The 40,581-nt window shown below is 34.6% G+C and carries 40 protein-coding genes and 2 pseudogenes; 14 read left to right on the top strand and 28 right to left on the bottom strand.

Features of this window, described 5'->3' with window-relative positions:
* Positions 1-614, bottom strand: a 614-nt coding sequence (locus AB4Y90_RS05075) for a hypothetical protein (protein WP_441556369.1), incomplete at its 3' end; no start/stop codon positions are given.
* A 176-nt stretch (positions 615-790) separates the two neighbouring features.
* On the opposite strand from AB4Y90_RS05075, the gene AB4Y90_RS05070 reads away from it, so the two are divergent.
* On the top strand, positions 791-1,174 hold the full coding sequence (locus AB4Y90_RS05070; protein WP_441556368.1) for a helix-turn-helix domain-containing protein: 384 nt from the start codon (positions 791-793) through the stop codon (positions 1,172-1,174).
* Positions 1,175-1,330: 156 nt separating this feature from the next.
* Here the strand turns inward: AB4Y90_RS05070 and AB4Y90_RS05065 are convergent, their stop codons facing one another.
* Positions 1,331-1,846 carry a hypothetical protein gene (locus AB4Y90_RS05065; protein WP_441556367.1) on the bottom strand — a complete coding sequence of 172 codons (516 nt, stop codon included), beginning with the start codon at positions 1,844-1,846 and terminating at the stop codon, positions 1,331-1,333.
* A gap of 342 nt (positions 1,847-2,188) precedes the next feature.
* Between AB4Y90_RS05065 and AB4Y90_RS05060 the strand changes: the two genes are divergently transcribed.
* The 4 genes and pseudogenes from AB4Y90_RS05060 to AB4Y90_RS05045 all read left to right on the top strand — a co-directional run bounded on the left by AB4Y90_RS05060 (position 2,189) and on the right by AB4Y90_RS05045 (position 7,196).
* Complete coding sequence (locus AB4Y90_RS05060) at positions 2,189-3,853, top strand: GLPGLI family protein (RefSeq protein ID WP_441556366.1); 1,665 nt, start codon at positions 2,189-2,191, stop codon at positions 3,851-3,853.
* A gap of 313 nt (positions 3,854-4,166) precedes the next feature.
* Positions 4,167-5,466: pseudogene (locus tag AB4Y90_RS05055) on the top strand (asparagine synthetase B).
* 262 nt (positions 5,467-5,728) lie between these two features.
* Positions 5,729-6,544: a hypothetical protein gene (locus tag AB4Y90_RS05050; RefSeq protein WP_441556365.1), complete on the top strand. Its 816-nt coding sequence runs from the start codon at positions 5,729-5,731 to the stop codon at positions 6,542-6,544.
* Between the two features lie 184 nt (positions 6,545-6,728).
* Positions 6,729-7,196: a DUF2628 domain-containing protein gene (locus tag AB4Y90_RS05045; RefSeq protein WP_441556364.1), complete on the top strand. Its 468-nt coding sequence runs from the start codon at positions 6,729-6,731 to the stop codon at positions 7,194-7,196.
* Between the two features lie 2 nt (positions 7,197-7,198).
* Here the strand turns inward: AB4Y90_RS05045 and AB4Y90_RS05040 are convergent, their stop codons facing one another.
* The 9 genes from AB4Y90_RS05040 to panD form a co-directional block, all read right to left on the bottom strand.
* On the bottom strand, positions 7,199-8,710 hold the full coding sequence (locus AB4Y90_RS05040) for a helix-hairpin-helix domain-containing protein (RefSeq protein ID WP_441556363.1): 1,512 nt from the start codon (positions 8,708-8,710) through the stop codon (positions 7,199-7,201).
* A 9-nt stretch (positions 8,711-8,719) separates the two neighbouring features.
* Positions 8,720-9,271 carry a hypothetical protein gene (locus AB4Y90_RS05035; RefSeq protein ID WP_441556362.1) on the bottom strand — a complete coding sequence of 184 codons (552 nt, stop codon included), beginning with the start codon at positions 9,269-9,271 and terminating at the stop codon, positions 8,720-8,722.
* 17 nt (positions 9,272-9,288) lie between these two features.
* A complete protein-coding gene (locus AB4Y90_RS05030) occupies positions 9,289-10,647 on the bottom strand; it encodes a PP2C family serine/threonine-protein phosphatase (protein ID WP_441556361.1) in 1,359 nt (452 codons plus the stop codon).
* Positions 10,647-11,690 (bottom strand): TerY-C metal binding domain-containing protein, encoded by a 1,044-nt coding sequence (locus AB4Y90_RS05025; protein WP_441556360.1) that lies wholly within the window; start codon positions 11,688-11,690, stop codon positions 10,647-10,649. The genes AB4Y90_RS05030 and AB4Y90_RS05025 overlap by 1 nt, the downstream gene beginning before the upstream one ends.
* A 229-nt stretch (positions 11,691-11,919) precedes the next feature.
* Positions 11,920-12,558: a vWA domain-containing protein gene (locus AB4Y90_RS05020; protein ID WP_441556359.1), complete on the bottom strand. Its 639-nt coding sequence runs from the start codon at positions 12,556-12,558 to the stop codon at positions 11,920-11,922.
* Positions 12,559-12,758: 200 nt separating this feature from the next.
* Entirely contained in the window at positions 12,759-13,424 is a 666-nt protein-coding gene (locus tag AB4Y90_RS05015; RefSeq protein ID WP_441556358.1) for a TerD family protein, read from the bottom strand.
* Between the two features lie 160 nt (positions 13,425-13,584).
* Positions 13,585-14,160 (bottom strand): TerD family protein, encoded by a 576-nt coding sequence (locus AB4Y90_RS05010; protein WP_441556357.1) that lies wholly within the window; start codon positions 14,158-14,160, stop codon positions 13,585-13,587.
* Positions 14,161-14,332: 172 nt separating this feature from the next.
* Positions 14,333-15,343, bottom strand: a complete 1,011-nt coding sequence (locus tag AB4Y90_RS05005) for a lysylphosphatidylglycerol synthase transmembrane domain-containing protein (protein ID WP_441556356.1) — start codon at positions 15,341-15,343, stop codon at positions 14,333-14,335.
* A gap of 3 nt (positions 15,344-15,346) precedes the next feature.
* Positions 15,347-15,697 (bottom strand): aspartate 1-decarboxylase, encoded by a 351-nt coding sequence (gene panD / locus AB4Y90_RS05000; protein WP_066679682.1) that lies wholly within the window; start codon positions 15,695-15,697, stop codon positions 15,347-15,349.
* A 399-nt stretch (positions 15,698-16,096) separates the two neighbouring features.
* Between panD and AB4Y90_RS04995 the strand changes: the two genes are divergently transcribed.
* Positions 16,097-16,408 (top strand): HU family DNA-binding protein, encoded by a 312-nt coding sequence (locus AB4Y90_RS04995; protein WP_441556355.1) that lies wholly within the window; start codon positions 16,097-16,099, stop codon positions 16,406-16,408.
* A gap of 75 nt (positions 16,409-16,483) precedes the next feature.
* Here AB4Y90_RS04995 and pdxH read toward each other — a convergent pair whose 3' ends face one another.
* Positions 16,484-17,125 (bottom strand): pyridoxamine 5'-phosphate oxidase, encoded by a 642-nt coding sequence (pdxH, locus tag AB4Y90_RS04990; protein WP_441556354.1) that lies wholly within the window; start codon positions 17,123-17,125, stop codon positions 16,484-16,486.
* Between the two features lie 24 nt (positions 17,126-17,149).
* Here pdxH and AB4Y90_RS04985 point away from each other — a divergent pair, with 24 nt between their 5' ends.
* Positions 17,150-17,698 (top strand): YqgE/AlgH family protein, encoded by a 549-nt coding sequence (locus tag AB4Y90_RS04985; protein ID WP_441556353.1) that lies wholly within the window; start codon positions 17,150-17,152, stop codon positions 17,696-17,698.
* A gap of 232 nt (positions 17,699-17,930) precedes the next feature.
* On the opposite strand, the gene AB4Y90_RS04980 is transcribed toward AB4Y90_RS04985, so the two are convergent.
* The 10 genes from AB4Y90_RS04980 to AB4Y90_RS04935 all read right to left on the bottom strand — a co-directional run bounded on the left by AB4Y90_RS04980 (position 17,931) and on the right by AB4Y90_RS04935 (position 28,481).
* Complete coding sequence (locus tag AB4Y90_RS04980; RefSeq protein WP_441556352.1) at positions 17,931-18,740, bottom strand: aminotransferase class IV; 810 nt, start codon at positions 18,738-18,740, stop codon at positions 17,931-17,933.
* Between the two features lie 81 nt (positions 18,741-18,821).
* Complete coding sequence (locus tag AB4Y90_RS04975) at positions 18,822-19,031, bottom strand: START-like domain-containing protein (RefSeq protein ID WP_441556371.1); 210 nt, start codon at positions 19,029-19,031, stop codon at positions 18,822-18,824.
* Positions 19,032-19,111: 80 nt separating this feature from the next.
* Positions 19,112-20,296, bottom strand: a complete 1,185-nt coding sequence (locus AB4Y90_RS04970; protein WP_441556370.1) for an aspartate aminotransferase family protein — start codon at positions 20,294-20,296, stop codon at positions 19,112-19,114.
* A 335-nt stretch (positions 20,297-20,631) separates the two neighbouring features.
* The gene (locus AB4Y90_RS04965; protein ID WP_441556351.1) at positions 20,632-21,441 is read right to left on the bottom strand and encodes an LptA/OstA family protein; all 810 of its coding nucleotides are present in this window, start codon (positions 21,439-21,441) and stop codon (positions 20,632-20,634) included.
* Positions 21,371-22,228, bottom strand: coding sequence for an OstA-like protein (locus AB4Y90_RS04960; RefSeq protein WP_441556350.1), 858 nt, complete (start codon positions 22,226-22,228; stop codon positions 21,371-21,373). Before AB4Y90_RS04960 ends, AB4Y90_RS04965 begins: the two co-directional genes overlap by 71 nt.
* A gap of 3 nt (positions 22,229-22,231) precedes the next feature.
* Entirely contained in the window at positions 22,232-22,705 is a 474-nt protein-coding gene (locus AB4Y90_RS04955) for a Fur family transcriptional regulator (protein WP_441556349.1), read from the bottom strand.
* Positions 22,706-22,781: 76 nt separating this feature from the next.
* Positions 22,782-24,773: a KUP/HAK/KT family potassium transporter gene (locus AB4Y90_RS04950; RefSeq protein ID WP_441556348.1), complete on the bottom strand. Its 1,992-nt coding sequence runs from the start codon at positions 24,771-24,773 to the stop codon at positions 22,782-22,784.
* A 124-nt stretch (positions 24,774-24,897) separates the two neighbouring features.
* The gene (locus AB4Y90_RS04945) at positions 24,898-25,878 is read right to left on the bottom strand and encodes a pyruvate dehydrogenase complex E1 component subunit beta (RefSeq protein WP_408090125.1); all 981 of its coding nucleotides are present in this window, start codon (positions 25,876-25,878) and stop codon (positions 24,898-24,900) included.
* 109 nt (positions 25,879-25,987) lie between these two features.
* Positions 25,988-26,407 carry a DUF2147 domain-containing protein gene (locus AB4Y90_RS04940; protein WP_441556347.1) on the bottom strand — a complete coding sequence of 140 codons (420 nt, stop codon included), beginning with the start codon at positions 26,405-26,407 and terminating at the stop codon, positions 25,988-25,990.
* Positions 26,408-26,552: 145 nt separating this feature from the next.
* Positions 26,553-28,481 (bottom strand): LTA synthase family protein, encoded by a 1,929-nt coding sequence (locus tag AB4Y90_RS04935; RefSeq protein ID WP_441556346.1) that lies wholly within the window; start codon positions 28,479-28,481, stop codon positions 26,553-26,555.
* A 168-nt stretch (positions 28,482-28,649) separates the two neighbouring features.
* Here AB4Y90_RS04935 and AB4Y90_RS04930 point away from each other — a divergent pair, with 168 nt between their 5' ends.
* The 5 genes from AB4Y90_RS04930 (at position 28,650) to AB4Y90_RS04910 (ending at position 32,173) form a co-directional block, all read left to right on the top strand.
* Positions 28,650-29,363: a CDP-alcohol phosphatidyltransferase family protein gene (locus AB4Y90_RS04930; RefSeq protein WP_441556345.1), complete on the top strand. Its 714-nt coding sequence runs from the start codon at positions 28,650-28,652 to the stop codon at positions 29,361-29,363.
* Between the two features lie 92 nt (positions 29,364-29,455).
* Complete coding sequence (locus tag AB4Y90_RS04925; RefSeq protein ID WP_441556344.1) at positions 29,456-30,220, top strand: exonuclease domain-containing protein; 765 nt, start codon at positions 29,456-29,458, stop codon at positions 30,218-30,220.
* A 69-nt stretch (positions 30,221-30,289) separates the two neighbouring features.
* Entirely contained in the window at positions 30,290-30,691 is a 402-nt protein-coding gene (locus AB4Y90_RS04920) for a DUF2007 domain-containing protein (RefSeq protein ID WP_441556343.1), read from the top strand.
* 379 nt (positions 30,692-31,070) lie between these two features.
* A complete protein-coding gene (locus AB4Y90_RS04915; RefSeq protein WP_441556342.1) occupies positions 31,071-31,676 on the top strand; it encodes a fumarylacetoacetate hydrolase family protein in 606 nt (201 codons plus the stop codon).
* Between the two features lie 59 nt (positions 31,677-31,735).
* A complete protein-coding gene (locus tag AB4Y90_RS04910) occupies positions 31,736-32,173 on the top strand; it encodes a universal stress protein (protein WP_441556341.1) in 438 nt (145 codons plus the stop codon).
* Between the two features lie 74 nt (positions 32,174-32,247).
* On the opposite strand, the gene AB4Y90_RS04905 is transcribed toward AB4Y90_RS04910, so the two are convergent.
* Positions 32,248-32,481 carry a DUF6341 family protein gene (locus AB4Y90_RS04905; protein ID WP_441556340.1) on the bottom strand — a complete coding sequence of 78 codons (234 nt, stop codon included), beginning with the start codon at positions 32,479-32,481 and terminating at the stop codon, positions 32,248-32,250.
* A 42-nt stretch (positions 32,482-32,523) separates the two neighbouring features.
* Here AB4Y90_RS04905 and AB4Y90_RS04900 point away from each other — a divergent pair, with 42 nt between their 5' ends.
* Positions 32,524-33,429: a DUF6427 family protein gene (locus tag AB4Y90_RS04900; RefSeq protein ID WP_441556339.1), complete on the top strand. Its 906-nt coding sequence runs from the start codon at positions 32,524-32,526 to the stop codon at positions 33,427-33,429.
* Positions 33,430-33,439: 10 nt separating this feature from the next.
* A complete protein-coding gene (locus tag AB4Y90_RS04895) occupies positions 33,440-34,024 on the top strand; it encodes a DUF3109 family protein (RefSeq protein WP_441556338.1) in 585 nt (194 codons plus the stop codon).
* Positions 34,025-34,278: 254 nt separating this feature from the next.
* Here the strand turns inward: AB4Y90_RS04895 and AB4Y90_RS04890 are convergent, their stop codons facing one another.
* From AB4Y90_RS04890 to AB4Y90_RS04870, 5 genes and pseudogenes are all read right to left on the bottom strand, one after another.
* A complete protein-coding gene (locus AB4Y90_RS04890) occupies positions 34,279-37,131 on the bottom strand; it encodes a M16 family metallopeptidase (RefSeq protein ID WP_441556337.1) in 2,853 nt (950 codons plus the stop codon).
* 154 nt (positions 37,132-37,285) lie between these two features.
* The gene (locus AB4Y90_RS04885) at positions 37,286-37,966 is read right to left on the bottom strand and encodes a hypothetical protein (protein ID WP_441556335.1); all 681 of its coding nucleotides are present in this window, start codon (positions 37,964-37,966) and stop codon (positions 37,286-37,288) included.
* 166 nt (positions 37,967-38,132) lie between these two features.
* Entirely contained in the window at positions 38,133-39,467 is a 1,335-nt protein-coding gene (locus AB4Y90_RS04880) for a trigger factor (RefSeq protein WP_441556333.1), read from the bottom strand.
* Positions 39,468-39,607: 140 nt separating this feature from the next.
* Positions 39,608-40,168: a hypothetical protein gene (locus AB4Y90_RS04875; RefSeq protein ID WP_441556331.1), complete on the bottom strand. Its 561-nt coding sequence runs from the start codon at positions 40,166-40,168 to the stop codon at positions 39,608-39,610.
* Positions 40,169-40,201: 33 nt separating this feature from the next.
* Positions 40,202-40,581 (bottom strand): annotated as a pseudogene (locus AB4Y90_RS04870) (TonB-dependent receptor); the annotation flags it as partial.

Raw genomic sequence — 40,581 nt, 5'->3', positions numbered from 1 at the left:
TCATAATGCCCCGGATGACATGCACATGGTGTATAATAAATATAGGTTTCCCAGTGGCATTGGGTGGTGGTTTTAGAAAAAATTTGTCCGGAATAAGCTCCCGATGCAAGTTCGGTGGTTTGCACTTTTTCTTGAAGATTTACAAAGTCTCCGTTGATAAGCGCTTGTTTTTCTTGAGCGGTGAGGTTGTAAGATACTAAAAGTTCCCTATAGCTTCCGTCTGATAAAGGGCTTAAGACAAGGTTTTCAACAGGAGTATTTTCAGGAGCATTTTCCCTGTCAATACGAAAGGTATAGGTATAAAAATCGGGCCCGTTTTCTATATAGATTACATTATCGGTATCGATAGAAACGCCGTTTCCGTAATTAACAACCTTACCTTGAGCATTAGTTTTAGAAATTGTCTTAATCTTCGCTTCAGCCTTATCAAGCTCAGTAACAAGCTTTTCTTTGTGCTTCGCTTCGTTTAAAGATATTCTTCTTGAGGTAAGCTGAAATTTCGAGCTGTTGCTGTAAGTGGTTTCCTGCTCGGGAAGATGGTCTGTTCTGCAGGAGTAGATCGTAATGGCGACCATAAGAATCAGGCAAAGCCTGAGCAATAGATTTTTTTTCATACAATTTGTTTTTGTTGGTTAAATATAAAACTTTTTCATGAATCACAAAAAAGTGATGATCTTTTTTCAAAACTAAAAGATATTGACCTGTTGCGCAACAACCGGAAGTTATAAAACCAACAACCTTTGGTTGTCATTTTAAAAAGAATTACTTTAGCGGTAAAATCTTACATTTTATGAGCTTAGAAACAAAACTTCGCAGGCTTAGAGAGCAAAAAGGATGGTCTCAGATGGATGTTGCCCATCAGCTGGATATATCACAGTCTGCCTACAACAAGTGGGAAGCTGGGCAGGCAAAGCCTACCTTACCACACCTTCAGAAACTGGCTGAGATCTTTGAAGTTGATTTCATAGATTTAGTACAAGCACAGATTCCTAATTTAGAATTGTCAAACAATAAATTTGAAAACTCCCCTTGTTTTGTTATTGATGCGACTAATAATACTATACATTACGATTCTCCCGAATTGATTAATAAAATCCTCGAAAACCAGCAGCAAATGGCAAAGCTTATGGAGAGCCAGAGCAAGCTGATAGAAACTCTGCTAAAGAAGGCTTAAGTAGTACACCAACGGTCAGTAGATGCTTATCTAAATATAAACGCCCTTTACAAAAGGGTTTCCATCCTCTTTACCAAATACCGATACCCCCTTCATGAAGGGGGTATCGGTACTTATAAAACGGTGTCTTGGGACTTCCGAAATAGCTGCAGATACTTAGCCTACAGGCTCCTGACCGTTACCGGAAGTGTTGTTGGCAGTAGAAGAACCGTCAGAAGGTAATGAGGGTACAAAAAACTGCTTCATATCGTCATAGATCACGTTGGTTCCCGGTACGTTTTCTCCCGACAAAAACTTAACGTTCCTGTAAAAGGTGATCGCATTGTGGTAGTTATCGTGATCCAGCAGAACTTTGGTATCAGAAAGCTGCTCTGTAATTGAGCTTAGTCTTTGCAGCCTGCTTTCTACCTGTTGCCTTGCGGTGTAGTCACTGTCAAACTCAGCTTTATTGACAAAGCCGGGTACATGCTGCGGGTACTGTTCCATATAGCCTTTTGCTTTGTTTACAAAAAGCTTGTTCTGCTCTGCAATTCTTCCGTACTGCTGCCTCTGCTCGGGAGTAAGGTTGATTGTTTTGCCGCTAAGAACCGCTTCAATGGTCTGGATTGCCTGATCGATCGTCGTAAGATCATTTTCGGAAAAGGTAAGGCTGATTAAATTGTCGAATGCCATAATAAGTTTTTTTGTATTAGTTTATAACACTAAAGTAATAAATATTTCAATTGTTTTATTTTTTATACTTAAAAATTTCGTTTAAGGTAATAAGAGCTTGAAATAAGATTTATATATAAACTTTTCTGAATATCCGCTATTTGTAATATTTCATTAATTGTCATTCTGAACGAAACGAAGTGAAGTGAAGAATCCCTTTGTATATAAGAGATTCCTCCTTTCGTTGGAATGACAAACTTGCAAAAAATTTCTAATTATGGAGCGTTGCAGATATTCAATTAAACTTTAAAATATAAAACAAGTTAAGCTAAACGCTATCTTTGTAAAAACCATCAATTCATTATGTTTAAATCTATTTTAACCAGTTTTTTTATTTTATTTTCAGTGTTGAGTTTTTCGCAGACGTACGAAATTCAATATGAAAGTTCGTACAACGGGAAAGTTCAGCCCAATCAGAATCAGACGATTGTTTGGGTAAATGAGAATGAAAATTTTATTTTAAATACAAAAATCAAAGAACAGAAAAGTGATTACCCTTTTGAAATCAGCAAAATTGAAAAACCTTCAAACACGATTGTTTCTTATGCTTTTTTAAAACCGAATGAAGCGATTTCTACCTCAGACAAAGAATCGATTGCAAAACAGGAATTTGAATTAACAGCCCAAACTAAAAAGATTTTAGGCTACAATTGTAAAAAAGCAGTTACAAAAATCAATTCAAACACGATTGAAGTTTGGTACACCAATGATTTAAAACTAAAAGGCGGACCATCAAGTTTAGGTCAAAATTTAGGATTGGTTTTGCAGGTTGAACGAAACGGTAATTCAGCAACAACCGCTGTTTCATTAAAGAAAATTAAAGCAACAGGAATCGACAAGATCATCAACAAAACCATTCCTGCGACAGATTTACTGAGCTACAGAGATTTGCTTTGGAAAAGCAGATTCACCACATTAAAAGTTTTTGAAAATGAAATCATTAATTTCTCAGACCAGTCTAAATCTGATGAAAAAATAAAAAGGTTTGCCAACGGAACCATTATTTTAAAGAAAATAAAATTCCCTAAAATTGCTCAGGGCGATAACGTTTTTGTGGAACTCAAACAACAGTCAAATGGTGATGCTTACGACAGAACCGGAACCGTTTTTTTCATTCCTGAAGAAAAATCACAAACATTCTTTGATGGTTTAGAAAAAGGAGCAAAAACACTTCCTCTCTACGACAATGGCAACGGAAAACAATATTACGGAGTCGTTTCCACTCAAAATTATCAGCCGGCTGTAGAGCTGATGAGATTTTTTACCGCTTTCGGGATCAATAAATTTAATCATATTGAATTAAAAGATAAAACCTGGCAAACGGTAAGTCCGTTTCGTCAGGATATTACAGAATTAAAGCCTTCACTTTCTGAAAAAGAGCTTTGGATAGGAACTTTCATCGGAAATTATGACAAAGGTGGTCACAAAGTAAGCTTAGACATTACCATTCACAACAGCGAACAAATTGTTAATAAAAACAATAAGGTCATTCCGCTTTTCAACACGACAAATATTATGGAAATGGCGGGACAGGATTATGCAACGATGTTTAATAATGACAAAGGTCTTTTTGTGGAATTTAATTTAGAAAAGGATTTGAAAAACGCACAATTAAGATACACCACAACCGGACACGGAGGCTGGGAAAACGGTGACGAATTTATTCCTAAAGCCAACTCTATTTATTTAGACGGAAAGGTGGCGTTTTCATTTACACCATGGAGAACCGAATGCGGATCTTACCGGTTATTTAATCCTGCATCAGGAAATTTTCCAGACGGACTTTCTTCATCAGATCTGAGCAGATCAAACTGGTGTCCCGGAACAGTAACCAACCCCAACTTTATTTCTTTAGGCGATTTAAAAGCAGGAAAACATACGATTCAGGTCAAAATTCCGCAGGGTGAGCCGGAAGGAACCAGCTTCAGCGCGTGGAATATTTCAGGAGTTTTATTAGGAAACGAGTAAAAACAAAACCTCCTTGCAATATTATTACAAGGAGGTAAAAACACAAATGATGAAAAAAAATTATTTCGAGCAACAAAGGTGAGAAAAAAATTGAAAATAACCAAAAAAAAATTAAAAAAATTACTATTCGATACCTCATAATGAATTATAGCATTTTTGTAGTGAAAAAAATTCTCATAATCAGTAAATTTTAATAACGCTTATGTAAATTTTTAACTAAAATTAAATTTATAGTTAATTATTTTCTCTATTTTAAAGTTTTAATTGTAATTAATAAACTGTATATATAGTTTTGTTTCAAATAAAAAATAAAATGTGCGGAATCGTTTGTTTATTTGACGCAAAACAGTCAACCGAAATACTAAGACCTCAGGTTCTTGAAATGTCTAAGAAAATCCGTCATCGGGGACCCGATTGGAGCGGCGTTTTTCAAAGTGAAAAAGTTGTTTTCTCACATGAAAGACTGGCTATTGTAGACCCGGCTTCGGGGAAACAGCCCCTGTTTTCAAAAGACGGAAAAATTGTACTTGCCGTAAATGGCGAAATTTACAATCACAGAGAGTTAAAAAAAGAATTTCCCGATTATGAATTTCAAACCGAATCTGACTGTGAAGTCATTCTTGCTCTTTACCAGAAATACGGAAAAGATTTTATCGAAAAACTCAACGGCATCTTTGCTTTTGCATTATACGATATTGAAAGCAATACTTATCTCATCGCAAGAGATCACATGGGAATCTGCCCGCTTTATCAGGGTTGGGACAAAGAAGGAAATTATTATGTTGCCTCAGAACTGAAAGCTTTGGAAGGAATCTGTAAGAAAATTGAAACTTTTTTACCGGGACACTATTTATATAATATTGAAGGGCAAGAACTTCAGCAATGGTATAAAAGAGACTGGGAAAACTTTGAAGCCTTCTACGCCGATGTATCTTTTAGCCAGAGTCATAAAATCAATGGGTATCAAAATGGTGCTTTCGGGAGAAGGTTCTGATGAATTGTTTGGCGGATATTTATACTTCCATAAAGCTCCAAATGCAAAAGAGTTTCATGATGAAACGGTACGAAAGTTAGGAAAACTGCATTTATATGATTGCTTAAGAGCCAATAAAGCTTTGATGAGTTGGGGAATTGAAGGAAGAGTTCCGTTTTTGGATAAAGAGTTTATGGATATTGCGATGAATGTAAATCCGGAAGATAAAATGATCCGCAAAGAAGAAGGGAAAATTGAAAAATGGGTTCTAAGAAAAGCGTTCGAAGACCTTTTGCCCGAATCTATTGCATGGAGACAGAAAGAACAATTTTCAGACGGCGTTGGTTATTCGTGGATCGATACTTTAAAAGATATCGCTGAAAAATATGTTACCAATGAAATGATGGCTAATGCTAAATTCAGATTTCCTCTAAATACGCCGCAAAACAAAGAAGAATATCGTTACAGAACAATTTTTGAGGAACATTTCCCAAGTGAAACTGCGGCAGCAACAGTTCCATCGGTTCCTTCAGTTGCATGCTCCACTCCTATTGCATTAGAATGGGATGAAGCTTTCAAAAAAATGAACGACCCAAGCGGAAGAGCCGTGAAAGTGCACGAAACTTCTTATGAGAAATAATGTGATGCGAGTTTTAGAGTTTTACGGATAACTTTTTACTTTAAAAAAGATTATACCTGAAAAAACATAAAGATTTTAACTTTATAGAACTATATTTTAAGCCTAAAACCTATCACCTAAAAAAATAAGTTTATCAATCCTGTATCCGTACAGGATTTTTTGTTGAATAAAATCAATAATATTCTGATAATTTAACTAACAATTAAACTTATTATCTAATAAATAATTATATTTGAAAAATAAAAAAAATCTCTGTTGTAAAATGAAAAGAAACATAACCATTTTTTTTGCTTTACTATGTACAAGCTTAGCTTTCGGACAAGGTAAATACGGAAAATTTCTAAATTCTAAAAAACTTGCGCTTACTTATAAAAATGTAAAACCTGTAGACAAAGACGATTATTATCAACAATATTACTGGCTGGTAAAAGCTGAACAGCTTAAAACCTACCCTCACCTTGCTGATATAAAACCGGTGGTGCTTTACAATTTTGTGAAAAAAGTAAACCCTCAAAATCCTACAAAAAAACTGGATGACAGAGGAAAAGAATTGAGAAGAACAGCAGAATTATCTTTAGATCAATATTTTAAAAACAAAAATTTCCAGAACAATTCAGTGTTGCTTCACAATCTGGAAACGTATGTAGACCCTTCACAAGGGGAATATTTCACCAAAGTTGATGCTGAAAGAATCAAGCAATTGGTTCCTAAAGAATTTTTCGGTTTTGCTTCTTTAAACAGAAAAACCGGAGAAGAAACCAATTATTACCTTTGGGTTGATAAGAAAAATGACAAATTTAAAATTGTTGACATCATTCCGAATGAGAAAGACAACGCTAAATTTTATGCTTCCGTAAAGCAATATCTTCCGAAGTATAAATTTGAAAGAAAATATATGCCTACAGTAAAAAAAGGAACTAAGGCTGACAAAACAGACAAAGATTTCTTCTACATTATGCCTTTTGAGCAAAATAAAGATAATATCGAATATAAAACAGACGATTTCGAAACATTCGTACTAAGCCAGGTAAAAAGAGAAGGCGAAGCATGGATCGGAGTAGAAAAGCCGAGAAAATAAGTTAAAGTCTTAAAAAATAGAAGCCCTGAAAGTTTATTCAGGGCTTTTTTATTTTACGAAATTAATTGAATTATTAACACAGATAAAAATAAAATTGGAAAAGAGATTTTTGAATTAAAATAATATAGTCTTTAAGCGAAAATAGTAATTAAAAGTTTTCTTATTTTCGTGTAAACAATAAATTATGGAAAAGAATATTGAACTATACGAAAGTTTCTTTCAGGAAAGAAAAGACTATTATCTTGAAAAGTTAAGATTACTTGAAAGCAATAAAAAATTCACCATCAATTATGCTGCTTTAATTTTTGGTATTCTATGGTTCTTTTACCGAAAAATGTATTTAGAAATTTTAATTATTTACTCTTTCATTGCTTTAGAGACTTTATTCGAAAAATATTTTCTATCTATGATTATCGGTGAAGAGAGTATGATAATTTTTAGCATTGCTTTTTCAATATCCCTATTAATATTCGTCGGATTTACCGGTAACTATCTTTATCTAAAAAAAGCTAAAAGAACAATTACCAAAGCAGAAAAAAAATATATTAACCTGGAAATGCAAAAACAATATGTTACCAAAAAAGGAGGCACAAGTTTTATTTTTATTTGGATTATAATTGTTTTAGGAGCTCTCTACGCTGCTTTAAAATAAGGTTACTGATTCGCCATCGTCACATAAATAATCCTTCCGCCTTCTTCATTGGAAAGCAATATTTTTTTGCCTTCAGATAATTCTACCATTGAATTAGGCGGAATTTCTTTTTGCTCTGTTAAATCCTTCATACTCGTCAAAGTTTGATTGACCAAAACCCATTTATCCTGATAAAAAGTAAAATATCCGACCGGTTTTTTATCTTCTGCGGTCAGACTTTCATTGCGGATTACTTTTCTCGAAACATGCCATTTGAAAAGATATTGATTATGATAAACCATTAATCGGTGGTTTTCTGGTTTCCAAACCTCATCATCATATTTAAAATACAGATCCAAAACCGGCAAAGTTCCTTTGTGAGAAGTTCCACAAAACGGACATTTCGGAGTTTGGGTATTATCGAAAACATACCATTTTTCACTGCATTCAGGATTGTGGCAAGGCTGAATTAAATCGACCGTTTTCAGTAAAGCCGTTTCCCATTCATTTGCCAAAGGTCTTTTTATTGGATCATGAAGTCCGTCAATAAAAGCTTTTCTAAACAATTCAGACAAGTAAGGTCCGGTAATAGTGTATGGAATTTTATTTGGGTCGCCCCAGAATGTGTCCCATTTTTTCAGATATTCCACCCTTACTTTATTGCTTGAATCTGTAGGATGTTCCACAAAAAGGGCTTTTTCGCCCATCGAAATGATTTCGTCTTTTTCAGAATCGAGATCCCAGATTTTTCCGCCTCTCAAAGGATGACGACGGAGAAGATACATATAAATAAGCACCGCCAAAGCATGAAGATCAGTTTTTTGATTCGGAAGCTGTCTTCCCGGATCATGCAGGTGCAAATGTTTTGTTTTTAAAACTTCGGGAGCGATAAAATCTGCCGTTCCAATTACTTCTGGCGGAAATAATTTCGGAACAACCAATCCGTCAATATCAATAATACAGGCCGATTTTGTCACCGGATCCACCAGAATATTATTATACGAAAGGTCTGAATGCGCCAAACCCATTTGATGCAGTTTTTTGATTCCTCGGGTAATATTGATGGCAATCTGAAAATAACTCAGCCAATCCCCCAATTCTGATTTGTCTAAACGAAGCGGATAATGCTGATTTCTGAACATCGGAGCCGTAAACCACTTCCCCACTTTATCTCCACCTGCAATATTATCCGAGCCAAAATATCCTTTGGCAAAAAAGAATTTCTGATGATAAACCGGAACTACAATTCCCGTTAAATTATTTTTCTGAACAATATCATAAGGCCACCTGAAAACCTCATCGAGATAATATCCAGAAGCATTTCCGTTCTGAATATTTACAAGATAAGTAGAAACAATTCTTTTGATTCTTTCTTTTTGTTCGTTTTCCAAAGGTGTTCTGTAAAAAGCCACCACATATTTTCTGTCCGGCGAAAAATAAACATCTTTCACTCCGCCTTTTACAGGGTTTTCAACTACATATTCATATGATTTTGCAGCGTCTAAAATTGAGGAAACGGAGGTTGTTTTTTTCATGAAAATTTATTATTTAACATTTTGGCGATACAAAACTTTACCTATTTGATTTTGAAATATTATAAAAATTAAACCCAACAAGACTTTAACTGATTCTGTAATAATTTCAAAATTTAATCCATTCGTATTAAAATTATCCTCGAAATATTCTCTCATTTTATTCATCTTGAAAACAAGAAATAATTTATTAATAAGAGTTGGTATTGATTCAAACAACATCAAAATTCCAATAGATAATATTGCAATTTGAAGTAAGCTTTCTGGGTTTAATTTATCAAAACTAATCGTTACTTCTAAAAAACTTTTAGGTTTTAGTTTATTAATAATAATATCCGGATTGATAATCAATAAATAAAATACAGCTGTGATTAATAATAAAACCACTACAAGATAAATCCAAGTCTGCATTATTCCGTTATCTGAATCAAAAGGCAAAAAGTCTCCGGAACTACTTAAATAGGTAATTGCAATTTGCGCCGGAAAAAATGTAAATGATAAATTGATAACTGAGTAAAGACCAAAAATTCTAAAAATAATTCTTAATAAATCTTTTATTTTCATAGTTTCTTAATCGAGAATTAATAAATCACCGCCAAAGTTCTGTCATCATGATTTCCTTTGCTCCAGAAATCCATCCATGAAAGCAATTGTTCATCAATTTTTTCGTCATTTTGAAAATCAACTTTTAACTCATCATCATTTTTACCTTCTAAATCTTCGAAAAAAGTTTTCCAGCTTTCGATATCTTCTAATTTGTTTTCAGTTATAAATTTCGGATCGTAAATTCCGTCGGTCATTAACACCAATTTAGAAAAATTTTTTGCCAAAGTAATTCTGAAACGGGAAGAAATCGAATCATCAAAAATTTCATTCATCGTGATAAAACGGGTTCCGCCACCAAATTCGCCGACATCCATTGTGTTTAGCAATTTCACTTCAGAAAAATCTTCATTAATCAAATTAATTGGACAATCGCCCACTCCAAAACTCAGAATCACATATCCAAAATCAAACTTTTTAAGCAAAGCAAAAATTAAGGTAGAATGCAAATCTTTTAAAGTTACAAAATGTTCTTCTGCTTTATCTTTTATGGTTTTAAAAGTATCAGAAACTCCTTCGTAAAGAATTTTTATAATGTTTTGTTTCGCTTCAGATTGACCATTTTCAAGATTAAAAATTTCATTAAGATGAATATCAAGTTCGGTTAAAACTTCTGCATTTTTAAAATAATCGTTGATTGATTGCATTGCCAATTCGGAACCATATCTTGCCAATTGCGCAGAACCGGCTCCATCGGAAACCGAAACAATATTCCAGGAATTAGGCAAATCATTTACCGCAAAATCATCATCTCTGAATTTTCCTTCGTGCGCATGAGAACGACCTCTTTTGGAAGCAACAACAATTTTTTTATCTGAAAAATTGCCCTTAAACATTGCTTCATCTGCTTTATGAAAAGGTACATCTTTATCAGATGGAATATTTTTCCACAAATCTTTCGGATCGGCGTTGACGAAAAGCTGGGCTTTTTTAAATTCAACATTTCCTTCATCATTTATATGAAAAAACTCGATCTTCAGATCGTAAGTATCGCTTTCAAAAGGAATTCCTTTGATTGTATTTTCTTCAAAGTTTAAACCTGCCAATTCCAATCCGGAAACATTTTTAATTCTGATATTCGGAAACTGCTCCATCGGAAAAATAAATTCATATTTCTTCTTGGAATGCGCATTGGTAATCGGAAAAAATGCATCGGCAAATTCTTCTCTTTCTTTGTAAATCATTGCTTCGTGCATAATTTTATTCTGAGCTTCTATAATCAGCTGTAAACTGTCCTGAATTTCCGTTTGAGTCAGCAATTTTGAAACAACTTTATCCAATATTTTACGATCATGAATATCGTGATTTTTCAAAATTTGCCTGATTGTATTTTCCATTAGCCTAAAGTTCGGTTGATGTCAAAACCTTCGCTGCTGAATCCGTAATAATCTGAAGTTCCACACCAAGGACATTCATTGTAGCCTTCACCTTTCAAACAGTGAATTCCTCCACACGAACAGGTTGCTAAAGCAATCGGATTGGCACAATGCGGACACGAGGGACTTCCATGAAGTTCTTCCACAGAAATTTTCTGACTGCTTTTCTGCGCCGAAGAAAGCCGGTAATAAGATGCGTCGTCTATTCGGTACGTTCCTTCCAGCCGGTAATATCTTGTCTGCATTCCTGCAATTCCTGAATCGGTAAATGCTTTTTTATACTTAATTAAATACGATTTTTTTGAGTCTGAACATTTTCCGTTGAGCACTACAAAATTATTATCGGGAAATCTTTGTTGCGCTTCGGGATCAACTTTTTCTAAAATACTATGATCGATTTTAGACAAATTGATTCCGTCTTTGTTTGATTCCGTCACGCTCTGGCTCGTTGTTTTAATAGAATCTGTCACCCATTTGAAAAATTCTTTGTAAGAATTTTCTGAATGATTATTAAACAGCAAAACGTTATCTGAAAGCGAACCCAATAATTTATGATTGGTATTATCCCCAATGGAAATGGCGATTGTATTTGATTTTCCGTGATAATTTTTGTTCCATTTTTCGATGGCAATTTGCGCATCATCGGTCGGAACTCCGTCTGTAAAAAGAAAAACAAGCGGTTTCCAATCGCCTTTTCTGTCGTAAGTGGTTTTTACAATATCTTTATCGATACAATCCATTACTTTAAAAAGGCCTTTTGCTAAAGAAGTTCCGCTTCCGACAGGAATTTTTGGTGGATAAAACGAAATAATATCCTGTAAAGGTGTAATCACTTCTGCTTCTCCTGCAAAACCAACAACAGAAATCCAGACCGTTTCTAATGAATACGGATCTTTTTTAAGTTCTCTTACGATCGTGGAGATACCTTCCTGGACCTGATCAATCGGCTCGCCAATCATCGATTCGGAAATATCTACCAGAAAATAAATGGGAAGTCTTCTCATTGTTTTTAATTGTGTTTAACCTGAATTATAATTTTGTTTCTCGCTTAATGAAAATAATCTGCGAGAGATTATAATTTTTTTAAATTAAACCATTAAGATTTTAATTAAGCAGTTAAGAATATTAAGCTGAACTTTGTTTTTTTGCAGATTCTTTTTAAAAATCTATTTGATTTTTCTTAATGAAACTTAACTTCTTAAATGACCTTAATGGTTTAATTTCCAATAATTTTTAAATAATAATATTCAGTTCTGAAGGCGGCGGCGGAAGACTGATGCTTTCTCCCGTTCCTTGTGATTTCCCACCCATTGTTATAGATGAGCTTACCCATTTGAAAAATGAAGATAAAGTGGCAGCGTCGGTTGTATCGAGTTTTACAACATTATCGGTCAGTTCTTTCAGGAAACTTTCATCGGCTTTCGGTCCTGCAGCGCATCCGACAATTACCCCGAAGTCCATATTTTTAATAATGGGAATCATCTGCCTATATTTCTGAATATCGGAAGGTTTGCCGTCAGTAAAAATAAACAGAAGCGGTTTCCAGTCGCCTTTTACTTCTGTAGAACCTTTTATTAAATCCACCTGAAGCAGCGCAGAAACCAGTTCCAAAGCTGCTCCTGTATGAGTAGGACCACTATCGGGACAGGTAATTTCCATAGGGTGAAAACTTGCCAGATCAATCATCGGAATAATGTTTTTTACCTCACGGTCAAAAGTGGTTACACTTAAATGCAGTGTATCCATTGCTTGCGGATCAGAGCGAAGTGCGCTGATTAATCCGTTGAAACCGTTGTTCAGCGCCTGAATGGGTTCACCATTCATCGAGCCGGAAGTATCCAGCAGGAAATACGCTAATAATCTTCTGTTCATTTTGTTCAACTTTAAAAATTTCATTAAAACCAATTTCTCTTAAAAGAAATTAATTTTAATGAAACTTATTTATGAATCTATTTTTAACGCAAAGTGCGTAAAGTTTTTTTAAAAATTGCTAAATATTTTTAAGTAAGCGAAGACTTCTACTCAGCAAAGGCCACAACGAAATACGTTAAAAATAAAATAATTTAAACTGATTAGTAAGAATAGTTTTTAAGAATATCTACAAAACTGTCAGTGTGATTCGGCTCGCCTAATGCACGGAATTTCCAGTCGCCATTATGTCTGTAAGCTTCGGCAAAGACCATTGAGCACATCCCGTTCATACTCGCATCACCGGAAAGACTGTATTTTGTAATTTCTTTTCCTCTTGCATCAACTGCACGGATGAAAGCATTGTCAATCATCCCGAAATGCTGATTGTTTTTTCTGCCCATGTAAATTGTTACCAAAAAGACAATTTTCTGATAGCGCTCGTCAAGCTGGTCTAATTTTACAATAATCTGCTCATCATCACCGTCTCCTGCTCCGGTTCTGTTATCGCCGGTCAACCAGATATGTCCGCTTGGATGCTGCATCGAATTGAAATAAATCACATCTCCCTGATAAAGCCCCATTTGTCTGCCGTCGTTGGTCTGAACTGTTCTTCCCAAGTTGGCAACTTTTCCGTTTCCATCTAAAAGAAATGCGATCGCATCCAGATCATATTCTGCTTCTTTATTGAAAATTTTTCCGAAAAAACCTCCCTGTTTACGAACATCCCATCCTAAACCAATGGTTACCTGAGACAGATCATACACACTTTCTCCACGGTCGTTTTTTCTTAAATCTATAGTTTGACCTTTTTGTAAATTAATTGCCATTTTTTGTATTTTTTTTGTTTTGTTAATTTGTTTTAATTGTTTTTTAAACGCAAAGAACGCAAAGATTTTTTTTAATACTAACTGTTTTTAAGTTCGCAAAGGCGTTTCACTCAAAGTTTGGAAGATGCTGCTATTTCAGTATAGTAGTATTAAAATCTTTTTATTTTATGATTTGACCTTTATAATATTTTTCTAAAAAGAAACCAAGATCTGCTCTGTAACCAATACCTGAAGCTTCAAATTTCCAGCTTCCGTTTCTTTTGTAAAGACGACCAAATTCTACACCTGTTTCGATAGAAAAATCTTCATCTAATTCGTATTTTGCAATTTCCTGATGGCTGTTATTATCCACAACTCTGATGTATGAATTTCTTACCATTCCGAAGTTTTGTTTTCTTCTTTCAAAATCTTCAATGGTTACCACAAACAGAATTTCCTCCACTCTTGGATCTACTTTTTCAAGGTCGATAATAATTGCTTCATCATCGTCTCCATCGCTGCTTTTTCCGTCGGGATCGTCTCCTGTATGCTGTAAAGCTCCGTCCGGAGAGTTCAGATTATTATAAAAAACAAAATATTCGTCGCCGACCAGTTTTCTGTTTGAATCAATCATAATTGCTGAAGCATCCAAATCGAATGCATGACCCGTTCCTTCATTCGGGTCCCAACCCAAACCGATTGTCATTTTTGTAAGTCCTAATTCTATTTTTTGCCCTTTCTGTAAATTAATTGCCATAATCTATAAATATAATTTTTCCCTTAAGATAGATTTGATTTTTGAATTAACCAAATTAATGATAAAAAGTTATACAGTTTTAAACTTTTTTTAATATTTGAAAAAATTTTAGACAAAAAAAATCCTGCTTCCAAAAAGAAACAGGATGTTTAGATTTTTTTAAATAAGAAAATTATTCTTCTATATTATTTCTTGCTTTTGCCAGCATCGGAATCGAGATCAATCCCATAATCAGCATAACGAAAATCTGCAACGGAAGCGAGATGAAAGAATACGTAAGTCCCATTTCGCCACCAAACTCGGCACTTTTGCCCATTGCAAGGAATAATGCCATAAAACCGTACTTCATTGCCAAATTAAAGGCTCCAATTCCGCCACTTGCAGGAATTATCATTCCTAAAGTTCCTACAACAATGATGAAAAATCCATCAGCAAACGTAAAATCTGAAGTTTCGGGTAATGCAAAACACACAAGGTATGCTGCAAAATAATAAGAAACCCAGATTCCTATTGTATATATAATGAACTTTCCTTTTTCTTTGAGTTTGAAAATTGAGGTAAGACCTTGTAAAATTCCATCAATAAAGCCAATAATTTTACCAAGAACAGGAACGTTCACAAATTTATTTTTGAAAACAAAAAATAAAACGCCTGCAACAGCCAATCCGCCGATAACTAATAATATTTTGTTTGGATTAACATTTATTCCTGAATTTTTATAAAAAGCTAATATTGCTTCATATTTAAAGATTAAAGTCAATCCTAAAAATCCTAACATACAAATCAAATCAACCACTCTTTCCAGAATAATTGTTCCGAAAGATTTATCGACAGGCACTTTTTCTACACCATACAAAGCAGTTGCCCTTGCTACTTCACCACTTCTCGGGATCGTAAGATTCATCAAATAACCGAAAGACAAAGACCAAAGCGCATTTGAATTTGAAATTTTGTGTCCCATCGGTTCCAACAGCAAATTCCATCGAATTGCTCTGAACCAATAAGCTAAAAGCGCAAATACAGCAGCAAAAGCCACCCAAAGATAATTGGCTTTTGCTAAAGATTTTTGGATCACCTTAAAGTCTAATCCTCTCAACGCTAACCACAAAAAAAAGCCTGCAAAAGCAAGCGAGATTACTATGGTTAAAAAAGATTTTAAATTTTTATTAGATTTTTTCTCCATATTTTAGGTAAGAAGATTCGTTTTTTCGTCCGGGAACACAATTTTAGGCTGAAATTCCTGAGCTTCTTCAGGAGTCATTTGTGCGTAAGCAATAATAATGATAATGTCATCACGCTGTACTTTTCTTGCGGCAGGACCGTTTAGACAAACTTCTCCCGATTTTCTTTTTCCTTTAATCACGTAGGTATCAAAACGCTCTCCGTTGTTGACATTCACGATATAAACCCTTTCTCCCACTACCAAACCTGCAGCTTCGATAAGATCTTCGTCAATGGTAATACTTCCAATATAATTAAGGTCTGAAGCCGTAACTCTTACCCTGTGAATTTTAGATTTGAATACTTCTATTAACATGATGCAAATTTATTAATAATATTTAAGAAAATCATTTTAAAATAAAAATTACAACTGCCATAGATTGAGACGATTATTTTTATTGAAATTAAAATATCTACAATTATATTGCGAACTTAACAAGTATATCATCAAAAAAAGTAATACTTGATACCAGATTAGGAATTTAATAAATTTAAAAACAAATAAAACCAATCATGGAAAGTCAATATACATAAGTAGTTGGCATGATTTTAGTACCTCGAAACGTAGATTTTTCGTAAAAACCTGAATTATCAAATTTTAATTGATTTTAATGAATCATAAAAAAAAACAATAAGTTTTTACAAAAAATTTGCACAATTTGAAAATTGTGTTAAATTTGCTTTTATAACTAACTAACTTTTAATATAAAAAATTATGAACAAGTCTGAATTAATCGACGCAATCGCAAAAGACGCAGGTATTACTAAAGTTGCTGCTAAAGCTGCACTAGAATCATTTATTTCTAACGTAACAACTACGCTAAAATCGAAAGACGGTAAAGTGTCTCTGGTAGGTTTCGGTACTTTTTCGGTATCTGAAAGAGCAGCAAGACAAGGTATTAACCCTGCAACTAAAAAACCAATCAACATCGAAGCTAAAACTGTTGCTAAGTTTAAAGCAGGTGCAGATTTATCTTCTGCTGTTGCAATGGCAAATGCTCCTGCAACTGGTAAAAAGAAAAAATAATCTTCTGATTATAAAAGAGAAAACCTCATCTTATGATGGGGTTTTTTATTTTAATTAAAAATAAACCTCTTAAAACTAAGGAGCTAATCGGGAAATCTTCCAGTCGAAATTGTCTAATGTGTAAATAATCCTGTCGTGCAATCGGTTTGGTCTTCCCTGCCAAAATTCTATTTCGTAAGGTTTTGCGATGTAACCGCCCCAGTTTTCAGGTCTTGGAACTTCTGAGTTTTCATACTCTTTTTCTAAATCTTTCAACCTATTTTCTAAAAACTCTCTATTGGGAATTTCCTGGCTTTGAGGCGAAACGGCAGCACCAAGCTGGCTTCCTTTCGGTCTTGAATGAAAATAACCATCACTCAAATTCGGTGCAATTTTTTCTAAATCTGCTTTAATAATAATCTGTCTTTCCAAGCCCGGCCAAAAAAAATGAAGGCAGGCTTTGTGCGTTTTTTCGATCGCTTTTCCTTTTCTGCTATCATAATTGGTATAAAAAACAAAACCTTCGTAAGTATATTCTTTCAGTAAAACCATTCTCGTTCGCGGRCAACCGTCTTCCTCCACCGTAGAAACCGCCATTGCATTTACCTCATAAACAGTAGGATTTTCGGAAGCATCTAAAAACCAATCCCTGAATTGCTCGATAGGATTCTCTTTAATCTCAGTTTCAATAAGTTGAGATTTTTCGTAGATTTTTCTTTTATCGTGGAGGTTTTCCATAAATAATTTTTATTAAATTTGAGTATGAATTACTCATACAAAGGTAAAATATTAATTTCCACACCCGATATTTCCGGCGATATTTTTTCAAGATCGGTCGTACTGATTATAGACCACACCGAAAACGGAGCTTTTGGTCTGATCCTGAATAAGAAAAACAGCAAAATGAGTAATCGTTTCAAAAATTTTTTCGATTTTGAAATCGAGGTTTATGATGGCGGTCCTGTAGAAAATGATAAAGTTTTTTTTATCATCAAAGGAAAAAAAGTGACCGAGAATTTTACCGAAATTAATGATGAATATTATCTTACAGAAGATATTGAAAGAATTATCAATGCTGTTTTACRAAACGAAATCAGCATTCAGGACGTAAAAATATTTTCAGGATATTCGGGATGGTCGGGATCACAACTCGAAAATGAAGTTTTGCAAAAAGTGTGGACGGTAGTAGATGTTTACAATCTGGATTATACACTTCCTAACGATCAGACTTTATGGAAATCTATCATGCAGAATCTTGGCGGGGAATTTCTTTTATGGGCAAATGYACCGGAAGACATTTCTTTAAACTAACCATTGATTCACATTGAAGCGATTTAAATTTAACAAATTTTAAGATTTTGTTACATAATTTTTAAGATACTTTTTCCGTTATTTGATAACCTAAAACAACGAACTATGAAAGCTGCTAAACATTTGTGTTTACTTTCCGAAGCTTTACCGAAATAAAAATACAGTTTCTGATCTCAATCAGAATAAAACCCGGTAAAGGACTTCGAATGTTGTTTACCGGGTTTGTCAATTTTTAGAAACTTTTTCTCCAACTTTCTACCAGCTCGGTAAAGCGGATATTTTCAAAAGTTTTATTCCTGATTTTCTTTACAGAAAACACTCCCTTCTCGTCTGAAATCAAAAGAATTTCTTCTGCTTTCTGAGATTCAAAAGCAATAATTTCATGCTCCTGAATATCTGCAAGATTATTTTTATGCAAAAAGGTAACAAAGTTCTCAAGCAAAGGCGAAATATACGCTCCTTCTGATTGTTTTGCAACTCTGATAACATTTCCTTCCAGGAAAAGCAGATTTCCGGTTGTAGAACGGGCAATTCGTTTGTTTGGATTTAATAAGATCACATCATCCAAATCATTTTCCTGGGCATAAATTCCGCCATAAATGTTCTCAGGGCAATGAACTCTGATGTTGCTCAAAAGATTATTATTTACATTGATTTCCTTAATTAGATCTAATTCTAAAGGTCTTTGGTGAATAGAAAGAACATCATCCATTTCATCAACTTCAAAATAATAAGAAACCGATGATTTAGACAAAATAATTCCGTCTGAATTTCTGAACACCAGGAAATTGATAATTCCGTTCTGAATTCCCTCTCCTTCAATTACCTGTGTACTAAAAAGATTCTGAAAAAACTCCAGCGTATAAGTAAGAGGAATATTCATTCTCATTTTTCTCATGGATGCCATTAAAAAGAAATAGCATTCTTCATCCATGATCAATTTTGAATTTCTGATAAAAAAAGAAACTTTCACAGCATCTCCCGAAAGAAACGCACGGTTTTTCAATTCAAGTTCTTCAGAGGTAAAATAGGTATTTTCCAAAATTTAAATTCTTTTATAAAAAAATAATGAACGATAAATCGTTCATCAGTTTTGTTCATTTAAAACAGTCCCGCTTAAGGATTAAGCAGCACCTAATTTTATTCTAAGGTTTTCGATAAGATTTTCCCAGTACATTGCGTTTTCTTCCTCATCTCCTTCCTCGCAAAAATCTGTAATATTTAGAGCTAAATCTTCTGTAATATCGTCAATCGTGATGGTCATTTCGATATATAAATTAATTTTTTCATTACGCAAAATTATATTTAAATTTTTATGATTTTTGTCAGAAATATTTTTAATGCTTCAAAAAGAAGTTTAATAAGAATTTTTACAATAAAAGCCTTTTAGAAAGACAGCGATGTACAGCTTGTTTACACCCAATTATTTTCATCTAAAACTTCAAGAATAATCTTGCATCCTTCTGTAATTTCTTCTTTAGAAATTGTAAGTGGCGGAGAAATTCTCAGGTATTCATTTCTGTACAACTGCCAGAAAACGACAAGACCTTTTTCCATACATTTTTTGGCAACATTCAGAGTAAATTCAGGTGTTCCCAGATTTACGGCAAGCATCAAACCTTTACCGTTGATATTTTTGATTTTTGGATGAACCAAAAGCTCTCTGTACAACTTTTCTTTTTCTTCCACTTCATTCATCAAGCCGCTTTCCAAAACTTCTTTCAGCGTGGCGTGAGAAGCTGCCGCAATCAAAGGATTTCCGCCAAATGTTGTAATATGTCCTAATTTCGGAGAATGCGAAAGCGTTTCCATGATTTTTTTGGAACTCATAAAAGCTCCTACCGGAACACCGCCTCCCATTCCTTTTCCCATTACGAGAATATCGGGAACGACACCGAAATGCTCAAAAGAAAACAGCTTTCCTGTTCTTCCGAAACCAGGCTGAATTTCGTCAAGAATCAATAAAGCTCCAACTTCTTCACATCTCTTTTTTAGTTTAATTAAATAATCATTATTTGGAACTAAAAAACCTGCCGCTCCCTGAATGGTTTCAAGGATTACACAAGCTGTTTTTTCAGTGATTTTATCAAAATCATTTTCATTATTAAATTCAATAAAAGAAACCATCGGCAGCAAAGGACGGAATTCTCTTTTGTGAAATTCATTTCCCGAAACACTTAAAGCACCATGTGTATTCCCGTGATAAGAGTTTTTAAAAGAAACAATTTCTTCTCTTCCGGTATATCTTTTTGCGAGTTTTAAACTTCCGTCAATAGCTTCTGCTCCACTGTTTACCAAGTAAGTAATTTCTAAAGGATCAGGAGTTGATTCCGCTAATAATCTGCATAATTCCACGGGTTTTTCCTGAGCGTATTCGCCATAAACCATGACGTGAAGATATTTATCTGCCTGTTCTTTAATTGCATTGACCACTTTAGGATGAGAATGCCCCAAAGTATTTGCAGAAACTCCCGCTACAAAGTCAAGATATTTTTTGCCGTCTTTTCCAAAAATATAGCTTCCTTCTGCTTTTTCTACTTCAAAACCTGCCGCAAACTGCGTCGTCTGAGCCTGATATTTAAAAAAATCGTTTTGCATTTCCATTGTATGAAAAATTTTAGGCAAAGCTAAAAAACATTCATTAAAAGGAGAAATTTAAACTCTAATAATAAAGCTAAACAGAAATAAACTTTGGGAAATATAAAAAAAACAGACGTTTTGAAGATATATACGTTAGTCGGTTTTGATTTATGCGCATGAGTTTGGCAAATGATGCGCATAAATTGGATAAATCATGCGCATCATTTTATAAGTTAATACGTATGAATTAAAAGATGAAGCCTTGTCAAGGTTTTAAACCTTGACAAGGCTCTCCAAATCAAGCAAATATTTATATAGAAAAAAGACCAGCATAAAAACTGGTCTTTCATTTATTATTTTCTTACCCTTTTAGGTTTTTTGGCTTCTTCTTTGGCTCTTTCTTTTTCTGCTGCTTCCTGCACTTTGTTGTAGAGCGCATCGTTGGGTTCGTATTTTATCTCTTCATAATTTGGCGAGTCGACGAGAATATCCTGCCATTTCCGGATCCTGTCTTTGGYATTCCAGTTGAAGTCTTCGAATTTTTTCTGCTGCGGAGAAATCTGGCTCATCGGGTACGTTTTCGCTACTGCACCAATACTGCATGCAATAATCTGCACCTGTCGCTGCTCAAACAAAGCACTGATGATTCCGCATAATGAAACGTTAACCCCAATCCTGYCGTTCTTTTTTGTTTTTTTATTAAATTCGTCAGCATAGGTAATTGCTTCAGCATTTCCGATCACTTTAATTTCTTTGATATCCGGTCCTTCGTAATACACCGTCATCAATTTTCCTTTTACCTGATGAAATTCGTCTAAAAGGTTTAGCGAATCTACTTTAGCAATAGCAAAACCATTCCCAATTACTTTTAAAGAATCGATATTTTCGGTTTCCGTATTGAAGTAAGCTTCTATTTTATCACCGGTTACCTGCTTTTCACCGCTCCACAAAATAGGATTGGTGTACATATGCAAAATGCCGTCTGTTTCGTTGAAAGCGATAGAATCTGCTCTTCCCTGTGCATTAGACTTATAAATCCTTGCTTTTTTAAAAGCCCTCAAATAACTTTTCTTTTTAGTAATATCTGCTGTGTCAGGTTTTTGGTAAGACAACATTTCCTGTAGCTTTCCCAAAACCGGTGAGCTGATTATAGTACATTTCATCGCCGGTAAGAATTTTGTCATTATAATAAATCCTTGAGTTTTTGGTAAGAAAAGACTCTTTGGTATTCATATTATGAGTTCCTTTATCGGTAATAATCCTGTTCTTAGGATTTTTATTGTTAGAAATTACCGTATAACCGTTGATGGTGACAATATTGGTATTCTGATTCTGAACCACATTATCGCCTTCCAAAGTATAATCTTTATCTACAATTTTTACTCTTCCTGTAAGATCAATGGTGCGCGTTGTAAGAAAATAGGTCGCCGATTTTGCATAGGTAGTGCTTTTACCATCGTTGATGGTTCCTCCCGTGTTGTAATAAGCCTGATTTGAAACCCTGTCATAATACATGGTTTCAGTTTTAATGATCGTTCCTTTCGGATCGGTTAGGACAACGTTTTTTCTGGCAACTCCTTTTTGGGTATTTCCGTCATACTCCATTTCCGACGAAGTAATGATCGACCCGTCAGAATTAGCAAGTTTTGTGTTACCAATAGCCTTTACAAAATTTTCCTTATCGTACATTACCACTTCATCAGCAGAAAGCACAGAACCCTGATGTTCTATCTGAACATTCCCTTTGAAATAACGATTGCCGTCATATTTAGCAGGATCCAGAATAATTTCATCGGCATGAATAATCTTTATCTTGTTGCCGGGTTGATTTTTCTGGGGCTGATTTTTTACAGGATTTTGTAAATAAGGGTCTCGCTGCGCAGGTTTCGGTGTAACCTGAGCTAATGTAAACGATGAAATTAATAAGAAGAGAAAAAGAACCCGTCTCATTGATTAATCATTCTTAGTGCCATAAAAATACAGCGAATGAGAATCTATTTTTACGCCAAAAGCTCCTTCTATTGCTTCTTTAATCCCCTGAATTCTAGGATCGCAAAACTCGATGATCTCTTCAATCTCTTTGTCTGAATCTTTTTTGTAAATCACCAAATGATCGTGCTGTTTATCAAAATAAGATTTCTCGTAAGATGAAGACGTAAGTGTTTTTTCACCAAACTGATGCTTACGGATCAAGCCTGCATCAAGAAAAATCTCGATGGTATTGTAGATGGTAGCTTTAGAAACATGATATTTTTTCTGCATCATCAGAAGATACAGATCATCTACATTGAAGTGATGATCCATATTATAAATCTCTTCTAAGATCGTGTATCTTTCCGGTGTGTTACGAAAGCCTTTTTCAAGCAAATAATTTCGTAAAACATCTTTTATTAAAGCTATATTTTTTTCTTTTTGTATAGTATCCATTAAAAAATTTATTACTACAAATTTATCGATTTTTATTTAAATCAATATGATGGATTTCAGTACCGAAATACGAATGTTAAAAATTAGATCTTCGGAATTCTGACTGCTGAATTTTACTGCTCGAAATGGTTTCTTCCGTTAATGGCGCCGATTCTACAACAACATTGTGAGAAGTAACTCCCCAAGATTTGAAATCATCACTACCGATATATTTAACAAAATTGTAAATATTTAACGTAATTTTTTGTTTTACCGTTAAAAGAATATCGTTGATATAGGTGTTATCTATGATTACATATTTCAGATCCGGCGGTATATTGTGCGCTCTCAAAGAAGGATGGCTGCTTCGTGAAGGTATTGTTCCGTCTGCCATTAAATCTTTCAGGACCATGTTGAAATAATCATTGATTCTGCGGTCAACTTTAAATCCTAAAAGGAAATTGATTTTATAGATAGTTCCCGGCAGAATTTCATCAACACTGTATTTAAAAGTATAAGGATCTTCCTGATTGACAATGCTCAGAATAAAATAATGATCGGCTCTTTTCGGCTGTTTTTTAATAATTGAGTAAATAATTTTAGATTCTATTTCATCATTACGTTTTGCACGACTTAAGTATGCAAGATTGGTACAATATTTTGGAATGGTTTCGTCCAACTTCATGTCTTTAATGATAGAAACATATTTATCGATCTTCACATAGCTTGTGAAATTTGCTTTCAGCAATCTCCCGTTATACCAAGCGTACATACAAACCGCAATGAAACCACCAAGAACCATTGTTAACCAACCACCGTCAAAGAATTTGATCACATTTGCATAGAAAAATCCTGATTCAAGGAAAAGATAAATCGCTACGAAACCAAAAAGAAAAATTTTATTAAGCCTTGTTCGGCTCAGCCAATACGTTAATAAGATCGTAGTCATCAGCATCGTTATGGTAATTGTTAAACCATACGCCGCTTCCATATGCTCTGATTTCTGGAAGAAAACAACAACGATAAAACAGAAAAACATCAATCCCCAATTGATTCTCGGGATATACATTTGTCCTTTTACTCCGGAAGGATATTCGATGTGCTGGTTTGGCCAGAATGAAATAGACATTGCCTCAGAAAACATCGTAAACGAACCTGTAATTACCGCCTGACTCGCAATAATTGCTGCTAAAGTTGCCAGAATTACTCCCGGTAAAACAGCCCATTCCGGCATTATTCCGAAGAAAGGGTTGACTCCTGTGAAAACTTTTTCATAATTATCTAAAAGCCAAGCTCCCTGTCCTAAATAATTCAGAATCAGCATCAATTTAACAAAAACCCAGCTTACACGGATATTTTTCGCCCCACAATGTCCCAAATCTGAATATAAAGCTTCTGCTCCGGTTGTACATAAAAACACCGCACCCATGATCACAATTGCGCTTGGCGAATGGGTAATCAGATTATAAGCGTACATCGGGTTAAATGCTTTTAAAATTTCGATATGATCAAAAATATGCATCGATCCGAAACCTCCCAAAACCAAGAACCATGTCACCATAATAGGTCCGAAGAATTTTCCGATAGAAGCAGTTCCGAATTGCTGTACAACGAAAACAATGAAAAGAATAAATAATGTAATGAAAACGACCGGCGTTTCAGGATTGTAGATCTTAAGCCCTTCAATTGCAGACATTACCGTAAGGGAAGGCGTAATCACACTATCAGCAACCAAGGTTGATGCACCGATGATGGCGACAACGTAAAGCCATTTCTTTTTCAGCTTTTTTACTAATGAATATAATGCTAAAATTCCACCTTCGCCGCGGTTATCTGCTTTAAGAGCAATGATAACATATTTTAAAGTGGTCTGAAGCGTTAAAGTCCAGATAATACAGGAAAGCGCACCTTCAATATAAGCATCGAAAGGCATTGTAGAGCCATCCTTTCTTGCATTTACAATTGCTTTCATTACGTAAAGCGGTGATGTACCGATGTCTCCGAAAACGATTCCGAGAGAAACAATTACTCCTACAAATGAAAGCTTCTTAAGGTCGAAATGATGACCTCCTTCTGTAACTTCTGCCATGTCAGCGTATTATTTTTAAAAGCGCAAATTTATATTAAATTTATCACCCTCCGTCACATAAGTCATGCATTGTATAAATGAAAAAACTTCCTTTCGGAAGTTTTTTTCTATAATCGTATGATAATTATTTTACGTACATCGCTTTCTTGATTTCCTCTTTCACTTTTTCAAGCTTAGGGAACCATTCTGCAAATAAAGCTGCTGAATAAGGAGCAGGTGCATCAGGAGTAGTAATTCTCTTGATTGGCGCATCCAGATAATCAAATGCTTTTTGCTGTACCATATAAGTAATTTCTGAAGATACCGAGCCAAATGGCCAAGCTTCTTCTAAAATTACCAGTCTGTTTGTTTTTTTAACTGAAGCTAAAACCGTATCGAAATCTAAAGGACGAACCGTTCTTAGATCGATAACCTCAACAGAAATACCTTCTTTAGCCATATCTTCGGCTGCCTGAAGAGCCAGCTTCATGATTTTCCCGAAAGACACCAAAGTTACATCTGTACCTTCTCTTTTGATATCTGCTTTTCCTATTGGTAAGTAATATTCTTCTTCAGGAATTTCCATTTTATCTCCGTACATCTGCTCAGATTCCATGAAAATTACCGGATCGTTATCCTGAATTGCAGTTTTTAATAATCCTTTCGCATCATAAGGGTTTGAAGGAACTACTACTTTAAGACCCGGAACGTTTGCGAACCAGTTTTCGAAAGCCTGAGAGTGCGTTGCTCCCAACTGACCTGCAGAAGCTGTAGGACCACGGAAAACAATCGGACAGTTCCACTGACCACCACTCATCTGACGGATTTTTGCTGCGTTGTTGATGATCTGATCGATCCCAACAAGAGAAAAATTGAAGGTCATATATTCTACAATCGGTCTGTTACCATTCATTGCAGCGCCCACAGCAATTCCTGTGAAACCAAGTTCTGCGATTGGTGTATCGATTACGCGTTTAGCACCAAACTCATCCAGCATTCCTTTAGAAGCTTTGTATGCACCGTTATATTCTGCAACTTCTTCTCCCATCAGAAAAATGGATTCGTCTTTACGCATTTCCTCACTCATTGCCTGCGCAATCACTTCACGAAAAGTATATTCTGCCATATTTATTTGAAAAATTAGAGTACAAAAATAGTGTTTTTTTATTATTTACATAACAAAAAAGACAACTCATTGCTGTGTTGCCTTTATATTTAATATTATTTTAAACCAATTAGTTTACTTTCTGCCAAACCTGCGTTCTTCCTAAGATAGAAACTCCCATATATCCTCTCACATTGAGCTTATCGCCGCTTCTTGTAATGGTACATTTGTATGTTTTACCTGTTTTAGGATCTGTAATTGTTCCGTCGGTAAATTCTTCACCGTCTTTTTCCAAACCACGAATAATTTCCATTCCTAAAATGGGTTTGTTTTTTCTGTCGTCTTTACATCCTGTACAGTTAGCATTCGCCGGTTTTATTAATAACTGGGAAACTTTACCGTAATATTTACCGTCAGATTTCTTATAGATTTCTACGATCGATTTTGCCTGTTTTGTTTCGTCATCTATAGTTTTCCATTTTCCTTCGATTTGTGCAAAAGACATTACACTGAATAATGAAAGTACAAATGTTGCTAATAATTTTTTCATATTATAGAGTTTAATTTAATTTATAGATTCTCAAATTCTTAATTAGTTAAAAATAGACATAAATTTTAAACAGGCAAAGATTTTTATTATCCTTTGCATATATAAGAGTTGAAAATGCATTTTTAAAAATTAAACAGATTAAAAATTACTGAAGTTTTCTGTTGATCACACGGCTCATATAATCCTGATACCACGCTTTTGCCATCTGCTTTCCTTTTTCGGTTTCAGGAGTTTTTATTTTATCGTTCAGATTATTTTCGAAGCCCAGATCGTTTTTATCATAAATTCCTATAATATTTTTACCGTCAAACCTGTAAATATAATTCCCGTAAATAAACTGCTCCGAAGTTCCGTCTGAATTTACAATCAAAGGCTGATATTTTTTCTCACTCACCAAACTTCTGCCCCAGCTTCTTATTTTTTTATTATATCCTATTAAATCTGCCAAAGTAGGATAAATATCGATTTGCTGCGCCAATTCATCATTCACACCTTTTAATTGATATTCAGGATTCGGAGAATAAAAAATCAAAGGAACGGCAAAACGATTCATAGCTTTTTCATATTCCGGATAATACACCTGGTTGGTGTGATCTCCCGTAAATACAAAAATGGTGTTTTCAAACCACGGCTGTTTTTTGGCAGTTTCAAAATATTCTTTGATTGCATAATCGGTGTATTGCATCGGCTCATGCATTTCAATTTTTCCTTTTTTAAATTTCCCGTTATATTTCGCAGGAATTTTAAAAGGGTGATGCGAAGAAGCCGTAAAAACGGTTGCCATAAAAGGTCTGGATTTCCCCACATTTTTAGCAAAATACTGTAAAAATGGCTCATCCCAGATTGCCCACATTCCGTCGAAATCTTCATTATGATTATATTCGTCTTTTCCGAAATAATGTTTAAAACCGAGAATATTCCCAAAACCTAAAAATCCCATCGAACCATTTGGCGCACCGTGATAAAAGGAAGTATCGTATCCTAAATCATTACAAACCGAAACAATCGACTGAATTTTCTGATTAGAATACGGCGAACTTGTAAAAGCATCCATCAAACTCGGAATTCCTGCCAAAATACTGCTCATCCCGTGAATCGACTGTCTTCCGTTGGCAAAAGTATTCGGAAAAATCAGACTTTCATTTGCCAGACTGTCTATAAAAGGCGTGTACGAAACATAATCCTTAATATTTTTATCTTTATTAAATGCCCCGGAATATTCCCTTCCGAAAGATTCTACTATAAAAATCACAATATTGGGTTTATCCTGCACTTGTCTGTCGTACGTTTTGTAAGTATTGATGTGTTCATCAATAAATTTCTGATCGACAAAATGAACTTCCTTAAAATTATTAGATCCCAACGTTCTGAAAAACGAAAATGTAGAATTAAGAACGATGTTTCCCTGAAGCGGATTTTTTACAAATTTATTAGCATCCACAAGGTTGATCGGTCTTGTGCTGTGCTTAAAATCGCCTCTGATTCCGCCAACAATCAATACCGCAGAAATACACAAAGTCACTACAGACCAAATAAAGTAAGGAACGAGCYTAACTGGTTTTTTATAATTAATTTTAAACCTTTTGTACAGAAAAACCCATGCAACCATTAAAAATACAAACCAAAGAATTACAAAAGGATGTTCTTTGGTGGAAACCGTGAAAACTTTTAAAATATTGGTTTCATGTTTTGCCACCTGAAAAGCTGCAGAAGTAAGCCTTGCCTGGGAAAATTTATAATAAATAAAATCGCCGAAATTCATTGCATACGCAATTCCGTTGGTGATAAAATACAGCCAAAAGAGAATTTTCTGATACACTTTTTTTGTATTAATTACAATCGGAATCAAGCTTAAAAAAATAAACAGGGCATTCACATACAAAATCGCCGTAAGATCAAACGCAATCCCATGATAAGCCAGGCTCAGATAATCTGAAAAGCTTTCTACTTTTATAAGATCTTTATTGAAAAACCAAAACAAAAGTCTTGCAATCTGGTAAAACACAAAAGCCAGGAAAAGCCTGTAACACAAAACCAGAATTTCTTCTTTTCTGAATTCTTTAAAAAATTTCATCGGTTATATCATTGTTTTTAAAGATGTAACGTTATCAGGCAACACTTTACTTTAAAATTTTGACTGATAACAAATTCGCGCCGCAAATTTACGTTAAATTCACAGGATTGTAATTTTTAGTTCATATTAATTAAGGTTAAAATTTTTAAAAACTGTAATTTTGCTGCTATGAATTTCATAAAGAACAATCTGGCAAACGCCATTACGCTGGGCAACCTTTTTTCGGGTTGTGTTGGCGCTGTACATTTGATTTTAGGCGATTACCAAACGACGGCAATCTGTATTATTCTGTCTTTGGTTTTAGATTTTTTCGATGGTTTTGTTGCGAGAGCTTTAAAAGCCAATTCTAATCTGGGAACCCAGCTCGATTCTTTGGCAGATATGGTAAGTTTCGGATTGATTCCTGGTTTGGCGATGTTTAAAATGCTTGAACCGTTTGGAAATGAATTTTTAGGAACACAACTTCCTTTTGAAATTAAATATTTCGGATTTTTAATTACACTTTTCTCTTGTCTGAGACTGGCAATTTTTAATCTTGATGAAGACCAGAAATATTATTTTAAAGGTTTAAATACGCCTTCAAATACAATTTTGGTTTTTGGATTATTCTATGCCTTTAAAGAAACTCAAAGCTTCAGTTTCCTTCTTGAAAATGCATTATTTTTATTGATTTTCACCATAATTTCTTCTTGGCTGCTAATCAGTCCGATCAAAATGATTGCCATGAAATTCAAATCGATGAAGCTGCAGGACAATTATCCTAAATTGGCTTTGCTAATTGGAGCAATTCTTATTTTAGTAATATTTAAAACAGTAGGAATTCCATTAGTTATTATTTATTATATTTTAATTTCCTTAATCTTTCAGAAGCAATTAAAATAAAAATTTTCATCAAAGTCAACCTTGTCAAGGTTTAAAACCTTGACAAGGTTCATTTCAAATTAACACATTCTCAAATTTTCAAATTAAAAAAAATGAACTTAAAACTCCATAAACCTCTTTGCATATTCGATCTTGAAACAACCGGAACAAACGTAGGTAAAGACAGGATTGTTGAAATTTGCATTTTAAAGGTAAATCCTGATGCTTCGAGAGAAAGCAAAACATGGAAGGTAAATCCGGGAATTCCAATTCCGAAAGAATGCAGTGAGATCCACGGAATTTATGATGAAGATGTAAAAGATGCACCAACTTTCAAAGAAATTGCTCCAAAAATTGTTGAGATGATTTCCGGAGCCGATTTGGGAGGTTTTAATTCAAACCGATTCGATGTTCCGTTGTTAGCTGAAGAATTACTTCGTGCCGAATTTGATTTTGATTTAAATAAATTCAAATTGGTCGATGCACAAACGATTTTCCATAAAAAAGAACCGAGAAATCTTAGTGCAGCTTATCAGTTTTACTGCGGAAAAACGTTAGAAAATGCCCACTCTGCAGAAGCCGATGTTTTGGCAACCTTTGAAGTTTTGGATGCGCAGGTCGGAAAATACGAAGATTTGTCGAACGAAGTTGCAGAGCTAAGCGAATTTTCTACCCAGAACAGGTTTGCAGATTTGGCAGGAATGATCCATTACAACGCAAAAAACCAGGAGATTTTTGCTTTTGGAAAATACAAAGGTCAGGTTGTAAAAGAAGTTTTCCAGAAAGATTTGGGGTATTTCGGATGGCTGCAAAATGCTGATTTTCCTTTGTACACGAAAAAAGTTTTTACAAAAATTCAGCTTTCGAGTAAGTTTTAGTTTTTACAATAAATTGAAAAATAAATTCATGGAGCGTCTTTTGCTGCTTTTGTGGCAAATATAAAAAAGATGAACAATTTAGTTAAGTTTAAATTTTACGAAACTGCGTTGGAAGCCAATCGCGACAAGCAGATTCTTGCTGAAAACGGCATCAACAGCTTTATCGCAAACGAACAGCTGATACAGTCAGATTGGTTGTTATCACAAGCTGTTGGCGGAATTCAGCTGCAGGTTTTTGAAAACGATTTTAAAAATGCCGAGAAAATCTTAACTGAATACCAGGAAAACGAAAAGTTTGCTCTGGAAGTAGAACACACGATTGAAAACCCTGATTTTGATTTTGTTTGTCCGAATTGTGGCTCCAATCATTTGTATAAAGACGACAGCTCGACAAGTTTCTTCGGAATTTCAATTTTATCGAATGAAAATTATGTTTGTTATTACTGCGGAAATAAGTTTAATCATTCATAAGTCGGAAGCAGGATGATGGGTGATGGATGTTTAATGATTGAGAATATAATTGAGATTGCGTCGTCGTTACACTCCTCGCAATGACAGTATAAAAAATTCCCCTCCTCTGGAGGGGTGGCGAAAATTTCAAAGAAATTTTTGACGGGGTGGTTTTCAATTCAGAAACAGCTTTTAATTAACTATTGACTTATTAACTAATGACCTGAAATAGCCCCGATTGAAACGACATCCTTTTTGGTTGCGGGCGGAGCGAAGCGGAGTCCGTAACCAAAAAGATACAGTGGAAAGCGGGAAAAAGCTTCTAAAAAAAATAAGTAATAATGAGAAAATAAAAGATTGCTTCGGCGCTTTGCTTCTCACAATGACAAATAAATAAATTATGAAAATAATCTGCATAGGAAGAAATTACAGCGAACACGCAAAAGAACTGGGAAATGCCATTCCCGAGAAACCTGTAATTTTTATGAAACCAGATACAGCGGTTTTGAAAGGAAATGATTTTTACATCCCCGAATTTTCGAATGATGTACATTACGAGCTGGAAGTAGTGGTAAAAATCTCAAAAGGCGGAAAATACATCCAGAAAGAAGCTGCGCACAAACATTACGAAGAAATCGGTCTGGGAATTGATTTTACAGCGAGAGATTTACAAAGCAACCTTAAATCTAAAGGTCTTCCGTGGGAACTGGCAAAAGGTTTTGACGGATCTGCCGTGGTAGGAAATTTCTTTAAAAAAGAAAATTATAATCTTGAATCTCTGAATTTTTCATTACTAAAAAACAAGGAAAAAGTACAGAACGGAAACTCAAAAGACATGATCTTCAGCATTGATGATATTATTGCTTTTGTTTCGCAATATTTTACATTAAGAGTCGGAGACCTGATTTTTACAGGAACACCTGAAGGTGTAGGTAAGGTTTCTGAAAACGATGTTCTGGAAGCATATCTTGAAGAAGAAAAAGTCTTGGATATCAGAATTATGTAGAAATATCATTTGAATTGGTCTGTTTTTTTCATATCTTTAAAAGACTTAAATTACAAATTATGATAAACATTATCTTACCCGTCGATTTCGGAGAAAAAACAGATCAGCTTGTAGACGGAGCCGTAAAATTTGCCAAAGAAGTAAACGGAAGAATCTGCCTTATTCATGTTGCGCCAACAGATATTGGTTTCGCAATCGGGGATATGGGATATCAGTACTTTCCGGAAGTGGAAGAAAATGAGATCAGGGAAGAGCTGGTTCTTTTAAATAAAATCAACCAAAGAGTTCTCGCTCAGGATGTAGATTGCGAGCATATCCTGAAACAGGGTATCGCAAAAGATATTATCCTCGAATATTCAGACCTTAAAAATGCAAGCTATATCGTAATGGGTTCTCACGGCAGAAGCGGTATTTACGATGTTTTTGTAGGAAGTTTAACCAAAGGATTAACGAAAAGCTCGAAAATCCCCGTACTTGTTCTTCCTATTCACGAATAAATCACAGCACAATTGCAATAATAAAAAAGACCGATCAAAAATATTGACCGGTCTTTTTTTATATAACCAATTAATTAACCTTCTTTTTTATAGATCGCAGGATCGTAGTAAGGGTGCTTCCCTTCTGTAGGAGAATAATATTCCTTGTCTTTGTCTCCACCAAGATTTACCACTAAAACGTAGCACCAATAGGTGAATAGTACGCAACATACTGCGAACAAAATCCAGTTTAATACGTTTCCGAAAATATCGTAGAAACCAAATGCCCATTTGAATGCATCACTCAAGAATAGAAAGAAAGACGTCATTATTTTCCTTTTTTAAATTAACTTTGCACAAATTTATAAAAAATGTTTAGATTACTTTCAAAAGAAAGCAATATTTTTTCAATTCCTGTTTACATTGGTTTTCTGCTTTTAATAGTAATATCATTTAACATACTGAATTTCAATACATATGAAGGAATTATCGCAGGAATTACTTTTTTAGGTATTGCATTGGGATATTTCTGTTTCAACGCAATAGACCTTACTTACCATACTCATTTGCCATTATTTCTCTACACATTTTTTGTTTTCGGACTTTACGATGGCAGCATCGATCTCGGAATTGCTGTCGCCATTCTTACCAATTCTTTTCTTTTGCTTCTTTTAACGAGTACTAATGAAGATCTCAGAAAAAAATCTTACGTTTTGGTAGGCTCTATTGTCGCTCTTAATTTTATATTCTTACCTACAACCTGGCCAATGATGATTTTTGTATTGATTCATTTAATTGTTACTTCTGAAAGAGTAGGTTTAAATATTTTCAGATTTTTACTCGGAATTATAATGATCGGGTTGAGTTATTTCTCAGTAATGTTTTTTATCAATTTTAATTCCTGGAATACCGATTACATCCCTTTCGGAAAAATGGAAATAATGACAGATTATATCGATCTATTTTCATTAATTCCGATTGCTTTGATGCTGATCTACGCAATTTATGACCATTTTACACATTATAATAAGAAAAGCCCCGTAAGCAGATATAAATACACCTTTTTGCTGGTTTTTTCTTTGGCACAGCTTATAAGCATCATTCTTTACATGAATAAAAGCTATGAATATCTGCTGCTTCTGGCTTTTCCGGCAACGATTATTATAAGCCGCATGATGAAATTTTTACCTAAATACTGGATGCAAGAAGCCAGTGTCTGGTTAACCATAATAAGTTTATTTGCCTTTAAAGCAGGTACTCACTTCAATTTATTTTAAAAAAAAGATTATGATTCAAATAGACGATAAATTAATTTCTGAAGATATTTTTTCTGAAGAATTTGTTTGTAACCTTACCAAATGCAAAGGTGCATGTTGCGTAGAAGGTGATGTAGGAGCGCCTTTAGATAAAGATGAGCTTGTAATTTTAGATAATATTTATGATAAAATAAAACCCTATCTTACCGAAGCCGGAATTAAAGCACTCGACGAGCAGGGAACATGGACAACCGATCCTACAGACGGAATGTACGTAACTCCAATGGTAGAAGATGCAGAATGCGCTTATGTAACGTTCGACGAAAAAGGCATCACCAAATGCGGCATCGAAAAAGCCTATGAAGACGGAGCCGTTGACTGGCAAAAACCAATCTCTTGCCACCTCTACCCGATCAGAATTACAGAATATTCTACTTTCTCTGCTTTAAATTACCATGAATGGAACGTTTGCAGCGACGCCTGTACTTTAGGAAAAGAGCTTCAGGTTCCGGTTTATAAATTTCTGAAAACTCCGCTTACCAGAAAATACGGCGAAGATTTTTATACCACGCTAAGCGATGTTGCTGAGGAATGGAAAAAGGAGTATGGGAAATAGTTGTTAGTTATTAGTTTGTCAGTTATTTAGTTATTAATTGATAATTGATAATTGATAATTGATAATTGATATAAAAATAATTTTGCTATAATTATTTTTCAATGATTGGGAGTCCCGAAGGGACGACTTAACAAAGAATAGGATAAAATCCTATTGGTTAATATGATTCATTGAAACATATCAATAATTGAAAAAACAAAACCACCGCAGAAATTTTTTCTGCGGTGGTTTTCATTATATGTAATCGACTAAGATTATTGTGCTGCAGAAGCTTTTACTGTAGCAGATTCTTCTTTTTTAGGAGCATTTTCCCATCCGTCTTCAGGCATTAAAGTAGCAATAACTTTATCCTTTGTAAGATATTTTTTAGCTGCGTTTTGTAAATCTGAAGTAGTAAGATTTGCAAAAGATGATTCCATATTTAAGAAAGCATACTTATCTCTGCCGTCAATTTGTGGTTGAGCGATTTGGCTAAGCCAGTAATTATTTTCTTTTAATCTCGTTTTATAATCATTCAGTTCACCCTCTTTGTATTTATCCAGATCCTTTTGTTCAGGCCCTTTTTTAATGATTTTATCCAATTCATCTACTGCAAGCTTTGTCAATTTGTCGGCATTTTCAGGACCACAAGGGAATTGCATGCTGAAAGAATAAGACGAGTACGGAACTCTTCCCATTCCTCCGCTTGCATTTGTTGTATAAACACCGCCCGCTTCTTCTCTCAACTGTTCAGTTAATTTAATTTTTACCACACCTCCCAAAGCTCTCAATGCAAGATCGTCTTTTTCATTATATGGAGCCTCGCCAGAATAAGTGATTTGAACCATACTCTTAGGATCTTTTCCTTTTTTGTATGTTCTTTTGATATCGCCTTTTAATTGTCTGTAGCCAACATCTTTAAAAGTAGAAGTAGTTCCTTTGGTCGGCAAACTTGCGATATATTGAGTTACCAACTGTTTAAAGGAAGCTTCATCAATATTTCCTACAAAGTAATAATGGAAATTACCAGCATTTGAGAACTTTTCTTTGTATATATTATACGCTTTATTGTAATCGGTTTTGTCCCAGTCTTCTTTCAGAGGAATAATATTGCTGAATCTTGGGTTTTTCTGATTCATATACTTCATATGCTCGTTCATAAAATAAAATTGCGGATTTGAAAGCATATTATCCAAGTAAGCCGACTGTTTTGTTCTGAAAGCATTAAAGCTTGCCGGGTCATTATTTAATCCTGTAGAATAAGCATACAGAAGTTCCATCATCGTTGCAAAATCTTTTTTGGTAGATTTTCCTGAAAATCCTTCAAACAAAGTACTGATAAAGGGACTTACATAAATCTGTTTTCCTGCTAAATATCGGGTTACATCATTTTGAGTAAATCCGTTAGCTCCGGCTTCAGTTAAAGCATCGAATGCGTGCTGTGTTTTTAGAATATCATCATCAGAAATAAGAGAACTTCCGCCTAAGCTTCTAGCAGAAAACATAATTTCATCATCTTTAAAATCTGTTTTTTTGTAAGTAACTTTCGCTCCATTACTTAACGTAAGTGTTGTTGTTCCCAACTTGCTGTCAACATCCGTTTTAACGATGCTTCCTTTAGAGCTGAATGGCTGTACCAAGCTTTTTATGGCTTTCTTTTCCTGATAAGGCTCAATTTTTGCTACTTTTAAATCAGAGAAAACTTTTAAAACATCAGCTTCCGCAGGATATTTTATTGTTTCTTTCTTTGGTCCTGTAATTACAATAACACGGCTATCTTCTTTTACGTAATTTTTCAGAACATTGTTTGCTTGTTCTAAAGTAATATTAGGAAGTTCTTTTTTATATTGGTCATATTCCCATGTAATACCCGGAATAGATTCTTTTTCAAGGAAATTTCTCACATATTCTCCTATCAATCTCCCGCTTTCTGTTTTGTCTCTGTTGTTAAAAGATTCTTCGTAGCGCGAAAGCAATTCTGTTTTCGCCCTTTCAAGTTCTGAAGCGGTAAATCCGAATCTGTTGGCTCTTTCAACTTCTTCCATCAAAACTTTTAACGCTTCTACCTGACCTCCTTCTTTTGTCATCGCATAACCCTGAAAGCCTTCCTTAGTTCTTCCCCAAGTTCCACCATGATAAACATACCCGAACGTAAAGGGAGGATTATTAGACTCCACCATATCGTTGTAGCGATTGTTAATCATTGTAGAAACTACATTATCTAAGATACTTTTATTGAAATCTTTTACCGTAACATCCGGCGTATAGTTTTCAGTATCTTTCATTACAAACTGAACACTCGAACCGGTAGCATCAGGATCATTTTCAATAGAAACTAAAGTTTCATTGTGATTAGGAATTTCAAAAACATTTCTTTTTCTTGGAGAAGAAGGGTTTTTGTATTTTCCGAAATTGGCTTTAATTTTCTGTTCGATTTCATCTACATTGATATCTCCCACGATAACCAATGCCATAAGATCAGGACGATACCAATCTTTATGGAATCTTCTTAAAACATCTGGTGTAAAGTTTTCAAGAATTTCTTTTTTACCAATCGGCAGCCTTTTAGCATAAACAGAATTATGCATCATTTTAGGCAACCATTTATCCATCATCCTCTTATCCGGACCCAATCCTAAGCGAAGTTCCTCTAAAACAACTCCTCTTTCTTTGTTGATTTCTACATCAGTAAGGAGAGCGTTGAAAGCCCAGTCTTCCATTACCTTAAGACCTGTATCTAAATTTCCAGGCTTGTCTAAAGGAACAGGAAGCATATACACCGTTTCATCAAAACTAGTGTATGCGTTAAGATGCTGCCCGAACTTAATTCCTATGGATTCCAAAGCATCAACCAGTTTATTTCCCGGAAAATTCTTAGTACCGTTGAAATTCATGTGTTCCATGAAGTGTGCTAATCCTTGCTGATCTTCATCTTCCAAGATTGAACCCGCATCAATAGCGAGACGCATTTCTACTTTCTTTTCAGGTTTACCATTTTTTTTGATGTAGTACTTCATTCCATTTGGAAGATTACCCATTCTCACAGAAGGATCCGATGGGATGTTCTGTGCAAAGGCAGTAGCTGAAACAAAAAAAACAGCAACTACTGACAAAAACATTTTTTTCATACAATTTGATTTTAAATCTTTTCTTGGAGATAAATTTAGAAATTAATCCCAATCTGAAGAAATTTTAGACCAAATTATTTAGTTAAACTTGCGTTAAAGTTTAAAAAACAAAAAAACCGGCTAAAGCCGGTTTAAAATATATATTTAATAACGATTATTTAAAATCTGCATCAGTAACACCAGAGTTGATCGTAACTTTTGTAGTTTTGATAATCACTTTTTGCCCGCTTCCTTCAGCATCTATATCACCCGGAAACTTGATTCCATCTGTCGTAATGTAAGATTTTATAACTGCATCGCCCATTCCTGTATTCGATTTATAAAGAAGACCTGTAGCAGCATCAAAATAAAACTTACCTTTATCTGAAGTCAATACATTATAATCTTTACCATCAATTTTCTCAACAGTTACTCCGCTGAAATTGGCAGCTTCATATCCTAACGCATCAATCGTTTTTCCTTTTTTCAGTTCAGGAATTGCCGATTCCGGAAAATCGCTTTTGTTTCCCATTTGGTTGATGTACCCYTTTTCACCGTCAAACATCTGAGTAACTTCCTGTCCCATTACAGACTGTACAGATTTGAATTTGTTGCCCATTTTTTTTGTATTCATGGCAATTTCCATTCCCTGAACAGACATTGTATTTTCTGTAATTGTTGTTTTTACAGATTCCAGTTTAGTTTTTCCGCCAAGCGCATTCAGATAATTGTCGATAACCTGTTGTGGCGAAAGCTTAGATTTCACTGCAGTTGCTGCAGGAGCCGTTGTTGTCTGTGCATTAACCGTAGTCGTAAATAATACCGCACAAAAAAACGGAATGATGATCTTTTTCATATTAAATTTTTATTGTTTAAAAAGCTTTTGAAACCGTATTACAATTTCGGTTCCAATATTAGGTTGAGGCTGTAAAGATAATCATATTGTATGATGATATGAGATGAATTGCATAAAAAAACCTCCGGAAATTCGGAGGCTTTTCAAATATTTATATTAAAATAAATTATTTCTTCAATTCTTCTAAAAACTCGTCGTGAGAGATTTCAGTTTCCTTTTTTGTTGCTTTTTCAAGGATAACATCTTTCAACTTAGCCATTGCTACTTCAGAAGAAATCTGTCTTACCTGCTCCTGGTCTTTCAACATTTCTACAGCATATTTCTGAATTTCTTCGTCACCTAAATGGTGGATTCCGTAGATTGCCAACTGATTTCTAACCAATTGCTCAGCCTGAGCCAAAACATCAGCATAATCTAATTGAATATCGTTATCAGACATCAACTTACCTTCGATGATCTGGTATTTCAACTGAGTTTTTTCAGCTTCAAGAATTGCTTTAGCCTGCTCTTCAGACTGGATGTTCTGGTTTGAGAAGATCAACCACTTCGTCAAGAAAGATTCAGGAAGTTTTACTTCTTCTTTTTCAGAAACCTGCTCCAACACTTTGTTTACGAAGTGTACGTCTGCATTTTGCTGGAAATATTCGTCTAACTCAGCTTTTACTTTATCTTTAAGCTCTTCTTCAGTTTTGATGTTTCCTTCACCGTAAACTTTATCAAAAAGCTCCTGGTTTAGTTCAGCAAGATTCAAAGAATAGAAATCTTTTACTTTTACCTCAACTTCAGCATGGTGTAAATGCTCAACTTCTTCTTTAGCATAACCTAATTCTTTAGCCAAATCTTCGTCAGCAGCAAGAGTTTCTTTAGAAACTTTTACAGACTCATCCATTTTCAAACCTTTAAGCAATTTGAAAGCTGCTTTGTTTTCGGCAGTAATAGTAGCGATTTTTGGTGCGTGGTTGTGCTCTCCTTCTGCATCTTCTTCTACAACCTGATTAATCTCGAAGTTGATGTAAGAATCTTTAGTGATCTTATCTTGAGGAACCTGCTCAGCAAAACGCTTCTGCATATTTTCGATGCTCTTGTTGATCTCTTTTTCAGAAGCTGAAACTTTGTAGTGAGGAGCTTCATATTTAGCTAAGTCGATTGTAAAATCTGGCTCGTAACCTACTTCGAAAGCTACTTCCAACTGCTCTGCATTATGATTGAAATCATTCACAGGCTGCGGAACCGGCTGACCAACTAATCTTAGTTTGTTTTCGTTGATATAGTTATTTAAAGCATCAGAAACTTGTTTGTTGATTTCTTCGAATGCAATCCCTGCTTCATATTGCTTTCTAACCATACTCAAAGGCACTTTCCCTTTTCTGAAACCAGGAACCTGTGCGTTTTTAGCATAATTAATCAATTGCTTTTCTACTTTTTCTTTGTAGTCAGATTTCTCCAATGTTACTGTAAGCAATGCACTTACATCATCATGGTTTTTTGCGGTAACCTTCATTATTGATTAAAATTTTAGGTTGCAAAAATATGAATTTTTTATTAAAACAAGACATTCCTTTTGTTATAATACGTTAAAATAAAAAGACATTACCGAAATAATGTCTTTTTGTAATATTAAAAATTTGTCTGAACTAAGTTTTAGTGTGCATCAACGGTAATATCAACATCGCTTTCACCTCCCTGAGTTTGCCCCAATTGGTTTGTCGCAGAAGGATAATTCTGGTTAACAGAAGTAGGACCGTGAATTAATTTGATATTCATTTTTCCTGTTGCCTGTGTAGAATTGATTGTCCATTCAGTTCTTAAACCTAATTTCTGACCGTCTGTTCTTACAATATCATTTGCTGCTCTTAAAATGGTAATATCTGCATTTGCAGGAGCGAATGTAATGAAATGGTGATCTTTTTCTTCCTCAATTTCATCTGAAGAATGATAATGATCATCGTGAGCAATCTGGAAATCTAATTCTGCAAGATAAGTATCTCCTGCGTGTAAGTGTAAATGACCGTCTGCAACTCCTGCAATCACGTTTACAGTCTGTACATCTGCTGCATCGGTTTTATTGGTCAATTTTAAAACTACTTTCCCGATTTCGTCGTGCTCGTGTACATCTTCAGGAATAGCGTCGTCATCATTTCTACAAGAGAAAATAAATAATGCGGCGAATAAAACTAAAGTTAGGTTGAATATTTTTTTCATGATAATTTTAAATTTTAAAGTATTAAATAATAATTAGAAATTGTATTTAAGGGTAACCACAAAGTTTCTTCCCGGCTCGTACATATAATATCTGAGGCGGTTGAGATACTCTTTGTAGTTGGTATTAAATACGTTGTTGATCCTGAAATTCAGATTCAGGTTTTTAAATAAGTCTGCTCCTACAGAAGCATTAAATAAAGTAAAAGCTGCGGGAGGTGTACTTAGATCTACCTCATCAGTGATCTGTTGACCATCTGTAATGTAGGCTACCGGGAGATTTCTTATCGGGAAGCGGTTTTGTCTAAAGGCATTTTCGTTCTCTAAAGTGACGTAGAAATTTTTAGGTTTATTTAAATTAAATTCTAAAGAATTTCTAAGTTTTGCAGGCATCATTAAGATCAGCGGCTCATTAT

The sequence above is a fragment of the Chryseobacterium sp. 2TAF14 genome, assembly GCF_052115105.1.
Classification (GTDB): domain Bacteria; phylum Bacteroidota; class Bacteroidia; order Flavobacteriales; family Weeksellaceae; genus Chryseobacterium.
This window is presented reverse-complemented; position numbering and strand designations above follow the sequence as displayed.

What these genes read in the sequence shown, in the direction of transcription:
- AB4Y90_RS05070 (WP_441556368.1), top strand. Translation starts at nt 791, where the DNA reads ATGAGCTTAGAAACAAAACTTCGCAGGCTTAGAGAGCAAAAAGGATGG.
- AB4Y90_RS05065 (WP_441556367.1), bottom strand. Translation starts at nt 1,846, where the DNA reads ATGGCATTCGACAATTTAATCAGCCTTACCTTTTCCGAAAATGATCTT.
- AB4Y90_RS05060 (WP_441556366.1), top strand. Translation starts at nt 2,189, where the DNA reads ATGTTTAAATCTATTTTAACCAGTTTTTTTATTTTATTTTCAGTGTTG.
- AB4Y90_RS05050 (WP_441556365.1), top strand. Translation starts at nt 5,729, where the DNA reads ATGAAAAGAAACATAACCATTTTTTTTGCTTTACTATGTACAAGCTTA.
- AB4Y90_RS05045 (WP_441556364.1), top strand. Translation starts at nt 6,729, where the DNA reads ATGGAAAAGAATATTGAACTATACGAAAGTTTCTTTCAGGAAAGAAAA.
- AB4Y90_RS05040 (WP_441556363.1), bottom strand. Translation starts at nt 8,710, where the DNA reads ATGAAAAAAACAACCTCCGTTTCCTCAATTTTAGACGCTGCAAAATCA.
- AB4Y90_RS05035 (WP_441556362.1), bottom strand. Translation starts at nt 9,271, where the DNA reads ATGAAAATAAAAGATTTATTAAGAATTATTTTTAGAATTTTTGGTCTT.
- AB4Y90_RS05030 (WP_441556361.1), bottom strand. Translation starts at nt 10,647, where the DNA reads ATGGAAAATACAATCAGGCAAATTTTGAAAAATCACGATATTCATGAT.
- AB4Y90_RS05025 (WP_441556360.1), bottom strand. Translation starts at nt 11,690, where the DNA reads ATGAGAAGACTTCCCATTTATTTTCTGGTAGATATTTCCGAATCGATG.
- AB4Y90_RS05020 (WP_441556359.1), bottom strand. Translation starts at nt 12,558, where the DNA reads ATGAACAGAAGATTATTAGCGTATTTCCTGCTGGATACTTCCGGCTCG.
- AB4Y90_RS05015 (WP_441556358.1), bottom strand. Translation starts at nt 13,424, where the DNA reads ATGGCAATTAATTTACAAAAAGGTCAAACTATAGATTTAAGAAAAAAC.
- AB4Y90_RS05010 (WP_441556357.1), bottom strand. Translation starts at nt 14,160, where the DNA reads ATGGCAATTAATTTACAGAAAGGGCAAAAAATAGAATTAGGACTTACA.
- AB4Y90_RS05005 (WP_441556356.1), bottom strand. Translation starts at nt 15,343, where the DNA reads ATGGAGAAAAAATCTAATAAAAATTTAAAATCTTTTTTAACCATAGTA.
- panD (WP_066679682.1), bottom strand. Translation starts at nt 15,697, where the DNA reads ATGTTAATAGAAGTATTCAAATCTAAAATTCACAGGGTAAGAGTTACG.
- AB4Y90_RS04995 (WP_441556355.1), top strand. Translation starts at nt 16,097, where the DNA reads ATGAACAAGTCTGAATTAATCGACGCAATCGCAAAAGACGCAGGTATT.
- AB4Y90_RS04970 (WP_441556370.1), bottom strand. Translation starts at nt 20,296, where the DNA reads ATGCAAAACGATTTTTTTAAATATCAGGCTCAGACGACGCAGTTTGCG.
- AB4Y90_RS04960 (WP_441556350.1), bottom strand. Translation starts at nt 22,228, where the DNA reads ATGAGACGGGTTCTTTTTCTCTTCTTATTAATTTCATCGTTTACATTA.
- AB4Y90_RS04955 (WP_441556349.1), bottom strand. Translation starts at nt 22,705, where the DNA reads ATGGATACTATACAAAAAGAAAAAAATATAGCTTTAATAAAAGATGTT.
- AB4Y90_RS04950 (WP_441556348.1), bottom strand. Translation starts at nt 24,773, where the DNA reads ATGGCAGAAGTTACAGAAGGAGGTCATCATTTCGACCTTAAGAAGCTT.
- AB4Y90_RS04945 (WP_408090125.1), bottom strand. Translation starts at nt 25,878, where the DNA reads ATGGCAGAATATACTTTTCGTGAAGTGATTGCGCAGGCAATGAGTGAG.
- AB4Y90_RS04940 (WP_441556347.1), bottom strand. Translation starts at nt 26,407, where the DNA reads ATGAAAAAATTATTAGCAACATTTGTACTTTCATTATTCAGTGTAATG.
- AB4Y90_RS04930 (WP_441556345.1), top strand. Translation starts at nt 28,650, where the DNA reads ATGAATTTCATAAAGAACAATCTGGCAAACGCCATTACGCTGGGCAAC.
- AB4Y90_RS04925 (WP_441556344.1), top strand. Translation starts at nt 29,456, where the DNA reads ATGAACTTAAAACTCCATAAACCTCTTTGCATATTCGATCTTGAAACA.
- AB4Y90_RS04920 (WP_441556343.1), top strand. Translation starts at nt 30,290, where the DNA reads ATGAACAATTTAGTTAAGTTTAAATTTTACGAAACTGCGTTGGAAGCC.
- AB4Y90_RS04915 (WP_441556342.1), top strand. Translation starts at nt 31,071, where the DNA reads ATGAAAATAATCTGCATAGGAAGAAATTACAGCGAACACGCAAAAGAA.
- AB4Y90_RS04910 (WP_441556341.1), top strand. Translation starts at nt 31,736, where the DNA reads ATGATAAACATTATCTTACCCGTCGATTTCGGAGAAAAAACAGATCAG.
- AB4Y90_RS04905 (WP_441556340.1), bottom strand. Translation starts at nt 32,481, where the DNA reads ATGACGTCTTTCTTTCTATTCTTGAGTGATGCATTCAAATGGGCATTT.
- AB4Y90_RS04900 (WP_441556339.1), top strand. Translation starts at nt 32,524, where the DNA reads ATGTTTAGATTACTTTCAAAAGAAAGCAATATTTTTTCAATTCCTGTT.
- AB4Y90_RS04895 (WP_441556338.1), top strand. Translation starts at nt 33,440, where the DNA reads ATGATTCAAATAGACGATAAATTAATTTCTGAAGATATTTTTTCTGAA.
- AB4Y90_RS04890 (WP_441556337.1), bottom strand. Translation starts at nt 37,131, where the DNA reads ATGAAAAAAATGTTTTTGTCAGTAGTTGCTGTTTTTTTTGTTTCAGCT.
- AB4Y90_RS04880 (WP_441556333.1), bottom strand. Translation starts at nt 39,467, where the DNA reads ATGAAGGTTACCGCAAAAAACCATGATGATGTAAGTGCATTGCTTACA.
- AB4Y90_RS04875 (WP_441556331.1), bottom strand. Translation starts at nt 40,168, where the DNA reads ATGAAAAAAATATTCAACCTAACTTTAGTTTTATTCGCCGCATTATTT.